The 55960-nt window shown below is 68.0% G+C and carries 57 protein-coding genes (2 of these 57 cut by a window edge); 29 read left to right on the plus strand and 28 right to left on the minus strand.

Going from position 1 to position 55960, the window contains the following annotated elements; translation table 11 throughout:
* Both secA and AB0M22_RS06540 read right to left on the minus strand, forming a co-directional pair.
* Window positions 1-1450, minus strand: partial view of a preprotein translocase subunit SecA gene (secA, locus tag AB0M22_RS06535; RefSeq protein WP_364721933.1) — the 5' portion only. It extends 1406 nt beyond the left edge of the window; only the first 1450 of its 2856 coding nucleotides appear in the window; it begins with the start codon at window positions 1448-1450; its stop codon lies beyond the left edge, outside the window.
* A gap of 159 nt (window positions 1451-1609) precedes the next feature.
* Complete coding sequence (locus AB0M22_RS06540) at window positions 1610-2020, minus strand: Rv3235 family protein (protein ID WP_364721935.1); 411 nt, start codon at window positions 2018-2020, stop codon at window positions 1610-1612.
* Between the two features lie 304 nt (window positions 2021-2324).
* Here AB0M22_RS06540 and AB0M22_RS06545 point away from each other — a divergent pair, with 304 nt between their 5' ends.
* From AB0M22_RS06545 to AB0M22_RS06560, 4 genes are all read left to right on the plus strand, one after another.
* Window positions 2325-3746 carry a wax ester/triacylglycerol synthase family O-acyltransferase gene (locus AB0M22_RS06545; RefSeq protein WP_364721937.1) on the plus strand — a complete coding sequence of 474 codons (1422 nt, stop codon included), beginning with the start codon at window positions 2325-2327 and terminating at the stop codon, window positions 3744-3746.
* Window positions 3747-3756: 10 nt separating this feature from the next.
* The gene (locus AB0M22_RS06550; RefSeq protein WP_364723968.1) at window positions 3757-4296 is read left to right on the plus strand and encodes a hypothetical protein; all 540 of its coding nucleotides are present in this window, start codon (window positions 3757-3759) and stop codon (window positions 4294-4296) included.
* A gap of 149 nt (window positions 4297-4445) precedes the next feature.
* Window positions 4446-5603, plus strand: coding sequence for a ferredoxin reductase (locus AB0M22_RS06555; RefSeq protein WP_364721939.1), 1158 nt, complete (start codon window positions 4446-4448; stop codon window positions 5601-5603).
* 82 nt (window positions 5604-5685) lie between these two features.
* Window positions 5686-7122: a fatty acid desaturase gene (locus tag AB0M22_RS06560; RefSeq protein ID WP_364721942.1), complete on the plus strand. Its 1437-nt coding sequence runs from the start codon at window positions 5686-5688 to the stop codon at window positions 7120-7122.
* Between the two features lie 47 nt (window positions 7123-7169).
* Here AB0M22_RS06560 and AB0M22_RS06565 read toward each other — a convergent pair whose 3' ends face one another.
* Complete coding sequence (locus AB0M22_RS06565; protein WP_364721944.1) at window positions 7170-8168, minus strand: endonuclease/exonuclease/phosphatase family protein; 999 nt, start codon at window positions 8166-8168, stop codon at window positions 7170-7172.
* Window positions 8169-8543: 375 nt separating this feature from the next.
* On the opposite strand from AB0M22_RS06565, the gene AB0M22_RS06570 reads away from it, so the two are divergent.
* The 5 genes from AB0M22_RS06570 (at window position 8544) to AB0M22_RS06590 (ending at window position 11639) form a co-directional block, all read left to right on the plus strand.
* Complete coding sequence (locus AB0M22_RS06570) at window positions 8544-9818, plus strand: fatty acid desaturase (protein WP_364721946.1); 1275 nt, start codon at window positions 8544-8546, stop codon at window positions 9816-9818.
* 215 nt (window positions 9819-10033) lie between these two features.
* On the plus strand, window positions 10034-10258 hold the full coding sequence (locus AB0M22_RS06575; protein ID WP_150402459.1) for a hypothetical protein: 225 nt from the start codon (window positions 10034-10036) through the stop codon (window positions 10256-10258).
* 52 nt (window positions 10259-10310) lie between these two features.
* On the plus strand, window positions 10311-10478 hold the full coding sequence (locus AB0M22_RS06580; RefSeq protein ID WP_364721949.1) for a hypothetical protein: 168 nt from the start codon (window positions 10311-10313) through the stop codon (window positions 10476-10478).
* Window positions 10479-10587: 109 nt separating this feature from the next.
* Entirely contained in the window at window positions 10588-11208 is a 621-nt protein-coding gene (gene bluB / locus AB0M22_RS06585; protein WP_364723970.1) for a 5,6-dimethylbenzimidazole synthase, read from the plus strand.
* Window positions 11209-11390: 182 nt separating this feature from the next.
* On the plus strand, window positions 11391-11639 hold the full coding sequence (locus AB0M22_RS06590; RefSeq protein ID WP_364721951.1) for a hypothetical protein: 249 nt from the start codon (window positions 11391-11393) through the stop codon (window positions 11637-11639).
* Between the two features lie 9 nt (window positions 11640-11648).
* On the opposite strand, the gene AB0M22_RS06595 is transcribed toward AB0M22_RS06590, so the two are convergent.
* Window positions 11649-12941, minus strand: coding sequence for an acetyl-CoA C-acyltransferase (locus AB0M22_RS06595; RefSeq protein ID WP_364721953.1), 1293 nt, complete (start codon window positions 12939-12941; stop codon window positions 11649-11651).
* Window positions 12942-13259: 318 nt separating this feature from the next.
* Between AB0M22_RS06595 and AB0M22_RS06600 the strand changes: the two genes are divergently transcribed.
* The 4 genes from AB0M22_RS06600 to AB0M22_RS06615 are packed head-to-tail and all read left to right on the plus strand — an operon-like array spanning window position 13260 to window position 16126.
* Window positions 13260-13970: a helix-turn-helix transcriptional regulator gene (locus tag AB0M22_RS06600; protein WP_364721955.1), complete on the plus strand. Its 711-nt coding sequence runs from the start codon at window positions 13260-13262 to the stop codon at window positions 13968-13970.
* A gap of 10 nt (window positions 13971-13980) precedes the next feature.
* Window positions 13981-14418, plus strand: a complete 438-nt coding sequence (locus AB0M22_RS06605) for a hypothetical protein (protein WP_364721957.1) — start codon at window positions 13981-13983, stop codon at window positions 14416-14418.
* A 50-nt stretch (window positions 14419-14468) separates the two neighbouring features.
* Window positions 14469-14993, plus strand: coding sequence for a hypothetical protein (locus AB0M22_RS06610; protein WP_364721959.1), 525 nt, complete (start codon window positions 14469-14471; stop codon window positions 14991-14993).
* A complete protein-coding gene (locus tag AB0M22_RS06615; RefSeq protein WP_364721961.1) occupies window positions 14990-16126 on the plus strand; it encodes an MAB_1171c family putative transporter in 1137 nt (378 codons plus the stop codon). The genes AB0M22_RS06610 and AB0M22_RS06615 overlap by 4 nt, the downstream gene beginning before the upstream one ends.
* Window positions 16127-16211: 85 nt before the next feature.
* Here AB0M22_RS06615 and raiA read toward each other — a convergent pair whose 3' ends face one another.
* From raiA to ahcY, 7 genes are all read right to left on the minus strand, one after another.
* Window positions 16212-16931: a ribosome-associated translation inhibitor RaiA gene (raiA, locus tag AB0M22_RS06620; protein ID WP_364721963.1), complete on the minus strand. Its 720-nt coding sequence runs from the start codon at window positions 16929-16931 to the stop codon at window positions 16212-16214.
* A 227-nt stretch (window positions 16932-17158) separates the two neighbouring features.
* Window positions 17159-17803 (minus strand): ComF family protein, encoded by a 645-nt coding sequence (locus tag AB0M22_RS06625; protein WP_364721966.1) that lies wholly within the window; start codon window positions 17801-17803, stop codon window positions 17159-17161.
* A gap of 124 nt (window positions 17804-17927) precedes the next feature.
* A complete protein-coding gene (lpqB, locus tag AB0M22_RS06630) occupies window positions 17928-19742 on the minus strand; it encodes an MtrAB system accessory lipoprotein LpqB (RefSeq protein ID WP_364721968.1) in 1815 nt (604 codons plus the stop codon).
* Window positions 19739-21487 carry an MtrAB system histidine kinase MtrB gene (gene mtrB, locus AB0M22_RS06635; protein WP_364723973.1) on the minus strand — a complete coding sequence of 583 codons (1749 nt, stop codon included), beginning with the start codon at window positions 21485-21487 and terminating at the stop codon, window positions 19739-19741. Before mtrB ends, lpqB begins: the two co-directional genes overlap by 4 nt.
* A gap of 106 nt (window positions 21488-21593) precedes the next feature.
* Window positions 21594-22280 (minus strand): MtrAB system response regulator MtrA, encoded by a 687-nt coding sequence (gene mtrA, locus AB0M22_RS06640; protein WP_174567705.1) that lies wholly within the window; start codon window positions 22278-22280, stop codon window positions 21594-21596.
* Window positions 22281-22349: 69 nt separating this feature from the next.
* On the minus strand, window positions 22350-22997 hold the full coding sequence (locus AB0M22_RS06645; protein WP_364721970.1) for a dTMP kinase: 648 nt from the start codon (window positions 22995-22997) through the stop codon (window positions 22350-22352).
* Between the two features lie 63 nt (window positions 22998-23060).
* Window positions 23061-24545 carry an adenosylhomocysteinase gene (gene ahcY, locus AB0M22_RS06650; RefSeq protein ID WP_150402446.1) on the minus strand — a complete coding sequence of 495 codons (1485 nt, stop codon included), beginning with the start codon at window positions 24543-24545 and terminating at the stop codon, window positions 23061-23063.
* A gap of 101 nt (window positions 24546-24646) precedes the next feature.
* Here ahcY and AB0M22_RS06655 point away from each other — a divergent pair, with 101 nt between their 5' ends.
* Complete coding sequence (locus AB0M22_RS06655) at window positions 24647-25693, plus strand: glycerophosphodiester phosphodiesterase (RefSeq protein ID WP_364721973.1); 1047 nt, start codon at window positions 24647-24649, stop codon at window positions 25691-25693.
* An 18-nt stretch (window positions 25694-25711) separates the two neighbouring features.
* Here the strand turns inward: AB0M22_RS06655 and AB0M22_RS06660 are convergent, their stop codons facing one another.
* The 8 genes from AB0M22_RS06660 to cofD form a co-directional block, all read right to left on the minus strand.
* Window positions 25712-26962 carry an alkane 1-monooxygenase gene (locus tag AB0M22_RS06660; protein ID WP_364721975.1) on the minus strand — a complete coding sequence of 417 codons (1251 nt, stop codon included), beginning with the start codon at window positions 26960-26962 and terminating at the stop codon, window positions 25712-25714.
* A gap of 193 nt (window positions 26963-27155) precedes the next feature.
* Window positions 27156-27776 carry a TetR family transcriptional regulator gene (locus AB0M22_RS06665; RefSeq protein WP_364721977.1) on the minus strand — a complete coding sequence of 207 codons (621 nt, stop codon included), beginning with the start codon at window positions 27774-27776 and terminating at the stop codon, window positions 27156-27158.
* Window positions 27777-27816: 40 nt separating this feature from the next.
* Window positions 27817-27999 (minus strand): rubredoxin, encoded by a 183-nt coding sequence (locus AB0M22_RS06670; RefSeq protein ID WP_357380821.1) that lies wholly within the window; start codon window positions 27997-27999, stop codon window positions 27817-27819.
* Complete coding sequence (locus AB0M22_RS06675) at window positions 27996-28169, minus strand: rubredoxin (RefSeq protein ID WP_150402441.1); 174 nt, start codon at window positions 28167-28169, stop codon at window positions 27996-27998. The genes AB0M22_RS06670 and AB0M22_RS06675 overlap by 4 nt, the downstream gene beginning before the upstream one ends.
* A complete protein-coding gene (locus tag AB0M22_RS06680; protein ID WP_364721980.1) occupies window positions 28166-29416 on the minus strand; it encodes an alkane 1-monooxygenase in 1251 nt (416 codons plus the stop codon). The genes AB0M22_RS06675 and AB0M22_RS06680 overlap by 4 nt, the downstream gene beginning before the upstream one ends.
* A gap of 183 nt (window positions 29417-29599) precedes the next feature.
* The gene (locus AB0M22_RS06685) at window positions 29600-30118 is read right to left on the minus strand and encodes an NUDIX domain-containing protein (RefSeq protein WP_364721982.1); all 519 of its coding nucleotides are present in this window, start codon (window positions 30116-30118) and stop codon (window positions 29600-29602) included.
* On the minus strand, window positions 30115-31455 hold the full coding sequence (locus AB0M22_RS06690) for a coenzyme F420-0:L-glutamate ligase (RefSeq protein ID WP_364721984.1): 1341 nt from the start codon (window positions 31453-31455) through the stop codon (window positions 30115-30117). The genes AB0M22_RS06685 and AB0M22_RS06690 overlap by 4 nt, the downstream gene beginning before the upstream one ends.
* Complete coding sequence (cofD, locus tag AB0M22_RS06695; RefSeq protein WP_364721987.1) at window positions 31455-32588, minus strand: 2-phospho-L-lactate transferase; 1134 nt, start codon at window positions 32586-32588, stop codon at window positions 31455-31457. Before cofD ends, AB0M22_RS06690 begins: the two co-directional genes overlap by 1 nt.
* A gap of 387 nt (window positions 32589-32975) precedes the next feature.
* Between cofD and AB0M22_RS06700 the strand changes: the two genes are divergently transcribed.
* The 7 genes from AB0M22_RS06700 (at window position 32976) to AB0M22_RS06730 (ending at window position 39492) form a co-directional block, all read left to right on the plus strand.
* Window positions 32976-33209, plus strand: a complete 234-nt coding sequence (locus tag AB0M22_RS06700; RefSeq protein ID WP_029901515.1) for a WhiB family transcriptional regulator — start codon at window positions 32976-32978, stop codon at window positions 33207-33209.
* A gap of 178 nt (window positions 33210-33387) precedes the next feature.
* Window positions 33388-33867 (plus strand): metallopeptidase family protein, encoded by a 480-nt coding sequence (locus AB0M22_RS06705; protein WP_167768837.1) that lies wholly within the window; start codon window positions 33388-33390, stop codon window positions 33865-33867.
* Between the two features lie 234 nt (window positions 33868-34101).
* Complete coding sequence (locus AB0M22_RS06710; RefSeq protein ID WP_191093956.1) at window positions 34102-34491, plus strand: DUF3499 domain-containing protein; 390 nt, start codon at window positions 34102-34104, stop codon at window positions 34489-34491.
* Window positions 34492-34544: 53 nt separating this feature from the next.
* On the plus strand, window positions 34545-35921 hold the full coding sequence (locus tag AB0M22_RS06715; RefSeq protein ID WP_364721990.1) for a phosphomannomutase/phosphoglucomutase: 1377 nt from the start codon (window positions 34545-34547) through the stop codon (window positions 35919-35921).
* A 118-nt stretch (window positions 35922-36039) separates the two neighbouring features.
* Complete coding sequence (locus AB0M22_RS06720) at window positions 36040-37242, plus strand: tobH protein (RefSeq protein ID WP_364721992.1); 1203 nt, start codon at window positions 36040-36042, stop codon at window positions 37240-37242.
* The gene (gene manA / locus AB0M22_RS06725) at window positions 37242-38459 is read left to right on the plus strand and encodes a mannose-6-phosphate isomerase, class I (protein ID WP_364721994.1); all 1218 of its coding nucleotides are present in this window, start codon (window positions 37242-37244) and stop codon (window positions 38457-38459) included. The genes AB0M22_RS06720 and manA overlap by 1 nt, the downstream gene beginning before the upstream one ends.
* A gap of 112 nt (window positions 38460-38571) precedes the next feature.
* On the plus strand, window positions 38572-39492 hold the full coding sequence (locus AB0M22_RS06730; RefSeq protein ID WP_364721996.1) for a cation diffusion facilitator family transporter: 921 nt from the start codon (window positions 38572-38574) through the stop codon (window positions 39490-39492).
* Here the strand turns inward: AB0M22_RS06730 and AB0M22_RS06735 are convergent.
* Window positions 39489-40943 (minus strand): NAD(P)/FAD-dependent oxidoreductase, encoded by a 1455-nt coding sequence (locus tag AB0M22_RS06735; protein ID WP_364721998.1) that lies wholly within the window; start codon window positions 40941-40943, stop codon window positions 39489-39491. The two genes, AB0M22_RS06730 and AB0M22_RS06735, sit on opposite strands and share 4 nt — an antisense overlap.
* Before the next feature lie 62 nt (window positions 40944-41005).
* Window positions 41006-41596: a TetR/AcrR family transcriptional regulator gene (locus AB0M22_RS06740; protein WP_364722000.1), complete on the minus strand. Its 591-nt coding sequence runs from the start codon at window positions 41594-41596 to the stop codon at window positions 41006-41008.
* Window positions 41597-41703: 107 nt separating this feature from the next.
* Here AB0M22_RS06740 and AB0M22_RS06745 point away from each other — a divergent pair, with 107 nt between their 5' ends.
* A complete protein-coding gene (locus AB0M22_RS06745; protein WP_364722002.1) occupies window positions 41704-42129 on the plus strand; it encodes a DUF4267 domain-containing protein in 426 nt (141 codons plus the stop codon).
* Between the two features lie 164 nt (window positions 42130-42293).
* On the plus strand, window positions 42294-42509 hold the full coding sequence (locus AB0M22_RS06750; RefSeq protein ID WP_364722004.1) for a DUF4287 domain-containing protein: 216 nt from the start codon (window positions 42294-42296) through the stop codon (window positions 42507-42509).
* Window positions 42510-42567: 58 nt separating this feature from the next.
* Here AB0M22_RS06750 and AB0M22_RS06755 read toward each other — a convergent pair whose 3' ends face one another.
* On the minus strand, window positions 42568-43935 hold the full coding sequence (locus AB0M22_RS06755; RefSeq protein ID WP_364722006.1) for a cation:dicarboxylase symporter family transporter: 1368 nt from the start codon (window positions 43933-43935) through the stop codon (window positions 42568-42570).
* Window positions 43936-44126: 191 nt separating this feature from the next.
* On the opposite strand from AB0M22_RS06755, the gene AB0M22_RS06760 reads away from it, so the two are divergent.
* On the plus strand, window positions 44127-45659 hold the full coding sequence (locus AB0M22_RS06760; protein ID WP_364723977.1) for a sensor histidine kinase: 1533 nt from the start codon (window positions 44127-44129) through the stop codon (window positions 45657-45659).
* Window positions 45656-46354, plus strand: coding sequence for a response regulator (locus AB0M22_RS06765; RefSeq protein ID WP_150402427.1), 699 nt, complete (start codon window positions 45656-45658; stop codon window positions 46352-46354). Before AB0M22_RS06760 ends, AB0M22_RS06765 begins: the two co-directional genes overlap by 4 nt.
* 66 nt (window positions 46355-46420) lie before the next feature.
* On the opposite strand, the gene AB0M22_RS06770 is transcribed toward AB0M22_RS06765, so the two are convergent.
* The 4 genes from AB0M22_RS06770 to rfbD form a co-directional block, all read right to left on the minus strand.
* Window positions 46421-46762 (minus strand): hypothetical protein, encoded by a 342-nt coding sequence (locus tag AB0M22_RS06770; RefSeq protein WP_364722009.1) that lies wholly within the window; start codon window positions 46760-46762, stop codon window positions 46421-46423.
* A 125-nt stretch (window positions 46763-46887) separates the two neighbouring features.
* On the minus strand, window positions 46888-47967 hold the full coding sequence (locus AB0M22_RS06775) for an NDP-sugar synthase (RefSeq protein WP_364722011.1): 1080 nt from the start codon (window positions 47965-47967) through the stop codon (window positions 46888-46890).
* Between the two features lie 109 nt (window positions 47968-48076).
* Complete coding sequence (locus AB0M22_RS06780; RefSeq protein WP_364722013.1) at window positions 48077-48985, minus strand: glycosyltransferase family 2 protein; 909 nt, start codon at window positions 48983-48985, stop codon at window positions 48077-48079.
* Window positions 48986-48996: 11 nt separating this feature from the next.
* Window positions 48997-49863, minus strand: a complete 867-nt coding sequence (gene rfbD / locus AB0M22_RS06785) for a dTDP-4-dehydrorhamnose reductase (protein WP_364722016.1) — start codon at window positions 49861-49863, stop codon at window positions 48997-48999.
* A gap of 271 nt (window positions 49864-50134) precedes the next feature.
* Between rfbD and AB0M22_RS06790 the strand changes: the two genes are divergently transcribed.
* From AB0M22_RS06790 to AB0M22_RS06800, 3 genes are all read left to right on the plus strand, one after another.
* Entirely contained in the window at window positions 50135-51580 is a 1446-nt protein-coding gene (locus tag AB0M22_RS06790) for an LCP family protein (RefSeq protein WP_364723980.1), read from the plus strand.
* 3 nt (window positions 51581-51583) lie between these two features.
* Window positions 51584-52306, plus strand: coding sequence for a TIGR03089 family protein (locus AB0M22_RS06795; RefSeq protein WP_364722018.1), 723 nt, complete (start codon window positions 51584-51586; stop codon window positions 52304-52306).
* A 252-nt stretch (window positions 52307-52558) separates the two neighbouring features.
* On the plus strand, window positions 52559-53869 hold the full coding sequence (locus AB0M22_RS06800; RefSeq protein ID WP_364723983.1) for a cytochrome P450: 1311 nt from the start codon (window positions 52559-52561) through the stop codon (window positions 53867-53869).
* Here AB0M22_RS06800 and AB0M22_RS06805 read toward each other — a convergent pair.
* Complete coding sequence (locus AB0M22_RS06805; protein ID WP_364722020.1) at window positions 53866-55464, minus strand: carboxylesterase/lipase family protein; 1599 nt, start codon at window positions 55462-55464, stop codon at window positions 53866-53868. The two genes, AB0M22_RS06800 and AB0M22_RS06805, sit on opposite strands and share 4 nt — an antisense overlap.
* Before the next feature lie 152 nt (window positions 55465-55616).
* Here AB0M22_RS06805 and AB0M22_RS06810 point away from each other — a divergent pair, with 152 nt between their 5' ends.
* Entirely contained in the window at window positions 55617-55841 is a 225-nt protein-coding gene (locus AB0M22_RS06810) for a zinc ribbon domain-containing protein (RefSeq protein ID WP_364722022.1), read from the plus strand.
* Window positions 55842-55880: 39 nt separating this feature from the next.
* Here the strand turns inward: AB0M22_RS06810 and AB0M22_RS06815 are convergent, their stop codons facing one another.
* On the minus strand, window positions 55881-55960 hold the 3' end of the coding sequence (locus AB0M22_RS06815; RefSeq protein ID WP_364722024.1) for a SelT/SelW/SelH family protein. It continues 196 nt past the right edge of the window; the window shows 80 of its 276 coding nt (coding positions 197-276); its start codon lies off the right edge, out of view — the gene reads right to left on this strand; its stop codon occupies window positions 55881-55883.

Consider the following 55960-nt stretch of genomic DNA (forward strand, 5'->3'; position numbering starts at 1 on the left):
GACCGGCCTCGGCGATGATCTCGGCTTCCTTCTCGTGGAACTTCGCGTTCAGCACGGTGTGCGCGATGCCGCGCTTGGTGAACTGCTTGGACAGGTACTCCGAGCGCTCGACGCTGGTGGTACCGATCAGCACCGGCTGGTCGCGCTGGTGCCGCTCGGTGACGTCGTCGACCACGGCCGCGAACTTGGCCTCTTCGGTCTTGTAGATCAGGTCGGACTGATCCGCGCGAACCATCGGCCGGTTCGTCGGGATCGGGACCACGCCGAGGCTGTAGATCTGGTGCAACTCGGCCGCCTCGGTCTCGGCGGTACCGGTCATGCCGGACAGCTTGTCGTAGAGGCGGAAGTAATTCTGCAGGGTGATCGTGGCCAGGGTCTGGTTCTCCGGCTGGATCTCCACCCCCTCTTTGGCCTCGATCGCCTGGTGCATGCCCTCGTTGTAGCGGCGACCGACCAGGATGCGGCCGGTGAACTCGTCGACGATGATCACCTCGCCGTCGCGGACGATGTAGTCCTTGTCGCGCGAGTACAGCTCCTTGGCCTTGATCGCGTTGTTCACGTAGCTGACCAGCGGCGAGTTGGCGGCCTCGTAGAGGTTGTCGATGCCGAGCTGGTCCTCGATGAACTCGACGCCTGCCTCGTGCACGCCGATGGTGCGCTTCTTGATGTCGACCTCGTAGTGCAGGTCCTTCTTCAACAGCGGGGCGATGCGGGCGAATTCGGCGTACCACTTGCTGGACGCGTCGGCCGGGCCGGAGATGATCAGCGGCGTACGCGCCTCGTCGATCAGGATCGAGTCGACCTCGTCGACCACGGCGAAGTTGTGCCCGCGCTGGACCAGATCGTCGAGCGAGTGGGTCATGTTGTCGCGCAGGTAGTCGAAGCCGAACTCGTTGTTCGTGCCGTAGGTGATGTCGGCGCCGTAGGCCACCCTGCGCTGCGCGGGCGTCATGCCGCCCAGAATCGCGCCGACCTCGAGCCCGAGGAAGCGGTGCACGCGGCCCATCCACTCGGAGTCGCGCTTGGCCAGGTAGTCGTTGGTGGTGACGATGTGCACGCCGTCGCCGCTGATCGCGTTGAGGAACGCGGGCAGCACCGAGGTGAGCGTCTTGCCCTCACCGGTCTTCATCTCGGCGATGTTGCCGGTGTGCAGCGCCGCGCCGCCCATGATCTGCACCTTGTAGTGCTTCTGGTTCAGCACTCGCCAGGACGCCTCGCGCGCGACCGCGAAGGCCTCGGCCATCAGCGCGCCGAGCGGGTCCGCGTGGCCGTCCTCGACCATGTCCGAGTAGCGCTCGCGGAACTCGTCGGTCTTGCCGCGCAGCTCGTCGTCGGTGAGTAGCTCGTACTCCGACTCGAGGTCGAGAACCTGATCGGCGAAGTTGGCGAGCCGCTTGACCATGCGACCCTCACCAATCCGTAGCAACCTCGTCAGTGTCAGCGCAGGCACGGGTCTCGTCAGTCCTCTGGTCGGTGTGTCATTTCGTGTCGTCGGCGCCGGGCCGAGGGGTGGACGCACGGCCGGCGTGCGGGGTTCGCGCTCCGAGTGCGGAATCCGCTGCACGCCCCATGGTAATGCGGTACCCCGCCGGGTCGTCCGCCCTGGTACTCACAGTACGCGGAACGCGCTCAGCTGCCAGCCTGTGCGGTGCAGCACCACGCACGCGGCGAGGGCGAACACCCGATTCCCGCGTTGATAACTGCCATAGACCTCGGCCGTGTTCGGCCCGGTCAGCTCGACCCCGAGCTTGGTCAGCAGGGCCGGGCCGAGGCCGTGGCCGGGCGGCGCGGACCGGGCGAGCGTTTCGATGGCGGCCAGCACCGAAGGGGCCACCAGCCGGCGCAGCTGGACCACCGGGCGCCGCCCGTCCAGCGCCTCCAAGACGAGGCGCAGCGAACTTTCGGCGAATCGACTTGCCGCGGAACCTGTTTCGCCATCGGTGCCGTACGATGTAAGGCGTCCGTCGTGCCGGGTGCGGCGCTGTGCCGCCCGATTGGTCGACCCGCTATGTGCCGGCATGCGACGGCAGGGCAGCGCGGCTCGTGGCGACAACGCCTCCGGCCGCGCGCGAACCGGCCGATCGCCGTCCAGCGGCGGCTCGCTGCGCGGAGCGGGCGAAAGCGATGGTCGTCGGCTGTGCATCCGGTGTCCCCCTGTGATCGAATCGAGTTCCCCGTGCTCGAGTCGAACAGCTTGCCACGACCGCCGGGACGGGTAAAGGGGAACGCCGATTTCACCGGATACGCCACAGCGGAGCAGCTGAATCCCTGTGGCGACAGCACAATAGGCGTGAGGCGGCATCGAAAAAGGAGCACCGGGCAGCGTGATCACGAGACTGACGCCGCAGGACGCGTCGTTCTATCGGCTCGAGTCGAGCAGCAATCCGATCCACATCGGCTCCCTCGCGATCCTCCGGAATACCGAGCCGGGCAGCGGCGCCGCCGACCCGGCCCTCGACTACGACCGGCTGGTCGACCTGGTCGACGCCCGGCTCTCGCTGGTCCCCCGCTATCGGCGCAAAGTGCGCGAGATCCCGTTCGCCCTCGGCCGGCCGGTGTGGGTGGAGGACAGCCAGTTCGACGTCACCTATCACATCCGCCGCTCCGCGCTGCCGACGCCGGGCACCGACGAGCAACTGCACGAACTGGTGGCCAGGCTGGCCTCCCGGCCGCTGGATCAGACCCGGCCGCTGTGGGAGATGTACCTGATCGAGGGTCTGTCCGACGGCCGCTGCGCGATCTTCACCAAGACCCATTCGGCGCTGGTCGACGGGGACACCGCGCTGGAGATCGGCCACGTGATCCTGGACAACGGCCCGGCGCCGCGCGAACTCGCCGACGACGCCTGGCTCGCGCCCCGCGAACCCAACGAGGCGGAACTGCTGATCGGCGCGCTGACCCACCTGGCCGCCCAGCCGCGCGAGGCCATCGAGGTGGCCCGGCGGGCCAGCGGGCACGCGTTCGCGGTGATCGGCGCCGCGGGCCGGGCGATGGACTCGGTGGTCTCCGCGGTGCGCGCCGCGACGACCGGCGCGCCGGACAGCCCCCTGAACGCGCGCACCTCGCGCAACCGCCGCTTCGACGTGGTGCGCACCGAACTCGAGGACTACCGCAAGATCCGCAAGCGCTTCGACTGCTCGATCAACGACGTCATCCTCGCGGTGGTCACCGGCGCGCTGCGCAACTGGCTGCTCTCCCGCGGCGAGGGCCTGACCGAATCGACCACGCTGCGCGCCGTGGTGCCGATGTCGGTGTATGTCGAAGGGGCGGACGGGGATCAGCTGAAACCGGCCAGCGAGGTGTCCTCGTTCCTGATCGATCTGCCGGTCGGCGAGCCCAATCCGGTGATGCGGCTGTCGCACATCGCGCACGCCACCGAGGCCAACGGCAGGCAGCATCGCGGGGTCCGCGCGCGCACGCTGGTACATCTGGCCGGGTTCGCTCCGGCGAGCCTGCATGCCATGAGCGTGCGTGCGGCGAGTACCTTCGCAGAACACACTTTCAATCTGGTGATCACCAACGCACCGGGTCCGCAGACCCCGATGTTCATCGGCGGCGCGCGGATGCTGGAGATGTATCCGGTGTCGCCGCTGCTGCGTAATCAGGCCTCGAGCATCGGGATCACGTCCTATGACGGACGCGTTTTCTACGGACTCAACGCCGACCGCGACGCGATGGCGGACATCGGCGTGCTGGCCGCGTCGGTGCGCGATTCCATGGAGGAGATGCTCGGTGCCTGCGTCTGATCAGGAGAAAATGCGGGTCTACATCCCCGCGACGGTGCCGATGCTGCGCGAGCTCGTCACCAACCGGGAGCTGGGCCCGATCGGCGGCACCGCGTTCGCGGTGACCCCGGCGCTGCGCGAGGCGTACGCCTCCGGCGACGACGAGGAGCTGGCCGAGGTGGCGATGGGCGAGGCCGCCCGCGCCTCGCTGCGCCTGCTCGCCGCCGAACGCGACGACGCCGACGACTCGGCCGAGGACGCCGAGCCGGCCGCGACCGGCCGGCCGGTCTACCGGCGCGCGGTGATCGCCGCGGACGTGACCGGCGCGAAGCTGCGCCCCGACCTCGACGACGCGGTGGTCAAGCTGGCCGGGCCGATCAGCTACGACCAGATCGGCTGCGTGCACGTCGACCTGGCCGAGGCCGAGCCCGAGGTGGCCAAGGCGGTCGACGTGGTGGACGCCGCCGACCTCGGCGACACCGACGCCGAGTTCGTGCTCGGCGACGCCGAGGACCACCAGCTGGCCTGGTACGCCGCGCAGGAACTGCCGTTCCTGCTCGAACTGCTCTGACGTTCCCTTATCGCCCGGACGTGGTGACGGACGGTCGTTCGCCCGGGATGATAAGGGTGACGGCCACGACACGTCAGCTAACCTACGATGCCGTAACCTGGCTGTTGCGTGGGCAGCGCATCCGACGAACAGGAAGACGAACGGCAGCGATGAGCTCGAAAAATGGGGGATTCTCCGTGCGGGGCGTGCGGGAGTGGCTGGAGGCTCCGGCCGCCGCGGTCGCCGAACGCGGCGGCAGGCTGAACGTGCTGCGCGGGGCCGTGGCCCGGGTCACCACCCCGCTGCTGCCCGACGATTATCTACACCTGGCCAACCCCCTGTGGTCGGCCCGCGAGCTGCGCGGTCGCATCGTCGACGTGCGCAAGGAGACCGCGGATTCGGCCACCCTGGTGATCAAGCCGGGCTGGGGCTTCGACTTCAAATACGAGCCGGGCCAGTACATCGGCATCGGCGTGCTGATCGACGGCCGCTGGCACTGGCGGTCCTATTCGCTGACCTGCCCGCCGAACTGGTCGGATCCGGAGGCCGGCGGCAAGCGGGTCATCTCGATCGCGGTGAAGGCGATGCCGGAGGGCTTCCTGTCCAGTCACCTGGTCAGCGGCGTCCCGGTCGGCACGGTGGTGCGGCTGGCCGCGCCGCAGGGTGGTTTCGTGCTGCCCTACCCGCCGCCGGAGAAGGTGCTGTTCCTCACCGCGGGCAGCGGCATCACCCCGGTGCTGGCGATGCTGCGCTCGATGGACCGGCGCGACCTGGTCACCGATGTGCAGCACCTGCATTCCGCGCGCACCGCCGAGGACGTGATGTTCGGCGCCGAGCTGCGCGACCTGCACGACCGGCATCCGAGTTTCACCTCGCACCTGAACCTGACCGGCGAGCACGGCAAGTTCGCGCTGGCCGGCCTGGATGAGAAGTTCCCGGACTGGCGCGAGCGGCAGACCTGGGCCTGCGGCCCGGCCGCGATGCTGGACGAGATCGAGCATCACTGGCGGGACGCGGGCATCGCGGACCGGCTGCACATCGAGCGGTTCGAGATCGAGCGCGGCGCGGTCGGCGAGGGCGGCACGGTCACCTTCGGCAAGACCGGGCGCACCGCCGAGATCGACGGCGCGACCAGCCTGCTGGAGGCGGGCGAGGCCGCGGGCGTGCAGATGCCGTTCGGCTGCCGCATGGGCATCTGCCAGACCTGCGTCGTGACCCTGAGTTCCGGGCATGTGCGCGATCTGCGCAACGGTGACGAGCATCGCGAAGGCGACAAGGTGCAGACCTGCATCTCCGCCGCGGCGGGCGACTGCACCCTGGACGTCTGAGCGCGCGCCGGGCCTCGGCCCCGGACGCCGCCGACTTTCTTTGGGTACCCTCAAATCAAATTGAGCAGCGAAAGGACTCCCGGTGGCAATCACCGATATTCAGGCGTTCGCCCACCTGACTGCGGCAGACATCGAAACCCTGGGGCAGGAGCTCGATTCGATCCGGCGCTCGGTGGAGCAGTCGCGCGGCGAGCGTGACGCGAAATACATCCGCCGCACCATCGCCGCGCAGCGCGCGCTCGAGGTGGCCGGTCGCGCGGTGCTGTTCGGCAGCCGCAACCGGTGGGCCTGGCTCACCGGCACCGCGTTGCTCTCGGTCGCCAAGATCGTGGAGAACATGGAGCTCGGGCACAACATCAGCCACGGGCAGTGGGACTGGATGAACGACCCGGAGATCCACTCCAGCAGCTGGGAGTGGGATCAGACCGGGCCCTCGTCGCAGTGGCGGCGCGCGCACAACTACTCCCACCACACCTATACCAACGTGCTCGGCAAGGACGAGGACCTCGGCTTCGGCATCCTGCGGATGACCCGTGACGAGACCTGGCGCCCGATCCACCTGGTGCAGCCGTTCGCGAACCTGCTGCTCGCCGCCACCTTCGAGTGGGGCATCGCGATTCACGACTGGAGCATCGAGAAGGAACTGTCCGACACCCCGAAGGGGCTGATGACCGAGCCGAACCGCGAGTTCGGCCGCAAGATCGCCCGTCAGGTGGCCAAGGACTTCCTGTTCTACCCGGCGCTCACCGGCCCGGCGTTCATGTCCACGCTGAAGGCGAACGCCACCGCCAACCTGGTGCGCAACCTGTGGGCCTACGCGGTGATCTTCTGCGGCCACTTTCCGGACGGCGCCGAGAAATTCACCATCGAACAGCTCGAGGGCGAGACCAGCGGCGAGTGGTACCTGCGGCAGATGCTCGGCAGTGCCAACTTCAAGGCCGGGCCCGCGATGGCGTTCATGAGCGGCAACCTCTGCTACCAGATCGAGCACCACCTGTTCCCCGACCTGCCGAGCAACCGGTACTCGGAGGTCGCGGTGCGGGTGCGCGAACTGTGCGACAAGTACGACCTGCCCTACACCACCGGCTCGCTCGGCAAGCAGTACCTGCTCGCCTTCCGCACCATCCACAAGCTCGCGCTGCCGGACCGTTTCCTGAAGGCCACCGCGGACAACGCGCCGGAGACCTCCTCGGAACGCAAGTTCGCCGGCATCACCCTGCCGTCGCTGCCGAGTTCGGACACCGCGAGCTGGCTCGGCGTCGACCCGGAGACCGGGCAGCGGCGCGGGCTGCGCTCGGCGATGCGCGAGGCCAAGGTGGTGCTCAAGGAGAAGGCGCGGCAGGAAAAGGAAATGCTGCGCGAGGCCAAGCGCGCGCTGCGCGAGAAGGCCGAGCACGAGAAGGAAGCGCTGCGCGAGGCGACGGTGGCGTTGCAGGAGCGGGCGCGCACCGAGCAGGCGTCGTTGCGCCGCAAGGCCGTTCGGCAGCGGGCGTCGTTGCGCACCCGCCGGCGGCGTTGAGCCGGAGGCCGGTACTCGGCTGAGTACCGGCCCGGACGGTCAACCGATCACCAGCGCACCTTCAGGTCGCTGACCACCGCAGCATGGTCGGAGTAGAACACTCCCGGCCCGTGGCGGCGCAGGCGCTGATCGACGATGCGTGCCTCCCGCGTCTCGACCTTGCCCTTGGCGAAGAGGAAGTCGATCCGCTGATCGGTGAGCAGCTTCTCCGTCGGCAGCGGACTCCAGGTCCGGCCGGGGACCGCGCAGACATCCGGGTTGGCGGCGCGGAAGGTGTCCACGAAACCCGCGTCGGTGACGGCCTTGGTGGCGGTCAGCGGGTAGCTCAGCCCGAAGTGGTTCGGGCAGTTCGCCTGGGCCGGCGTCCAGTCCGCGCCGGGCAGCGTGTTGAAGTCCCCGCCGAGCAGCGCCGGCGCGCTGTTGCCGTCGAGCATCCGCGGAATCTGGTTGTTCACTATGTCGGTGATGTACTGCGTCTGCGCCCGCTCGGCCTGCACCACGGCGGCCACCGAGTTGCGCGGTTCGCGGCCGTCGCGGCGATCGATCGCGTTCTCGTCGATCAGGTAGCCGTCCCATGGATCGGTGTAGGTCAGCCAGGTGGCGAACAGATTCAGTTCACCGTCGTGCGGCACCCGCACCCGGACGCCGCCGAGGTTGAAGTCGCTCACCGGGCCGCCCTGCGGCTTCGGGTAGGTCGCGACGACGTCGTACTTGGTGAAGATCCACAGGTTGTCCTGTCCGGCCGGGCGATCGGTGATCTTGACGCCGGTGTAGCGGCCGTTGCGCGCGCGGCGGGTCAGCGCGTCGGTGATGGTCTCGCCGGAACCATAGGTCTCCACGGCGAAGAACACGTCCGGCTTGATCTCGATCACCTGGTCGATCAGGTCGTTCAGATTGTCCGGCGTGGGCTCACGGCCACCGTGCAGGATGTTCCAGGTCAGCACGCGCACGCGTGCATGGTCGTCGGCCTGCGCCAGCGGCGCGGCCCCCACCAGCGCGGTGCTCGCGAGCAGAACAGCCGTGAGCAACGCCTTGGATAATCGCATGGTCGAACTCCATTCGTCAGGGACGCTGGAAGTTAGGTGAATCTTCGGAACGGCACGTGTCGATCTGGCAAAAGTTCGACAAAGTGGCTGTTTGACCGGATATCCCCAGTGCGAATGGGGAGCCGATCCGGGCTCGCGTGCGGTCCGGACGAATCCGTCGCTACGAGTTGCGCGCGACCGCCGGGCAGAGCAAGATGAGCGCGGGCACGGACAGGGTTCGGCACGCCGGAATTCCGTGCGGGAGAAGGCTTTACGCCGTAACGTCGATGCGAACGGCCTAGCATCGAATGATCGTGAACGCAATGGGAGATTTGCCATATCCGCGTTCAGGTCCGCGTAACCTACGGTCTCGTAACTTACGGTACTGTAACCGCCATGGCGATCTCGGATGTCAAGGAATACGCACATCTCACCGAGGCCGACGTGGAAGCACTCGGCGCGGAATTCGACGCGATCCGGCGGGATATCGAAGCCTCGCGCGGTGCGCGCGACGCGCGGTACATCCGCAACGTGATCCGTCTGCAACGCGCACTCGAGATCAGCGGCCGCGGCGTGCTGTTCGCCAGCTTCTTACCGCCGGCCTGGCTGGCCGGCGTCGCCCTGCTCGGCACCGCCAAGATCATCGAGAACATGGAGATCGGGCACAACGCCATGCACGGACAGTGGGACTGGATGAACGATCCGGAAATCCACTCCAGCACCTGGGAATGGGATAACGCGGGCGCGGCCAAGCACTGGAAGCACACGCACAACTACCTGCACCACAAGTACACCAACGTGCTCGGCATGGACGACGACATCGGCTACGGCCTGCTGCGCGTCACCCGGGACCAGCGGTGGAAGCCGTTCAACCTGGGCAACCCGGTCTACAACCTGGTGCTGCAGCTGCTGTTCGAATACGGCGTCGCGATCCAGCACATGGAGCTGGGCAAGCTGGCCGCGGGCCGGTTCAAGCCGGGCACCCCGGAGCGGGCCGACTTCGAGCGCAAGCGCACCGAGGCGCTCACCAAGATGGGCAAGCAGGTGGTCAAGGACTACGTGATCTTCCCGGCGCTCACCGGCCCCGCCTTCTTCTCCACGCTGACCGCCAACCTCGCCGCGAACGCGATCCGCAACGTGTGGTCCAACGCGGTGATCTTCTGCGGTCACTTCCCCGACGGCGCGGAGAAGTTCACCAAGGCCGACATCGACGGCGAGACCAAGGGCCAGTGGTACCTGCGCCAGATGCTCGGCAGTGCCAACATCTCCGGCGGCCCGATCACCCACTTCATGACCGGCAACCTGAGCCACCAGATCGAGCACCACCTGTTCCCCGACCTGCCGAGCAACCGGTACGCCGAGATCGCGGTGAAGGTCAGGGAACTCGCCGAGAAGTACGACCTGCCCTACACCACCGGCTCGCTGCCGGTGCAGTACTTCAAGGCCTGGCGCACCATCCTCAAGCTGTCGCTGCCGAACAAGTACCTGCGCGACACCGCCGACGACGCCCCCGAGACCGCCTCGGAGCGCAAGTTCGCCGGCGCCACCACCCCGGTCATCGACCCGGAGACCGGCAAGCGCCGCGGCCTGCGCACCGCACTCGCCGAGGGCCGCAAGCGCCTCACCCGCCGCCCCGCCCCCGTCGCACGCGCATTGCAACTCACGAAATAAGGCAGTCGGCCCGGATTCGCCGATCCGGGCCGCTCAGGAATGTGCGCCCTATTCGATGGATTCGAATCGACGTCCCGCACATTTCGCTGAAACATGGCACTGCCCAACAAATCTCGTGAATTCCACCCTGGCCGACGGCACCGCGTCCTGATAAATTGGGAAGCGGTTCCGGCGTCATGGGAGGACCCGGACCATTCGTAATGGGAGGGATTCACATGTTTCGTACGGTTTTCTGTGCCTGCGCCGCGGTCGCCATCGGGCTGGGCGCCGCCGGCGTCGCGTCCGCCTTCAACGGGCAATACTTCAACGGTCCCAACGCCTACTGGGATTGCAGCAGGCAGATGGATCAGGACCTGACGGACAACCCGGGTCTGCAAAGCGTCAGCTGCAAGTCCGATGGCAACGGCGGCTACACCGTGACGTTCGAGCAATGGAAGTAACGTCTTCTCTGCCTGTGCCGCCGCAGCGACCATCGGCCTCGGGGCGACCGGAGTGGCGTCGGCCTACGACGGACAGGTCTACTCCGGCCCGGATGCCGAGTGGGACTGCGCCCGGCAGCTGGAAAAGGATCTGGTCAGCACCCACGACCTGATGAGCGGTACCTGCGATCGCGACAGCAACGGCAACGTCGTCGAGCATTACCGGCAGTGGCGGCGCTGACATCCTGACCAGTGCGGGCGGCAGAATCTGTCGTCCGCACTGTCGTGTCCGGGCCGCGGGTCGCCGCCGGTGCGCGACTTGGTTGACTGACCGCATGTGTGCTGCTGAGCTGAGCGTTTACGAGGCAATCCGGACCCGGCGGGATGTGCGGGCCGAGTTCACCGGGGAGCCGGTGGACGACGCGACGCTGTGGCGGATGCTGGAGGCGGCGCATCGGGCGCCGAGCGTCGGGAATTCGCAGCCGTGGGATTTCGTGGTGGTGCGCGACCCGAGCACGCTGCGCAAGTTCGCCGATCATGTGGCGGACAAGCGGGTCGAGTTCCGGGCGGGACTGCCGCCGGAGCGCGCGGCCACCTTCGAGCCGATCAAGATCGAGGGCATCCTGGAGAGCGGCACCGGCATCGTGGTCAGCTACGACCACGGCCGCGGCGGCCCGCAGGTGCTCGGCCGCGCCACCGTTCCCGAAACCGGCGTCTACTCCGCCGTTCTCGCGATCCAGAACCTCTGGCTGGCCGCCACCGCGGAGGGCATCGGCGTCGGCTGGGTGTCGTTCTACGACCCCGAATTCCTCACCGACCTGGTCGGCCTACCCGAGGGCATCCGTCCGATCGCCTGGCTGTGCGTCGGCCCGGTGCACGAATTCCAGCAGACCCCCGACCTGGAACGCTTCGGCTGGCGCACCCGCCGCCCGCTGCACGACGCCGTCCACCACGAGACCTACCGTGTCTGACGCACACTTCCTGATCTCCCGCAGACGTTTTCGCATGCGATTCGCTGTGCGGGAGATCACCAGGTGTGCGGCTGTTGCGTGAGGATTCACAGACCCGGCGATTGGGTACGCCACTGACGGATCCATCTCGGACAATGGATTCTTCTCGCGCGCTCGGTTTTTCAGCTTCAGGAGGTTTTGCCATGGCCAACGTCGATGCCGTCCGGTTGTCGAATGAGCTCGGCATCGACCTCGCGTCCGCCATGCTGCGCCTGCGCCGCGAGGGACGGCCCGGCGAGACCAACCACGACACCTGCCTGCGCATCATCGCCGACGAGGGCGGCCGCAAACCGCAGAGCGCCCGCCGCACCTTCACCGGCTACGGCATCCGCCCGACCGCGGACGGCACGATCCCGGTGATTCCCCCGGAACGACCGCGCCGCGATCGGTAGCGCGAACCGTCAGACGCGTTCCAGGACCGCGGAGGCGCCGATGCCGCCGGCCGCGCAGATGCCGAGCAGCGCGGCGTTTTTCCCGGTCCGGGCGAGCTCGTTCGCCATCGTGGTGACCATCCGCGCGCCGGTGGCGCCGAACGGGTGACCGAGCGAGACCGAGCCGCCGTGCACATTGAGCGTGTCGAGGTCGACCTCGCCGACCGCGGTGTCCCGATCGAGGCGGGTCTTGGCCCACTCGGTGCTGCCGAGCGCGGCCAGCACGGACAGCGTCTGCGCCGCGAACGCCTCGTGGATATCGACGAAATCGATGTCGCTCAACGACATTCCGGCCTTGTCCAGCGCCCGCGGCATGGAAATCGCCGGGCCGATCAGCACCTGATCGGTCGGATCGACGCTGACGTAGCTCCACGACCGGAACGCAGCCAGCGGCCGATACCCCAGCTCGAGCGCCTTCTCCTCGCTCATCAACAGCACAGCCGAAGCACCATCGGTGAGCGGGCTGGCATTGCCGGCCGTCACGGTGCCGTTTTCGGCGAACACCGGCTTGAGTTTCGACAGTTTTTCGATGCTGGTATCCCCGCGGACCAATCCGTCGCGCGCGATCTCGGTGCCCTCGGGCGTGCGCACCCGCAGCACCTCGTCGTCGAACCGACCCGAATCGATGGCCGCGGCGGCGCGGTGGTGTGAGCGCGCGGCGAACTCGTCCTGATCGGCCCGGCTGACGCCGTGGATGCGCGCCATCTTCTCCGCCGACTCCCCCATCACCTCGCCGGTGGTCCGCTCGGCGATCTTCGGCCGGCTCGGCAGCAGATCGGTGAACGGCGCGAGCTGGGTGAGCGCGGACAGATAGTCCTTCGGCTTCGGCTTGCCCAGGGCCAGCGGCGCGGCCGCGTGCACCACCTTCTGCGGCAGCTTGACCTCGGCGTTGGAGGTCGAATCGCTGCCGCCGGCAATCATGATGTCGTATTCGCCGCGCTCGATCGCGGCCGCGGCGGAGGTCACCGCCTGCAAGCCGGACGCGCAGGCGCGGGTCACCGTGTAACCCTCGCAACCTGGATCCAACCGCAGGTCGAGGGCGATCTCCCGGGCGATGTTCGGCGCCGCGCTGGGCAGGATGACCCCGCCCCAGACGATCGCCTGCACCTGTGCGCCGGGCAGCCCGGTGCGCTCGAGCAACCCCCGGACGGCGGCATCGGCGAGCGCGATGGAGTCCATCCGCGTGTATCCGGTGAACGCACGCACGAACGGCGTGCGCGCACCGGACACGATCACGGCACGGCGAGCAGCCTTGGTGGCCATGCGATTTCCTTTCGAGAGATCTATGACCACCAAACTTACTCCATAGTAAGTTCACCGTCGACCCCCTTCGCCGACGGTGATCCCGTGCGCAGCGGCGATCCCCTCCACCGTCGCTGGTTCCGGCCTGCCGCGCGCCGTTGCGCAACAGACCGGAGGCGCCCGTCCCGACGAACGCCCCTGCTCGTCTCGGAACGCTCCGCAAGGCCGAAGTCGGAAGCGACTCGGCGCATCAGAACAGTAGCAATATTGCCACTGATTTTTCAAACACTTTCTATCGATTTGCCTTTGCCCCTGGTCGCGCCTACCCTTGAGTGCACTATGCATAGCCCTTCGGAGCTGTCGCGGCGCCAGAAGAGATTCGGCCGAATCATCAAGGAACGCCGGGACGAGCTCGGACTCACGCAGTTACAGATCGGCGACCTCGGGGGTCCTTCGGCACCGACGATTCGCAAGATCGAGGACGGCGACGCGGCGATCAGCACCACCACGCTGAACAAACTCGACGCGCCGCTGCGCTGGCTGCCGGGCAGTGCCGCGCGGACCTACGCGGGCGGCACGCCCGCCGTCGCCGACGAGCTCGGGCCGGCCGCCCGCCACCCCGGCGAGTCCGTCGTGGCCGGACCCGACTCGATCCGCTTCGAGATCGCCGACCTCACCGGCCTGCTCGCCACCGCGGGCCGGCTCAACGACGCGGTCGAGCAGGGCCGGGCAACCGACCCCCAATTGACCTCCGCGATCGACGAACTCAACCGGGTCGTCTCCAAACTCTCCGCCCGCTACGCGACCGCGATGCTCGAACGCAACGGCGGACCCGGCCGGGTGCTACATCCCCTCGTCGAAATGGCCTTCGCGCACCTGCTCGAGGTGCCTGCCGAGGCCAGCGAGGGCACCGAACTGCAGGAACGGCGATACCGGCGCTGGCTCGCCGGACGATCGGAGGACGTGGATGCTGCGACAGAAGGTCAGTTCCGGGCACGGTGGCTGGCTGCCAACCTGGCCACGACCGCGAGTCGAAACGGTGGGCACTGAGGTGACGGAGATGACGAACGGCGCGCCGGCCAACGAGGCGCTCACGCTGAGCCACAAGATCAATCGGCTGTTCGCGGTCGTGCACCCGCGCTCGGCGCCGGAGCGCAGCAATGCGACGGTGGCCGCGCAGGCCGGCGACTACCTGCGCCGCAGCGTCCCCGCGAGTCAGCTGGAACGACTACGCCGGGGCGAATTCGACGGCGAAAACGCTTCCGCCGCAGTCGAACCGGATCTGCTGGCGGCGATCGCCCAGAGTTTCGGCGTGGCCGCGGACTACCTCACCACCACCGGCCCGGCGGCCGCGGCCATCGACCGGGAACTCGAACTCCTCGCGACCATGCGCGATGCCAACGTTTCCAGCATCGCGTTGCGCGGCTCCAACGTCGACCAGTCGATTCTCGCGCGAATCATCGAGAGCACGGATGGTCCCGTACCGCCGAGTCGGTAATATCCCTACCTACATGGGGGCACCGAGCTTGCTGTAGGAGATTCGATCGCATGGCCATGCAGGCCCAGTTCCGGAACCTGACTCGGGACGTACCGATACCGCACCCGTGGGACCTGTCGAGCTACCTCGACGATGTCGCGCGATTCCGCGGCCGGGACATCAGCCTGCTGCCGATCGATACCGCGCTGCTCGCGGGCACCGGCTGCGGCACCGGCAGCGGACTGTGGATCGCCAAGCAGGACAGCGACGTCATCGTCTACGGCGCGGACACCACCGAGTGGCACGCCGAGCACATCATCGTGCACGAACTCGGCCACATGCTGCTCGGCCACGGCCCGGAGCAGCCGACCGACGGCGAGCCCGGCCGGACCACTCCGACGGTGGCCGCGGTCGCCGAACTGCTGCCGTCGATCTCCCCCGAATCCATCGCGCACGTGCTCGGCCGCACCGACTACGGCACCACCCGCGAACGCGATGCCGAGACCTTCGCCGACATGGTCATGCTGCACGCCATGCGGCCACCGCGCCGAGACTCGTTGCTGCACCGGACGTTCTTCCGCGACCGCCGTCGGTGAGCTCACCCGTTCCCGCGATCTTCGCGGTGCCGGTGATCGTTTTCGTCGTGCTGGTCGCGGCCGGACGCCGGATGTTGTTGCACCACACGATGATCGATCGACTGCTCAACCGCGCACTGGCCTGGGCCGCCGTCGGACTCGTGCTGTGGGAACGCGGAATCGCACCGCAGATCGGCAGTCTCACCCATCAACTCGCCATGGGCGCGCTCATGCTGGAGACCGCCAGCCTGTACGGCACGGCCAGGCTGTGGGCCGGGGCCGACCCGGCGACCGCTCGCGCACGGCAACGGATCTACGACCTGGCCGGCGCGGTCACGCTGTGCGTCATCCTGATCGTCGGGACATCGGCCCGCGCGCAGGGTCGGCTGCTCGGTCAGTCGCCGAGCTGGGAGGCCATCCTGGTCTGGGCGATCATGTGGTTCCCGTTGCTCGCCTGTGGCCGCCTGGTCTGGCGCTCGGCGATGCGCGAACTGCGCTGCGGCGAGGTGACCACGGCCGAGCGGCTGCTCTATGTCACGCTGCTGGCCACGATGGTGGTCGGCTGCGGCGGGCTCGCGCTCACCGCGGTGCAGCTGACCGATCGCTGGCCGATCGATGACCCCCAGCTGATCCGCTGGGCCGGACCAGCCTTCGGCGCCACCTTCCTCGGTTGCTCGATCCTGGCCGTCCCGCTGATCGCCCAGATATCGACCGTGGCGGGGTGGGATCGAACCGGACGACACTGCCGCACGCTGAGTCCACTGTGGCTCGACCTCACCACCGCGGTGCCGGAAATCGTTCTGCCACCGGACAAACCGATTCGAGCCGATGCGCGCCTGCTGCGCATGACGGTGGAAATCCGCGACGCCTTGATGCAGTTGCACCGATACCTGCCCGCCGACCCGGCGACGCTCGGCCCGCCGACCAACGAGCGCTACGCCTGGCAGCTGAAGCAGGCCATCGCGGCCAAGCGCGGCGGAACTGCACCGGCCACAGTGGCACGGGAGGCCGATCGGTTCGGCGCGCCGTCGAACGATATCGACGCCGACATCCGCCGCCTGCTCGACCTCGCACGGGCCTGGAGCAACAAGGAATCTCGCACAGCCACAACGCTTCTGACGAAGTTCGCGGCGAAGCCGAGCATGGACGGATGATGGCCTTCAACGACCGAGGCGGGTCTCCGGGCACCCAACTCGAGCGTTGACTGCCCGGAGAGGTGGATAGGGTGCGGACCCTGGACTATGCGAGCCGGATGAGGCCGTAGTCGAAGGCGTGCCGGCGATAGACAACCGACGGTCGGTCGGTCTCTCGGTCTTGGAAGAGGAAGAAGTCATGGCCGACGAGTTCCATCTGGTAGAGGGCGTCGTCGACGGACATCGGGGTCGCGGTGTGCACCTTGGTGCGAACGATATGGCCGGGTCCGGCCGCGTATTCCGAGTTTTCCGGCAGGTCGTCGGTGCGACGGCGGGATTCGCCGTCGGGGTGGTCGTGCGCGACAGAGGCGCCGTTTCCGTTCGGCTGGGTGAACAGCGAGTCGTCCACCAGATCGGCGGTCGCCTGGGCGACGGAGACGGGGGTCTTGTCCCCGTAGTGCACCTTGCGGCGATCCTTGGTGCGGCGCAGGCGGCTTTCCAGCTTCGCCGTCACCGACTCCAGCGCGGCATAGAAGCTGTCGGCGCAGGCCTCGGCCCGCACGATCGGGCCCTTGCCGCGCGCGGTGATCTCCACCCGCTGACAACTCTTGCGCTGCCGACGATTTCGTTCGTGGAACAGCTCGACGTCGAAAATGAAAATGGACGGATCGAAACGTTCGAGCCGGGAGAGTTTCTCCGCGACATAGATTCGAAAGTGATCCGGAACTTCGACATTGCGACCCTTGACCACGACGTCCGCGCGGGGCGTCTTGGTTCGGTCCGCAACGGATTGTTCGGTCACGTCCAAGGTGCTGTCATCCAACACCGAAGGATCGGCGTCTTGCACTGAAGGTCGTGAAGAAGTCGTCACGCGTACCTCCCGAATATGGCCGCACAGACAACGTGCGTGCGGCGGGAATGAGCCGTGCCGATCGACGATCTCTCGGCACATGATGTCCGAGGCGCCACCTCCAAACTCCCGGTTCGGGTGTGTGTTCGCGACGCTAGTACGACATCGGGGAGTGCGCCAGTGTTCACGCAAATTTCCCGGAGTCAAGCAGCACAGGTAACCAGTACCGCGCGTGTCGGCAGGCCGATCCGAGCCAGCGCGCGCACCGACTCGCGCGCGGTGGCCCCGGTGGTCAGCACATCGTCGACCAGCACTACCTCGGCGTTTGCCGGAATCCGCGGTGTGGCCGCGCGACCGGGTAGTGTGGTGACCCGGCCGTGCAGATTGTGAGCCCGCTCACCGGGTGTCAAGCCCACCGAATCCCGCACAGCCCACCACACTCGGAGCACGGATACCATCTGGCTATCGGGCAGCCAACTCGCGGCTACCCGCGCCGCGCGTAACACCGGATCGCCGCCCCGCCGGCGCGCGGCGATCGTGCGGCTCGGTGCGGGGACGAGCACCAGCGGCCGATCCCCCGCCCGCAACCGCGTGAGCGCACGGGCCAGCGCGAGCCCGAGCGGCTCGGCCAGATCCCGTCGGCCGCGCTCCTTGGCCGCCAGCACCGCCCGCCGCCCCGGCCCCGCGTACGGCCCGAGCGCCCAGCACGGCACCCCCGGATCGGTCCGCGGCCACACCCGGATCGGCGGGCCCGCGAGCGCCGCCGCACAGTCGGCACACCAGCCGACACCGGCGACCCGGCAACCCGCGCAGGCAGCGGGCAGAATCAGATCCAGCAAGGTCCGCATCGCCCGAGTGTCCCCGCACCCACCGACAAACCGTCCCGATCCACCACAGCCGCACGGCTTTTGACAAACGCACGCGTGTCAGGACGGCGAGTCGGGGTGCGGGAAATCAGGACTGGTGCGGCTGTTACCCGGGCAGCACCGGGACGGCGTTCGCGCCGAGACCGGGCACCTCGCGCCAGTACGGCTCGCCACCGTCCGGGTTGCTGGTCAGCTCCAGCACCGCGCGCGAATCGGCGGCGTACTGATGTTCCGGGTTGGCGCTGACCTGCCGCACCGGCGCGGTCAGGTTCCGGCTGGTCTGCGGGGTCGGCTGCGACCCGTCGATGGACACGGTGCCGACCGGGTCGACATTGCCCTCCCTGGAGATGATCAACCGGTCGCTGCCGAACCAGGACAGCGACACCGCGGCCGCGCTCGAGTTGACCCCGACGGGCAGCGGCGAAGCCAGCGCAAATCCGCCACCGGGCTTCGGAATGACCACCGCGACATAGACTTTCCCGTCGGCGATCAGGGCCGCTCGTACCCCGCTGCGGGCGATCCGCAGCTCGGTGATCGGCGCATGGAAGGCCGACCCGGAGGTGAGCGCCGAGGTGTCGACGTCCTGCACCGAGACGGTGTTGGTGGACCGGTCGTGGACCGCGCGGATCACCCGCTCGCCATCGATCACAGCCCACGCGGCGGTGCCGTCGATATTCCAGGACGGCCGGGTGATGGTGTTGCCCGCGGCGACCGGAATCGCGTTGCCACCGTAGGTGCCGATCATCAAGGTGCGCGCCGGGTCCGGCGGGGGCCGTCCGGCGTCCGCGACACCGGCGACCAGCTGACTGTCCGGCGACAGCGCCGCGGACAGCAGGTTGTTCACCGTGCCGAAGTAACCGGGCGCCGGGGTGATCGGCGCGTTGTTCTCCGGCACCTGCACCAGCACGCCGCCGCGCAGCGCGTGCAGCCCGACCTGACTGTTCCCCTGCGTCGGCTGGCTGTACTGCTGCACATCGGCGACCGCCCAGCCGCTGCCGGTGAACCGGTCGTCGAACGGCTTCCCGTCGGCCAGCAGCACATACGGCCCGAGGATGTCCGCGCCGGCCAGGGTGAGCACCACCTGCGCGGCGAGCAACTCCCGATCGTGCGGATTGAGCGCCGAGGCGCCGGCGAAGTCGATCTTCACCCCGCCGAGCCCGACGCCGACGTCGTCCGGATCGCCGTTGGCCTTGGTGATGGGACCGCGCAGGGTGATCGGCGCGGCCAGCTCGTTGCGCAGCACCGGGGCCAGCGCGGGCTGGGTGCCCTCGCCGAGCATGGCCAGCAGCCGCTGGGTCAGCTGCGCCTTGGGCACGGCGGCCCAGCGCAGGTCGGGCACCACCACGCTGCTGGTCGGGTCGACGAAGTAGAGCACATAGCGCCGGTACATCTTGCCGAACGCGATGGCGTCCATCACGACGCCGTCGGGCAGCTCGTCGATGCGCCACTCGTCGTTGACCTTGGTCATCTCGATCTTGTTTTCCAGCGGCGGGTCCGCCGAGGCCCGGTACGCGCCGTTGCTGTCCAGGTCGGCGATCTTGCGCGCCCGGATCCGATAGGTGGCCTTGTCGCCGGTGCGCGACTCGCGCAAGGTATCCGGCTTCTCCACGATCGTGGTGCCCGCGGAGTCGTCCCACTGCGCCGCGGCCGACGGGGTCATGTACTGCCGGGCCGCCAGGTGCCGGTTCGCCGGGTCGGCGGTGGCCAGCAGGAAGTCGCGCAACAGCAGATCGGGATCGCGCCCCTGGGTGGGCGGCGGCGGGCCCTCGGAGGTGGGCTCACGGTTGATCGTGCCCAGCGCCTGCGGCGCCGAGGATTCCGGCAGGCTCGCACACCCGGACAGCACGACCAATGCCGCGAGGGCCGCCGCGCCGAACGCGAACAGCCGCTGCGTCTTCGCCGAACCGACACGCATGCTCATGACGGTACGTCCCCTGATTCGTTCACCGCGTCGGCCCCCGCCGACGTCTGCGCCGCGCCCGGCGCCGGATGCGCGACGGCCGACGAGCCGTTCCCCGTCGACGGCGTCGCGAGGCCGTCGACCGAGGTCGGGCTCGGTTCCGGCGCAACCGAATTCGGCACGATCTCCAGTTCCGCCTGCCGCACCACGACCTGCTTGCGCACGGGTTCCAGGGACAGCGGGCTCGCGCCGAGCTTCTTGCCGCGCACCAGCGGCAGGGTCAGCCGGAAGCTCGCGCCGATCCCGACCTCGCCCCATGCCTCCAGCCTGCCTTCGTGCAGATTCGCGTCCTCGACGCTGATCGACAGCCCGAGCCCGGTGCCGCCGGAGCGGCGCATCCGGGACGGATCCGAGCGCCAGAACCGGTTGAAGACCAGCTTCTCCTCGCCCGGCCGCAGGCCGACGCCCTGGTCGCGCACCACCACCGAGACCGCGTTCGCGTCCACGTCGCCGCGCATCCGGATCAGCACCGGCTTGCCCTCGCTGTGGTCGATGGCGTTGGCCAGCAGATTGCGCAGCACCCGCTCGACCCGCCGCGGATCCACCTCGGCGACCAGCGGTTCCTCCGGCATGTCGATGACCACCTCGACCCCGGCGTCCTTGGCCAGATGCCGCACCGTGGAGATCGCCGCCCGCGCGCACATCCGCACGTCCAGCGATTCGACCTGCAATTCGGCCACACCCGCGTCGTGGCGGCTGATCTCGAGCAGATCGTTGAGCAGGCCCTCGAACCGGTCCAGCTCGTTGACCAGCAGCTCGGCGCTGCGGGCCAGCGCGGGATCCAGGTCGTCGCTGCTGCCGTGGATCAGATCCGCCGCCATCCGCACCGTGGTCAACGGCGTGCGCAGCTCGTGGCTGACGTCAGAGGTGAACCGGCGCTGCAGGTTTCCGAATTCCTCCAGCTGGGTGATCTGATTGGACAGGCTCTCGGCCATCTCGTTGAACGCCTGCGCCAGCCGCGCCATGTCGTCCTCGCCGCGCACCAGCATGCGTTCTTTCAGCCTGCCGTCGGCGAAGCGACCGGCGATCCGCGCCGCCGACCGGATCGGCAGCACCACCTGTCTGGTCACCAGCGCGGTGATCGCGGCGAGCAGGACCAGCAGCACGATGCCGCCGATCAGCATGGTGCCGCGGATCAGCGACAGGCTGCGGGCCTCGGTGGCCAGCGGGAAGATGAGATAGATCTCCAGCGTGGGGATTTCGGTGCTCGGGCTGCCGATGATCAACGCCGGACCGCGATAGCCGCTGGAGTCGGAGACCGTGGTGAACTGGCGGCTGACCTGTCCGCGCCGGACGAAGTTGCGCAGCTCGTTGGGCACGTCCTGAATCGGCCCCGCCGCGACTTCCTGCTGGCTCGGGCCGACCATCGCGAGCACCACGTCGTAGCTGCCCGCCACGCCGGTCTGCGGGCCGCCGTCGCTGGACAGCGCGTTGCGCGCCGGCGTCAGCTGGTTACCCGTGTCGTGCGTGCCGACCAACTGGCTGTGCACCGCGTTGCGGGCGCGGCCCATCTCCTCGACCGCTGCGTTGATCTTGGTGTCCAACATCCGGTTGGTGATCTGATCGGTCAGCACCACACCGAGAATCGTGATCACGATCAACGACAGGGTGATCGTCGAGACGGCCACCCGCAGTTGCAGCGAGCGCTGCCAGAGATGACCCAGGAGCGTGCCCAGTTCGGTGAACCGGGCACCTATCGCCGCCAGCCGCCGCTCCAGTTGGTTTCTGGAGCGATCGGTCACGACCGAGCCTCGTCGGCGCTCGATGCCTCCGTCCACCCGAGCGCTGCCGAGCCTGCCGCACCGCGACGGATCACGGCGGTCCGGCCTTGTAGCCGACGCCACGGACGGTCAGCACGATCTCCGGATTCTCGGGATCCTTCTCGACCTTGGCGCGCAGCCGCTGCACATGCACGTTCACCAGCCGGGTGTCGGCGGCATGCCGGTAACCCCAGACCTGTTCGAGCAGCACCTCGCGGGTGAACACCTGACGCGGCTTACGCGCAAGGGCGACAAGCAGATCGAACTCCAGCGGCGTCAGCGAGATCTGCGCGCCACCGCGAGTCACCTTGTGCGCGGGCACATCGATCACGATGTCGGCGATGGACAACAGCTCGGCCGGCTCGTCCTCGGTGCGGCGCAACCGAGCGCGCACCCTGGCCACGAGTTCCTTCGGCTTGAACGGCTTGACGATGTAATCGTCGGCACCGGACTCGAGTCCGAGCACCACGTCGACCGTGTCGGTCTTCGCGGTGAGCATCACGATCGGTACCCCGGAATCGGCCCGCAGCACGCGGCATACGTCGATGCCGTTCATGCCGGGCAGCATCAGGTCCAGCAACACCAGATCGGGGCGGATCTCGCGAACCGCCGCCAGGGCCTGTGTGCCGTCGCCGACCACATGCGGGTCGAACCCTTCCCCGCGCAAGACGATCGTGAGCATCTCCGCGAGTGCCATATCGTCGTCGACGACCAGAATCTTCGGCTTCATAATTACTATGTTGTCATCTCCCAGGCCAGGATCGGGCTGCCACGCCAACACTGGTGTGAACCCGCCGCACATCTAACCCTAGCGGGTAATCAAATCGGCCAATCGCGCAGCCAGCGTGGCTGGATCGTCACCTGATCGGAATATCCACCACGGCCCATACCAGTTCTGTTGAGCGAGCTCACGGTACACCGCGAGGGTGCGTTGCTGGAGCGCCGCGTCACGTTCGTAGGCGTCGAGCGCCCGAGTGTGGTCCAGCTCACCGCGCCGGCGGGCCCGCTCGGCCGCGAGTTCCGGTGAGACGTCGAGCAATACCTGCAAGGCGGGAGTGGGCAGGTCGAACCTGCCGTACTCCAATTCGCCTATCCAGCTGACGATTTTGCCGTCCACGGGCTGTTCCAGCCGGGCCGCGTTGTAGGCCGCGTTGGAGGCGACGTAGCGGTCGAGCAGCACGATGTCGTTGTCCGCCAACGACTTCGTCAGTTCGTCCCTGGCCTCGGCCCGGTCCAGCGCGAACAGCAGGGCCATCGCGTTGACCGAGGCCGCGAGATCACCGTGCGCGCCGTGCAGCGCCTCGGCGGCCAGATCGGCGTGCACCGAGCGGCCGTAGCGCGGAAACGCCAGCGCGTCGATCCGCACTCCGGCAGCACGCAATTGGGCGGTGACGGCCTCGGTCAGCGTCCGCTTGCCCGCACCGTCGAGCCCCTCGATGACTACCAGCGCTCCCATGGCACGCAGAGTACAAGGGCCGCCGGATCGCGATGATCCGGCGGCCCTCGTCAACGGGTGAACTCAGTAGCGGTAGTGCTCCGGCTTGTACGGGCCGTCGACATCCACGCCGATGTACTCGGCCTGATCCTTGGTGAGCTTGGTCAGCTCGCCGCCGAGGGCCTCGACGTGGATCTTGGCGACCTTCTCATCGAGGTGCTTGGGCAGGCGGTAGACCTCGTTGTCGTATTCGTCCGGCTTGGTCCACAGTTCGATCTGCGCGATCACCTGGTTGGAGAAGCTGTTGGACATGACGAACGACGGGTGCCCGGTGGCGTTGCCCAGGTTCAGCAGACGACCCTCGGACAGCACGATGATCGCCTTGCCGGACTCCTTGAACGTCCACTCGTCGACCTGCGGCTTGATGTTGATCCGGGTCGCGCCGGAGCGCTCCAGGCCGGCCATGTCGATCTCGTTGTCGAAGTGACCGATGTTGCCGAGGATCGCGTGATCCTTCATCGCCTTCATGTGGTCGAGGGTGATGATGTCCTTGTTGCCGGTGGAGGTGATGACGATGTCGGCGTCGCCGATCGCGCTCTCCACGGTGACCACGTCGTAGCCGTCCATCAGCGCCTGCAGCGCGTTGATCGGATCGATCTCGGTGACCTGCACCCGGGCGCCCTGTCCGCCAAGGGATTCCGCGCAACCCTTGCCGACGTCGCCGTAGCCACAGATCAGCACCTTCTTGCCGCCGATGAGCACATCGGTGCCGCGGTTGATGCCGTCGATCAGCGAGTGGCGGGTGCCGTACTTGTTGTCGAACTTCGACTTGGTGACCGAGTCGTTGACGTTGATCGCCGGGAACACCAGCTCGCCGGCGGCCGCGAACTGGTAGAGCCGCAGCACGCCGGTGGTGGTCTCCTCGGTGACGCCCTGCACCGAATCGGCGATGGCGCTCCACTTGCCCTTGTCCGACTCGAAGCGCTCGCGCAGCAGGTTCAGGAACACCTTGTACTCGGCCGAGTGGCTCTCGTCCTCCGGCGGAACCACGCCCGCCTTCTCGAACTGCGCGCCGCGCAGCACCAGCATGGTGGCGTCACCGCCGTCGTCGAGGATCATGTTGGCCGGCTCGTCCGGCCAGGTGAGCATCTGCTCGGCGGCCCACCAGTACTCCTCCAGGCTCTCGCCCTTCCAGGCGAAGACCGGGGTGCCCTTGGGCTCGTCGACGGTGCCGTGCGGCCCGACCACGATGGCGGCCGCGGCGTGGTCCTGGGTGGAGAAGATGTTGCAGGAGGCCCAGCGGACCTGCGCGCCGAGCGCGACCAGGGTCTCGATCAGCACGGCGGTCTGCACGGTCATGTGCAGCGAGCCGGAGATCCGCGCGCCCTGTAGCGGCAGCACCTCGGCGTATTCGCGGCGCAGCGCCATCAAGCCGGGCATCTCGTGCTCGGCGAGCCGGATCTCCTTGCGGCCGAATTCGGCCAGCGCCAGATCTGCCACCTTGAAGTCGATGCCATTGCGGACATCGGCGGTGAGTTCAGTTCGGGCGGGAAGTTCTGAGGTCGTCATAGCCTCTATCTGCCTCTCCTGGAAAGTCGGTACCAACACGCAAGGCTAATCGCTGGCGCGGCGGATGGGTACACCGTACTCACCCTTGCTAGCTTGGGGCGATGCCGAACCTTCGCGCCATCGTCACGACCGCTGTCGCCGGCTCGCTCGCGCTCGGCCTCAGCGCCGCCTGCGACAGCGGATCGGACTCGTCACCGGCTACTGCGCCGCGAACGGTGGAGCTGCAAGCCCACCGCGGCGGCCGCGGTCTCACCGCCGAGGAGTCCCTGGCCGGCTTCGGTAAAGCGATCGAACTCGGCGTCAGCACGCTCGAATTGGACATCGTGCTTACCAGGGACAAGATGCCGATGATCTGGCACGACCCGACCGTGCTGGCGACCAAATGCGCGGACACCGCGCCGGTCACGCCGGACGATCCGCAGTTCCCCTACGTGGGCAAGCTGATCCACGACCTGACCTACGCGCAGACCCAAACCTTGGACTGCGGCAAGCCGCTCGCCGACTTCCCGGGCCAGCAGGCGGTGCCCGGCAACCGGATAGCCACGCTGCCCGCGCTGTTCGATCTGGTGAAGACCTACCGCGGCGCGCACCTGCGCTACAACATCGAAACAAAAGTGGAAGCCGAACATCCCGAGCAGTCCGCCACGCCACAGGAGTTCGTCGACGTCATCCTGAGCACGGTCGCCGCGGCGGGCGAGACCGGCAATGTCGACATCCAGAGCTTCGACTGGCGTTCACTTCCGCTGGTGCGCAAGGCGAGTCCGACGATCCCGCTGGTCGCGCTGTATGACGACACGACCTTCGTCGCGGGCTCGAAGTGGCTCGGCCCGATCCGCTACGAGGACTTCGCCAACGATCCGCTCGGCGCGGTGAAGGCGCTCGGCGCGAACGCCGCCTCGCCCGGCTACTCGGTTCCCTACGGCCGCAAGGCAGGTGAATCCGGTTTCGCGCTGGTGGCGGACAAGGCCTATGTCGAGCGCGCGCACGAACTCGACCTGAAGGTGATCCCGTGGACGGTGAACGACAAGGCCACCATCGCCGCGCAGATCGACACCGGGGTGGACGGCGTGATCACCGACTACCCCGACCGCATGCGAGAGGTCTTGCAGGAGCAGGGATTACCCCTGCCGCCTGCCTACCGCCGCTGAGCCGGGGCAGCCGGTCGACTACGCGGCGCCGGACTCCGGCACGTCGGACTCCGCCGCGTTCGGCTGCGCCGGACCGCCCTTGGCCGAATTCGCCTGGGCCGCAGCGTTGATCGTGGCGACGGTGCCGTACTGCTCCAGCAGGCGGCGCCGCTTGCGCGGATGGATGTTCGCCTTGGTGACGTCGCCCTCGTAATGCTCGAGCACCCGGTGATCCATGATCGCCCGCCACAGCGGCGGCACGGCCGCGAACAGAATCATCGTCGCGTACCCGGCAGGCAGCTGCGGCGCCTGCATCGAGCTGCGCAGCGTCTGATACCTGCGTCCGGGATTCGCGTGATGGTCGCTGTGCCGCTGCAGATGGAACAGGAAGATGTTGGTCACCAATCGATCACTGTTCCAGCTGTCGCGCGGCGAGCAGCGCGCGTAATTCCCGTTCGGGCGCTTGGCCCGCAGCAAGCCGTAGTGCTCGATGAAGTTCACCGTCTCCAGCAGCGACGCGCCGATCACCGCCTGCAGGATCAACCACGGCAGGATGCCGACGCCGAAGATCGCCATCATGGTGCCGAACAGCACCACGCTCATCGACCACGCCTGCAGGATGTGGTTGTGCACGCTGAACCAGCGCAGGCCCTTGCGTTCCAGCCGCACCTTCTCCAGCTGGATCGCCGAGCGGAAGCTGCCGAACACGCTGCGCGGCAGGAACTCCCACAGCGTCTCGCCGAGTCGGCCGCTGGCCGGGTCCGCCGGAGTCGCCACCCGGACGTGGTGTCCGCGGTTGTGCTCTACGAAGAAATGTCCATAGAACGACTGCGCCAGCGCGACCTTGGCCAGCCAGCGCTCCGCGTGCTCGACCCGATGTCCCAGCTCGTGCGCCGCGTTGATGCCGATGCCGCTGACGAAGCCGAGAGTGGCTGCCAGGCCGAGCTTGTCGACGATGCTCAGCTCGTGACCCGCCCACATGGCGCAGGCGATCAACAGGCCGATCAGTTGAACAGGAAGGAAAAGATAAGTGCACCACCGGTAGTACCGGTCGTTGCTCAGCAACTCGTAATCCTCATCGCGCGGGTTGGTGCCGTCCTCGCCGACAACCCAGTCCAGGACCGGGATGACGATCAACACGATGATTGGACCGATCCACCAGAACACCTTTGCGCCCGTTTGCAACACAAGTTGCGAGGGCAAGAGTGCGCTCAGTGGAGCGATCAAGCCGAAAACCCATAAGTGTCGTTTGGGATCAGAAGATACCGCCGGTTTGCCAACCGTTTGCACGTTTGCCCCGCTAAATAGGAACCCTAACTCCGATGTACGAGAATAGTTCCAGACTGTACGGCCGTTTCGCAGATCTTGGAGGCCGAAACGTGATGAGGGTTACATCCATGGCAGTTGGTTTTTAAGCGGGCTCACAGGCGCTTGAAGTCCTGGCTTACTTGGTGCAAACAGACTGGGGTTCTTCAGGGTTCGATCAGTGATCGATCCGGGCCGCCAGAATCGCTTCCACGTACGGACTCAGCAACGCACTCAACTCACCCGGTGCATCGCGCGCCGGATCCGGCGGCGTCGGGATGTAGCTCATCGCGATGCGGACGAGCGCGTGCGCGATGACATCGGATTCGGCCGCGCTCGCCGCGACCCAGCTGTGCTGGAAGGCCAGCGACAGCCGGCGGGTCGCTTGGTCGAGCAACGGTCCAGCATCAAGGGTGATGAGCCGCAACAGATCCAATTTCACCTCACCGGCGAGCAGTGATTGCACCAGCGGGTCGGCGGCGGCGTCGACGAAGAAATTGGTCATTCCCTCGCGGAAGGCCGCGCGGACATCGCCGACATTGCCGGTGATGGCCGCGTCCACGTGGTCGACCAGATCGTCGGCCAGGCGCAGCGAATACGCCTGCGCCAGGCCACTGCGGGAACCGAACTCGTTGTAGAGGGTCTGCCTGCTCACCCCGGCCTTGGCCGCCACATCACCGAGGGTGATCTTGGACCAGTCCCGTTCGGTGAGCAGTTCGCGCATCGCCCCGAGGACGGAGGCGCGCAAGAGTTCACGCGCCGCCTCCTGATAGGGGATGCGGGTTCCGGAGCGCGGCATACCGGCGACCCTGTCACGGGCGGTTCCCGCAGTCAAAACCTCACGACCGTTCGATTTCGACCATGTAGAAGTCGGCCTTCGCCGCGCCGCAGTCTGGACAGGTCCAGTCGTCGGGGATGTCGTCCCAGCGGGTGCCGGCCACGATCCCGTCCTCCGGCCAGCCCTTGGCCTCGTCGTATTCGAAGCCGCACTGAATGCACTGAAAAAGTTTGTAATCGGTCATTTGACGGCTCCCATCGGTTCGAAATCGATCTTTTCCCGCACCCCGCAGTCCGGACAGCACCAGTCGTCCGGAATATTCGCCCACGGCGTTCCCGGGCGAAATCCTTCGTGCGGCGCACCTTTCGCCTCGTCGTAAACGTAATCGCAGACGGGGCAGCGAAAGCGATTCATGCCTGCCCCGCGCCGGTCGCGGCACCGCCCCGGTAGCGGGCAATCACCTTGTCCCGCTTGGCCGGGTGGATGTTCGCCAGCGTGATGTCCCCGTGATAGTGGGCGAGCACCCGCTTGTCCATCACCCGGCGCCACAGCGGCGGGAAGTAGGCGAGCAGGATCATGCTGGCGTAACCGCTGGGCAGGTTCGGCGCGCCGTCCCAGCTGCGCAGCGTCTGGTAGCGCCGGGTCGGGTAGGCGTGGTGATCGCTGTGCCGCTGCAGGTGGTACAGGAAGATGTTGGTCACGATGTGGTCGCTGTTCCAGCTGTGCACCGGGGCAGGCCGCTCGTAGCGCCCCGACGACGTGCGCTGCCGGACCAGGCCGTAGTGCTCCAGGTAGTTGACCGCCTCGAGCAGGCTGAAGCCGATCACCGCTTGCAGCACCAGGTACGGCAGCAGGGCGATCCCGAAGATCGCGACCAGCACCGCGTACAGCGCCGCCGACATGAGCCACGCGCTCAGCACCTCGTTCTTCGGGCTCCACCATTTCTTGTCCAGCCGCGCCAGGCGGGTCTTCTCCAAGCGCAGCGACGAGGTCAGACTCCCCCACACCGTGCGCGGCCAGAAGGCCCAGAAGCTTTCGCCGACACGGGAACTCGCCGGATCCTCGGGCGTCGCGACGCGCACGTGATGGCCGCGATTGTGCTCGATATAGAAATGTCCGTAGAACGACTGCGCCAGCGCGATCCGCGACAGCCAGCGCTCCAGCTGAACCTTCTTGTGCCCCAATTCGTGTGCGGTGTTGATGCCGATGCCGCCGAGCATGCCGACGGTGATCGCCAGGCCGATCTTGTCCACCAGGTGCAGGCCGTTGTCGAAACCGAGCCAGCTCACCTGATCCGCGGTGATCAAATAGCAGGCCATGACCAGCGAGGCGTATTGGAACGGCAGATACAGGTAGGTGAGGTAACGGTAGTACTTGTCCTGCTCCAGATACTCCATCACCTCGTCCGGCGGATTGTCGCCGTCCGGCCCGAAGAATATGTCCGCCAACGGAATCAGCAGATACACCAGGATCGGTCCGAGCCAGAACGGCACCTGCGCCAGTCGATGCCAGCCAATGGCGTTGAGCGCCAGGATCAGTGGGATACCGATGGTGAAAAGGCCGGTGGGAGCGAACAACCCCCAGAGCCACATGTAGCGCTTGCGATCGCGCCAGTCCGGGGTGGTCACCGGTTTCGCGGACGTGTCGGCTTCGGTCGACATCGTTGTCTCCAATCCAAAAACGGCACGTCACGTGTGACGTGCGTTACCTCTGAAATGGACGATAGAGATCGATTTGTCGTTTGTCTAGACAAATCAGCCGATTTGTAAAGCAATGTGTCCGGCGCAGACGAAAACACCCCGGTCAGCGCGGTGGCCGACCGGGGTGTGGGATGTTCAGGGGTGTTAGCGCAGCAGCACGTCGGCGTTCGCCGGCAACGCGTCGACCGGCCACCAGCGCAGATCGGTGGACTCCGCGCTGCGCACCGGGACCGCGTTCGCGGGCGCGGTGATCCGGAACAGCAGATCGAGGTGCCGAGTCGGCAACCCGAGCGAGCAGGTGATCGGATGCGCCTGCGCCCCATACAGTTCCGGCTCCAGCCGCAGCCCGGCGATGCCCGACTCCTCGGTCGCCTCGCGCAGCGCGGCGCCGGCCACCGTGTCGTCGCCCTCCTCACAGTGCCCGCCGAGCTGGATCCAGCTACCCACCCGCGGATGCAGGGTCAGCAGGACCTCGCGTTCGTCGTGCGAGAAGACCACCGCCGAGGCGGTGATGTGCCCGGGCACGTGCTCGCGCAGGCACCCGCGCGGCGCCGACCCGAGGAACGCGAGCATCGCCTGCCGCAGCGATTGATCCGAACCCGCTGTCGGAGACCAGGATTCGAGCAACGCCGTCGCCGACGCGTGCAGCGAATCAGCCGTCACAGTTCGACCAGTCCGAAGCTGGAGCCCGGCGCCGCACGCGGCGTGAGCTGCTCGAGCGGATGTCCGATGGCGATGGCGCCCAACGGATTCCAGTCGTCGTCGAGGCCGAGCACGGCGCGGGTGACGTCCGGGGCGAAGATGGTGGAGCCGATCCAGCAACTGCCGAGCCCCTCGGTCGCCAGCGCGACGAGCAGGCCCTGCACCGCCGCGCCGACCGCGACGGTGAACATGGTGCGCTCGTTGGCCCGCCGCCGCTCGTCCGGATAGTCGTGCGCGCCGTCCGGCACGCAGAACGGGATGATCACCTCGGGCGCGTCGAAAAGGATTCGGCCACGGGCGATCCGGCGTTCCACCCGATCGGCGGGCAAGCCGTCCGCGGTGAGATCGGCGCGCCACTTCTCGGTCATCGCCGCCAGCAACTGCGCCCGCAGCGCCGGTGTGCGCAACCACACGAACCGCACCGGACGGGTGTGATGCGGCGCCGGCGCGGTCAGCGCCACGGCGACCGCGGCCCGGACCCGTTCGGCATCGACCGGCTCGTCCGCGAACTGGCGGATCGAGCGGCGCAACAGCACCGCCTCGCGCCGCCCCTGCTCGATCGCCTCGGCGGTGCCGAGCCAGAACAGGTCGTCGGTGCCGCCGCGCAGCAGATCGACGGCGCTCGATCCGTCGTCGGTGATCGGCAGCCCGCGCACCACCGCGACCGGCACGCCGCCGAGCTTGCCCTTCACCAGGTCCGCCGCGGCGGCCAGCTCGTCCGCGATCGCCACCTGAGTGACGTGCAGTTCGTTGCCCTGGCCGTCGATCGCGCCCGCGTAGTCGTGCAGCACGCGCAGGCCCGAGGCCCCGATCGCGGTGTCGGTCTGGCCATTTCGCCAGGCCCGGCCCATGGTGTCGGTGATGACCACGGCGACCCGCACGCCGAGCCGCTCGGCCAGCGCCGAGCGCAAGGCCTTCGCGCTGGCGTCCGGATCGGCCGGCAGCAACACCAATTCGCCCTGCTCGACGTTGGACCCGTCGATGCCGGACGCGGCCTGCACGATGCCCAGCTTGTTCTCGGTGATCAGGGTGCGGCCCTTGCGCGCGAGCACCCGCACCGCCTCCTGCTCGACCAGGGCGCGGCGCATCGTGTCGCGCTCCTCCGGGTCCAGCGGCGCCTCGACGATGCGGCCCTCGACCTTGGCCACGATCTTGCTCGTCACCACCAGCACGTCACCGTCGGCCAGCCAGGGCGCCTGGGCGGCGATGTGCTGGGCGAGATCGTCGCCGGGCCGGAACTCCGGCAGGCCGGTGATCGGCAGGATGCGCAGCTCACCCGCCGCGTGATCGATCGTCATCAGGGCTTCACTCCCGCGAGGTCCAGGGCCTCCCGCACCATCTCGGCGGTGGTCGGCGGATCGGTCATGAGCAGCGGCACGCTGCGTACTTCGACACCGGGCACGTCGGCGGTGTCGGTGGTGTGGATCAGCCAGCCGTCCAGGATTCCGGTGGCCGAGCGCGCGCCGTAGTAACGGCCGATCGCCTCGGCGGTCGTCTCGACGCCGATCACCGACAGGCATTCATCGGCCATGCCGCGCAGCGGTTTACCGTCGATCACACCGGATATACCGATCACTTTGGCGTCGGTCGTGCGTAACGCGCCGCGGATTCCAGGCACCGCCAGGATGGCGCCGATGCTCACCACGGGGTTCGAGGGAGCGAGCAAGACCACATCCGCCGACTCTATGATCTCGGTCACATTCGGGGCCGGTTTGGCGTCCTCTGCCCCAATTGTGGCGAATCCATGGGTCTCGATGTTCGCGCGATAGCGAACCCACCACTCCTGAAAATGGATCGCGCGACGTTCGCCAGGGTTGTCCGGGTCGCTCACAACCACATGCGTTTCACACCGATCGTCGGTTGCCGGGATCAGTTTCACGCCGGGCTGCCACCTGTTGCAGAGCGCCTCGGTCACCGCGGACAGCGGGTACCCGGCACGCAACATTTCGCTCCGGACCAAATGCGTGGCGAGGTCGCGATCGCCGAGCCCGAACCAGTCCGGCTGCGCGCCGTACTTCGCCAGCTCTTCCTTGGCGTGCCAGGTCTCGTCCGGCCTGCCCCAGCCGCGCTCGGTATCGATGCCGCCACCAAGGGTGTACATGCAGGTATCAAGGTCAGGACAGATCCGGAGGCCATGCATCCAGACGTCGTCGCCGACGTTCACGATCGCGGAGACATCGGCATCGGGCAGTAGTTCCCGGACGCCCTGGAGGAAGCGAGCGCCGCCGACACCCCCGACCAGGACGGCAATCCGTGGCCCGCCGACGGGTTCGGTGTCCGCTTGAAGGGAAGTCACATCCGCACAGCCTATGCGCTGCCGGACCGGGCGATGTTCGGGCCATAGTTGCTGGTCATTTGCCCTACTCCGACTCAAGATCATCTTCGAAAGCGTTCGCGGATAGTAACGGAATAGCGACGGCCGCTTGACCATCGACACGTCCGGCGTGTCTAATCACAGTCATGTCATTTCGGGTTCGCGCGAGAGTGCAAGGCGCGAACGGCTTTTCGAACAGATGTTCGCATCGAGATGACGAGCTCGGGGACGTCCGCGGGACAACGTCGCGGGGTATGGCCGTCGGTAAGCGTGTTGGTCCGACGGATCGAATCATTCTGCGCTAACACACAGTGAGGAGGCGGAGCGATGGCCAACGAGATGGTCTCGCCGACCGATTCCACAGCAGGCGCAGCACGTGGCGTCTGCGCAGAAAACGGCTGGATAGAACGCGAGGGGGGTGACGAAGTCTTGACGCCTGGGCACAGCACGGGTGACGAGAACTCGACGCCCCGGCTCAGCCTGGTCGTCACGGGCTTCGACGAGATGTTCGAATCCATCGAAGAGCAGTGGCAAGAGCGTGCCCTGTGCGCGCAGACCGATCCGGAGGCGTTCTTCCCAGAGAAGGGCGGCTCGACTCGCGAGGCGAAACGGATCTGCATGGGCTGCGAGGTGCGCGACGAGTGCCTGGAATACGCACTCGCCCACGATGAGCGCTTCGGCATCTGGGGTGGCCTCTCCGAACGAGAGCGCCGCCGCCTGAAGCGCGGCATCGGCTAGAAGACTTGGGTTGGCCCCCGAGTTATCCGCAAGCACGAGAAGTCGCCACGGCGACAACGATTCTCGCGATCACACGGGTAGCTCCGGGGGTACGCCCGAGCCCCTGCCCGCGGTCCGTCGGCCGACTGGGGCAGCACTGGGTGCAACCGCACCGGACAGGCTGACTAGGTTTTAACCCATGGCACGTTCCCGTAATCGTCGTCCGCCGACCGCCCGGTCGGTGATCCGCCGTGGTCGCGGGGTGCGTGGGCCGATGTTGCCGCCCACGGTGCCCGCCTGGCGCACCAGGGGGCAGAAGTTCGACCGGCTGGTGCTGGAAGCGTTCGCACCGCTGGACACTCGCTGGCACGACCGCCTCACCAAGCTCGACATCGCGGTCGACGATGTGCCGAAAATCCGTCCGCTGCATCCCGATTCGGTCACCTGGCCGGACGAGGTGGTGGCCGACGGCCCGGTGCCGCTGTCCCGGCTGATCCCGGCCGGCGTGGACCGGCACGGCACCGCCACCCGCGCCCGGGTGGTGCTGTTCCGCAAGCCGCTGGAGCTGCGCGCCAGCGATCCCGACGACTTGGTCGACCTGCTGCGCGAGGTGCTGGTCCAGCAGATCGCCACCTATCTCGGCGTCGATCCGGACATCATCGACCCGGAACCGGAATAGAAATCGCACCAAGCCGCGCGCCCTTCGGTAACGAATGTTGTTGCGAGCAGCGATAACTGATTACCGACACCGAGTGCGCGGCCCGCAGACCGCACACTCACCCGACCTTCGGCCGACCGCAGGGCCGCAAGGCTCCTTCGCTCGCCTGCGGCGCCGCCGCGTGGCGGGAGTTTTTGCCCGAATCCTGAGCGTGTCTATCCACATCGGCACGCCCGGAGGGTTACTCTCATCGGCGTGATCCCCATGCGTCGTTGTTGCCGACCAGGTTGCAAGAATCCGGCCGTCGCGACGCTCACCTATGTGTACTCGGACTCGACCGCCGTGGTCGGACCACTCGCGACCGTCGCCGAACCGCACTCCTGGGATCTCTGTGAAACGCACGGCTCGCGCATCACCGCCCCGAAGGGCTGGGAGATGGTTCGCCACGAGGGCGGATTCTCCTCCAGCACACCGGATGACGACGATCTGACCGCGCTCGCCGAGGCGGTCCGCGAGGCCGGACTGCGCCGCCGCCCGCCGGAACAAGATCAGCGCGGCTATCGCGACTACGCGCCGCCGCCGCAGCGCACCACCCGCACCGGGCGCCGGGGACATCTGCGCGTACTCCCCGACCCGCCTTCCTGAACAAACCCAGGACCGGGTCAAACCGTTGCCGCGCAACCATTAGGGTGGTGGGCATGACAGTCGCCCGCTCTGCCGAATTCGTAAACGCGGTGATCAAGGCTTACGACGTTCGCGGTGTGGTCGGTGAACAGCTCGACGCCGAATTCGTCAGGGACATCGGCGCATCGTTCGCCCGGCTGATGCGCGCCGAGGGCGCGACGCGGGCCGTCATCGGACACGACATGCGCGAGTCCTCCCCCGAGCTGTCCAACGCGTTCGCCGACGGCGTGCTGGCCCAGGGCCTGGACGTGGTGCACATCGGGCTCGCGTCCACCGATCAGCTGTACTTCGCCTCCGGCAGCCTGAACTGCCCGGGCGCCATGTTCACCGCGAGCCACAACCCGGCCCGCTACAACGGCATCAAGATGTGCCGCGCCAAAGCCATTCCGGTAGGCCAGGACACGGGCCTGGCGACGATCAAGAGCGAGGTCGCCGAGGGCGTCCCCGGCTTCGACGGACCACACGGCACCGCGTCCAGCGTCGACCTGCTCGCCGACTACGCGGCGTTCCTGCGCAACCTGGTCGACATCGCCGGGGTCCGCCCGCTGACCATCGCGGTGGACGCGGGCAACGGCATGGGCGGGCACACCGTGCCCGCCGTGTTCGACGCGCTGCCGCAGGTGACCATCGTGCCGCTGTACTTCGAGCTGGACGGCTCGTTCCCGAACCACGAGGCGAACCCGCTCGACCCGAAGAACCTGGTCGATCTGCAGGACCTGGTGGTCAAGTCCGGCGCCGACATCGGGCTCGCGTTCGACGGCGACGCCGACCGCTGCTTCGTGGTGGACGAGAAGGGCGACCCGGTGTCCCCGTCCACCATCACCGCGCTGGTCGCCGAGCGCGAACTGGTCAAGGAGCCGGGCGCGGTCATCATCCACAACCTGATCACCTCGCACGCGGTGCCCGAGCTGGTCACCGCGCTCGGCGGCACCCCGGTGCGCACCCGGGTCGGCCACTCGTTCATCAAGCAGCAGATGGCCTCGACCGGCGCGGTGTTCGGCGGCGAGCACTCCGCGCACTACTACTTCCGCGACTTCTGGGGCGCCGACTCCGGCATGCTCGCGGCGCTGCACGTGCTGGCCGCGCTGGGCGAGCAGGACCGGCCGGTGTCGGAGCTGATGGCGGCTTACGAAACATATGCGGCCTCCGGAGAGATCAATTCCACAGTGCCGGACGCAAAGGAGCGGACGATGGCTGTGGTGGAGGCATTCGGGGATCGGACGATCTCGGTGGATAGGCTGGACGGCGTGACCGTCCAGTTGGCCGACGACGCCTGGTTCAATCTGCGCGCGTCGAATACCGAACCGCTGCTCAGGCTGAACGTCGAAGCCAGATCGCCGGAAGAAGTAGACGCACTCGTAACAGAGATTCTGAGCATCGTCCGCTCCTGACTGGAATAGTGGAATCACAGGCCTTGGATTCGCCCGACTCGGGCCCGGCGTGGCAGCTGACCCGGGAGCGAGCGAGGGCGGAAACGACTCAGCGCGATGAGGGGAGGTGGGACGCCCGATGATCGCTGGAACACCGGTTCTCGACCTCGATGATGCCGCTTCGCTGGAGGCGGCCGATACCGGCGGCGCCCTGCGCTCGGCCGCCTCCGGCGGCGCTCAGGTCCGTGCCACCGCGGCAGCCGTCGGTGAGGACGCGCTCGCGCGCCTGCACGGACTGCGACCTCGCAGTCTGGTACTCGTCTCCGGCTCCGGCCGCGCCGCGCGCGCTGCGAGCCTGCTGGTCGCCGCGCTCGGCGATCGCGCGGGCCTGCCGGTCGTGCCGGTCACCGCGTTGCCGCCCTGGGTAGGGCCGCTCGACGTCGTCCTGGTCGCCGGTGACGACGCCGGCGATCCGCGCTTGACCGATGCGGTGGACCGGGCGCTGCGCCGCGGCGCCGAGGTCGTCGTCGCCACCCCCATCGAGGGACCGATGCGCGCCGTCGCAGCGGGCCGCGCCGCCGTGCTGGCCCCGCGGGTCCAGGTGCTCGACCACAATCGGCTGCTGCGCTTCCTGGCCGCCGGCATCGCCGTCCTGCGCGCGATCGACCCGTCCCGCAGCGGCGCCTTCGTGCCCGACCTCACCGACCTCGCCGATGTGCTCGACGCCGAGGCGTTGCGCGCCGGTCCGACCAACGAGGTCTTCCGCAATCCGGCCAAGACCCTCGCCTCGCGCATGCATCAGCGCGGGGTCGTGCTGGCCGGCGACTCCCCCGCCGCGGCCGAGCTGGCCGAGCACGGCGCCGAGGTGCTGTTGCAGTCGGCAGGCCGGGTCGCCACCGCGGTGGATCTCGCCGAGGCGGTCGCCGCCAGGGCTCGAATGGTCGAGGCCGCAGGCGAATCCGCGCCCGGCTTCGATCCGCTGTTCCACGACGAAGAGCTGGACGGGCCGGTGCAGGTGGAACGCATCCGAGTGTTCGTGCTCAGCGCCGACGCCGACCAGTCGGCCGCGCGCCGGCGGATCGCCGTGTTCGGCGGCGGCGGGTCCAGCCTGGTCGACGCCGACTTGGTGAACGCCGAACTCGACCTGCTGCACACCGGTCTCATCGATCCGTCCGTGCCCGCCCCGGCGCGACCCGAGGAACCGGTTCCCGGTTCCGGCGGTGAATTGGAACAGCTCGCCGTGCTCGCGGTGCGGCTGGAAATGGCCGCCGCCTACCTACGGCTGATCGGAACCCGCGGCACCGCGACCGACAGCCAAGGGCAGTTCGGGGGAAGCTACTAGTGCACGAACTCGTTGGTGCGCTGCGCTCGTATGCCTGGGGCTCGCGCACCGCGCTCGCTCAGCTGTGCGGCAGGCCCGTCCCGTCCGCCCATCCGGAGGCCGAACTGTGGTTCGGCGCGCATCCCGCCGATCCCGCGCACGTCCTGATCGACGGCGACTCCCGCTCGCTGCTCGATTTCGTCGCCGAGGATCCGCAGCGCGAATTGGGCCCGGCCGCCGGGGAATTCGGCGGCAAGCTGCCATTCCTGCTGAAGATCCTGGCCGCCGAGGAGCCGCTGTCCCTACAGGCGCATCCGAGCACCGCGCAGGCGCGGGCCGGCTTCGAGTGGGAGAACCGCACCAAGGTCCCGCTGGACTCGCCGATGCGCAACTACCGCGACGACAACCACAAGCCGGAGCTGGTGGTGGCGCTGGATCGGTTCGAGGCGCTGGCCGGCTTCCGCGACCCGCACCGCACCGTCGAACTGCTGCGCGCGTTGCAGGTGGACGGCCTCGGATCGTTCGCCGATCTGCTTGCCGCGCAACCGGATTCCGACGGCCTGCGCACCCTGTTCACCACCTGGATCACGCTGCCCCAGCACGTGCTCGCCACGCTGCTGCCCGAGGTGCTGGACGGCTGCGTGCGGTACCTGTCCGGAAAGGGCAAGCGCGAGTTCACCCCGGAGGCGCGCACCACGCTCGAACTCGCTGAGGCCTACCCCGGCGACGCCGGCGTGCTCGCCGCGCTGCTGCTGAACCGGCTGACCCTGGAACCCGGCCAGGGCCTGTTCCTCGCGGCCGGCAACCTGCACGCCTACCTGCGCGGTCTCGGCGTGGAGATCATGGCCAACTCGGACAACGTGCTGCGCGGCGGCCTCACGCCCAAGCACGTCGACGTGCCGGAGTTGTTGCGGGTGCTCGACTTCGAGCCGATCAACCTGCCGGTCGTGCTGCCCGAACCGGCCGGCGACGGCTCGGTCCGCTACCGCACCCCCGCACCGGAATTCGAGCTGCGCCGCTTCGACCTGACCGAGGGCTCGGCCCAGGTCCCGCTCACCGCGGCAGGCCCGGGCATCGTGCTGTGCACGTCCGGATCGGTGCGGCTGCTGCACGGCGGGTCCGAACTGACCTTGCCACGCGGCGCCGCGGCGTGGATCTCGGCCGCCGACAGCGATATTCGCGCCCGCGCGCTGGACGGTCCGGCCCAGCTGTTCTGCGCCTGCGTCGGAAAGGTCTGATTTCAGCGCCTAGTCGCGTAACGCGATGATCGGCCGGGCATCGGACACTCCGGGCACCGGCACACGCTAAGTTAGCCAGGATCGGGCAATTCGGAGAGAGGACGTCCAGGGCATGTCGGCTGGTGGTGGCAAGAAGGCGATTCTCGCCGCGTTGTCGGCGAACGCGGGGATCGCCGTGGCGAAATTCGTCGGTGCGATGATCACCGGTTCCGGGTCGATGCTCGCCGAGGCGGTGCACTCGGTCGCCGACACCGGCAACCAGGCGCTGCTGCTGCTCGGTCAGCGCCGGGCCGCGCAGGAGGCCGACGCGCTGCACCCGTTCGGGTACGCGCGCAATCGCTACTTCTACTCGTTCATCGTCGCGCTGGTGCTGTTCACCCTCGGCTCCGGATACGCGCTCTACGAGGGCGTGCACAAGATCCAGCATCCCGAGGAGCTGAGCTCACCGATCGTGGCGATCGTCATCCTGCTCATCGCGATCGGGCTGGAGTCCTACAGCTTCATGACCGCCATGCGCGAATCCGCCCCGCTCAAGGGCGACGCGAGCTGGTGGCGGTTCATCCGCAACTCGCGCAGCCCAGAACTGCCGGTGGTGCTGCTGGAAGACACCGGCGCGCTGATCGGCCTGGTGTTCGCGTTCGCGGGCGTCGGGCTGACCATGCTCACCGGCGACGCGGTGTGGGACGGCATCGGCACCATGGCCATCGGCATCCTGCTCGGCATCATCGCCATCGTGTTGATCATCGAGATGCAGAGCCTGCTCATCGGCGAGGGCGCGACGCCCGCCGAGGATCGGCTGATCCGGGAGAACCTGGTCGACGGCGATCGGATCGACCGGGTGATCCACCTGAAGACCCAATACCTCGGTCCCGAAGAGCTTTTGGTGGCCGCCAAGATCGGCGCGGTGCCCGGCCTCGACGTCGCTCAGCTCGCCACGGCCATCGATGACGCGGAGGCGCGCGTGCGGGCCGCGGTGCCCGCGGCCCGGGTCATGTACCTCGAACCGGATCTCTACCGCACCGAAACCGTCTAGCCCTTACGCAGCAGGTCCAGCGGGTCGGTGCCGATGCCGAAGCGCTGGCGCAGCACGTGCCGGGCGGCGTGCAGGCCGGACATGCCGTGCACGCCGGGGCCGGGCGGGGTGGACGAGGAGCACAGGTACACGCCGGGAAGCGGTGTGGCGTAAGGGTTCCAGCGTGCGGTCGGGCGGAACGCGAACTGGCGCAGGGTCATCGCGCCCGCCGAGATGTCGCCGCCGATGTAATTGGCATTGTGCGAGGGCATTTCGGCCGCGGTGTAGACGTGCTTGGCCAGGATCAGGTCGCGGAAGCCCGGGGCGAACCGCTCGACCTGGGTGATGACCGCCTCGCTGACGTCGCGGGTGGAGCCGTTCGGCACGTGCGCGTATGTGTAGAACGTGTGCTTGCCCTCCGGCGCCCTGGTCGAATCGACGACGCCGGGCTGGATGGACAGCACATAGGGCCGCTCCGCGTGCTGACCCGCGGCGACCGCGTGTTCGGCGGCCATCGCCTCGGCGCGGGTACCGATCAGGTGCAGGCTGCCGGCCCGGTCCAGGCCCTCGGCCTGCCATGGCACCGGTCCGTCCAGCGCGAAGTCGACCTTGCACGCCGCGCCGCCGTAACGGAAACCCCGGAGCCGCTTGGCGTATGGGTCCGGGAGGCGGTGGCCCGCGATGCGCAGCAGTTCCGCGGGCGCGAGATCGAGCACGACCGCGCGGGCGTCGTCGAACTGCCCGAGCGAGTCGATGCGGTGACCGGTGTGCACCCGGCCGCCGAGGCGTTCGAGTTCGGCGATGAGCGCGTTCGGGATCGCCTGACTGCCGCCCTTCGGGATCACCCAGCCGCCGGCATGCGCCAACGTGGCGAGGAGCATCCCGGCGCCCGCGGCCGGGATGCGCCGCGGCGGGGTGATCGCGTGCGTGGCCACACCGGTCAGCAACGCGGGCGCGGCATCGTCCTGAAACCTGGTGTTCCACAACGGCGATCCCTGCTCCAGGGTCCGCAGCCCGAACCGCACCGCGGTCAGCAGGTCCTTGGGCGGGCGGCGCAGGTCCGACATCGCGAGGTCGACGACCGCCTCCCAGTGCGGCACCAGCGGTCCGAACAGCGCGCGCCACGCGGCGCCGTCGCGACCGAGTCCCGCGACCGTCCGGTCCAGATCGCGCCAGGCCACGCCGGCCGTGCCGCCGTCCATCGGGTGCGCGTAGGACGCCTCCGGCGTGAGCAGCTCGACGCCGTGCGCCGCGAGATCGAACGCGCGAAAGAAGGGGGACGCCAACGCCATCGGATGCGCGCCGGCACACACGTCGTGCTGGAATCCGGGCAGCGTCAGTTCCGCCGTGCGCGACCCGCCACCCGCACTGAACTCGGCCTCGTACACCTCCACCGAGAGTCCGGCCTTGGCCAGAATCACCGCGGCGGCGAGACCATTCGGCCCGGAACCGACGACCACAACATCAGGCATATCCCCCACGCTACCGATCCGGCCTCGGCCGCCGCCGAAATGCGCGTCCGATCACATCGGCCCTACGCGGAATCCGCGCCGACCGCGGCCAGCCATTCGGTGACCAGGATTTCCAGGCGCTGCTCGCGCAGGTCCGGCCGGAGCCGGCCGCCGCGATCGAGGGTCGCGAGGCCGTGCATCGCGCTCCAGGCCACCTCGGTCCGGGCCCCGAGGTCCGCCTCGTCGACGAACGGCCGGAACAGCGCCTCCAGTTCGGCGAAGGCGTCGATCAGCAGCTGCGGCGCGTCCAGGCCGAAGACCAGGTCGACGTTCATCATGAACATCGCCTCGTAGCGCGCCGGGTTGGCGGCGGCGAAATCCAGGTAGGCCCGGGTGACGCGGTACAGGGCGTCGGCCGGGCCGCTCGCCTCGGTGTGGGCTCGGCGCATCTCGGTGGTCAGGTCGGCGATGCCCTGCAAGGCCACCGCCGTCACGATGGCCGACTTGCCCTCGAAATGGCTGTACAGCACCGGCTGGCTGTATTCGATGCGCTCGGCCAGCTTGCGCACGGTGACCGCCTCCCAGCCCTGTGCCTCCGCCAGCTCCCGCGCGGTATCGATGATCTGCTGATGGCGTTCGGCGCGTTCGCGTTCCTTGCGGGTCTGGGGGCTCATGACCAAAATACTAGCAGTGCTAGACAAGCTATCGAAGCTCAGTTATGGTTGCTCTCGAACCTAGCAACGCTAGAAAATGAAGCACACCGCACCAAGGAGCAGCACCCATGACCACCTCGCGCATCGCCACCGCCCTCTCCCTCGCCGGCGCGGCCTTCATCCTCTACATCGGCCTCAGCTACCTGCTCACCCCCGACACCATCGCGCCGGGCTTCGGCCTGCCGGCCTGGCCGGACGGCGACGCCGCCGCGTTCATGAACCTGAAGGGCGTGCGCGACACCGTCTTCGGCGTGCTGATCCTGGTCCTGCTCGCCGCCAAGCAGCGGTATGCCCTCGGCATCGCCACCCTGGTCATCGCCCTGGTCCCGGTCGGCGACATGCTCACCGTGCTCAGCTGGAGCGGTTCCTCCGCCGCCGCCTTCGGCATCCACGGCCTCACCGCCGCCGTCGTCTTCCTCACCGGCGGCATGCTCCTGCGTGAACACCAGCTCGCGACCAAGGCCACCCCGCAGCCCATCGCCGTCCCCGCCTGATCCCCCGAACCCCCTGTCCGGTACCGGCATTGCGCCGGTGCCGGACATTTCCCTTTCCGGACCCGTTCGCGCGGAAGGCATTCCGTGATCCGGCCCACACCGCGATGAATTTCCCGACCCACGCCCGTCGACATCACTGAACGCACGACAAACAGGAGACCACCATGCCGACCAAGCCCCACGGCCCCGCGTCCTACTTCCCCGCCATCGAGGCCAAATACGGCCGCACCATCGACGCCTGGAAAGCCGCGATGCGCGAATCCGGCCTGACCTCCCACAAGGCCCTGGTCGAATGGCTCAAAACCGAACACGACCTCGGCCACGGCCACGCCACCGCCCTCACCCAGCACCACCTCAACCCGGAAAAATGGGCATCCTGACCCCGGGCATGGCGAAGGGCCCGCAGATCCTGCGGGCCCTTCGTGTTGCACCGAGCAGTTAGGCCGGAACCAGGTCCTTGGTGTCGGGGTCCTGCTGCGGGGGCGCGCCGTGGTCGTTATCGACCATGGTTTGTTCGTCGAAGGGCAATTTGCGGTCGAGCACCTCGCGGGTGCGGTCCGCGTCGATGGTCTTGGTCCAGGTGCCGATGAGCACGGTGGCGACGGCATTGCCGGAGAAATTGGTGAGCGCGCGGGCCTCGGACATGAAGCGGTCGATGCCGACGATCAAGCCGACACCGTCGAGCAATTCGGGGCGATGACTCTCCAGGCCGCCGGCCAAGGTGGCCAGGCCGGCGCCGGTGACCCCGGCCGCGCCCTTGGACGCCACGATCATGAACAGCAGCAGGCCGATCTGCTCGCCGATGTTGAGCGGTTTGCCCATCGCGTCCGCAATGAACAAAGACGCCATTGTCAGGTAAATTGCAGTGCCGTCCAGATTGAACGAATAACCGGTCGGCACAACCACACCCACGGTCGTCCGCTCGACGCCCATGTGCTCCATCTTCGCGATCAACCGAGGCAACGCCGACTCGGACGACGAGGTCGCGAGGATCAGCAGATATTCGCGGGCCAGGTAGCGGACCAGCTTCAGCACCGACACCCGAGCAACGAGCCACATCATCACCCCGAGCACGCCGAACACGAAGATCAAGCAAGTCAGGTAGAACGCGATCATCAACGTTGCCAATTTCAGCACGGCGTCCAGACCACTCTTACCGACCAGATTCGCGATCGCGCCGAACGCACCGATCGGCGCCAGCCACAGAATCATCACCAGCACGCGGAACACGAGCTTTTGCAGCAACGCGACGCCACGCACGATCGGCTCGCCGGACTTGCCCATGGCCTGCACCGCGAACCCGACCAGCAGCGCGACGAACAGCGCCTGCAACGTGCTGCCCGAAGTCAGCGAGGACAGCATGGTCGTCGGGACGATGCTGGTCAGGAAGTCCCAGGTGCCACCGGCGCTGTGCGCGGTCTTGGCCAGATCCTTGCCCGCGTTGACGGTCTTGCCGAGGTTCAACCCGGTGCCGGGCGAGATCACGTTGCCGACCACGAGCCCGATCACGAGCGCGACCGTCGACATCACCATGAAGTACGCGATGGTCAACCCGCCGACCTTGCCGACGGTGGCCGCCGACCGGATCGAACCGATGCCGAGCACGATCGTGCAGAAGATGACCGGCGCGATCATCATCTTGATCAGGTTGACGAAGATGGTCCCGAGCGGAGCAACCGACACCCCGAACCCCGGCGCGAGCCAACCGACGAGAATGCCCGCGATGACCGCGACAATGACGGCCAGATACAGCCAATGGGTGCGGTCACGCTTGCGCGGTGGTGCTGCCGGTGTTGCTTCGCTCATACGAGTTGATGTCCTCCGAGGTGGTGCCGACGTGAGGTGCCTCACGCCCTCCAGGCAGAATGATGGCGGTCCGGGTGACGCCGGTCACGGTTTGGTGCATTACGTTCAGCGGAGGAAAGCAGCTAGTGAGACGCGGTCGGCTATCCCTGGCCGGTCAGGCCTTCGCGCTACAGCTGATCGTGTTGACCCTGATGGTCGCTGTCGGCGCGGTCCTCGCGGTGCTCGACGCACGCCATCACAGCGACGTGACGACCACCCGAGAAGTGCGAGATGTCGCGGTGAGCGTCGCTGAGGCGCGCTCCACGCTGAGCGCCGTCTACACCACCGATCCCACGGCCCTGCTGCAACCGGTGACCGAGCGCATCCGCGAGGCGACCGGCATGGACTTCATCGTCGTCATGGCGCCGGACCGCACCCGCTACACGCACACCAACCCGGACATGATCGGCAAGCCGTTCAGCGGCAACATCGACCGCGCGCTGGCCGGGGAGACGTTCACCGAGACCTTCACCGGCACCCTCGGCCCGTCCATCCGCGCGGTGACGCCGGTCTACGACGGCGGTCGGGTGGTCGCGCTGGTCTCCGCCGGGGTGACCCGCGCGAAGATCGGCGACCAGGTCGCGACCCAGCTCCCGCTGATCCTCGGCGTCGCCGCGGCGGGCCTGGTGGTCTCGGGCAGCGGATCGTTCCTGCTGAGCCGCCGGCTGCGCAGGCAGACGCACGGGCTCGCGCCGGACGAGTTGCGCGCCATGTACGAACAGCACGACGCGGTACTGCACTCGATCCACGAGGGTCTCGTGGTGTTCAACATGGCCGGCGAGCGCGCCGAGGTGGTCAACGACGAGGCGCGCAGGCTGCTCGAACTGCCCGACGGCGAGGTGCGCCGCGGCGACCTGCCGACCTCCATGCAGCAGATGAGCTGGGGCGTGGTCCGCGACGAGATGCACGTGACCGGCGACCGGATCCTGCTGATCAATCAGGACATCGTCACCTGGGAAGGACGGCCGATCGGCACCGTCATGACCATCCGCGACCACACCGAATTGCGCGCGGTGATGGGCGAACTCGACTCGGTGCGCAGTTTCGCCGAGTCGCTGCACGCGCAGGCGCACGAATCGGCCAACCGGCTGCACACCGTGGTCACCATGGTCGAATTGGGCCGCTACCAGGAGGCGGTAGACTTCGCCACCTCCGAACTCCAACTCTCCCAAGCACTCATCGATCGGCTGCTGGACGCGGTCGGCTCGCCCGCGCTGGCCGCACTGCTGCTCGGCAAGGTGAACCAGGCGGCCGAACGCAGCATCGAGTTGACCATCACCGAGGAGACCGCGCTCGACTCCATCGAGCCGCTCTCCCCGCAGGAGACGGTCACGCTGGTCGGCAACCTCATCGACAATGCCATCGACGCGGCCGCCGAGAGCCCGTCGGGCTGGGTGGAGGTCACCGTGCGGCACGAGGATCCGATGGGCGGGGAAGACGCCGAAGTTGTTTCGCCGGAACAGCATTCGGCGCTGTATGTGCGCGTCGCGGACAGCGGCCCGGGAATGTCGGAGGAGACATTCGCCCGGGCGTCGCAGCGCGGTTATTCGACCAAGGCCGACCATCACGGGCTCGGCTTAGCCCTGGTCCACCGCCTGGTGGCCCGGCACGGGGGGACCATTCGTACCGAACTAGATCCGGAAAGCGCGGTAACCGTGACGATTCCGCGAAAGGACGCACAGTGATCCGAGTGCTGATCGTCGAGGACGAGCCGCTCATCGCCGAGGCACACCGCGCCTATGTGGACCGCATCGAGGGCTTCACGCCCGTCGGGGTGGCGCACACCGGTCGCGAGGCGATGCGCGCGGCCGCCGATGCCGCGGCCGAGAATACGCCGATCGACCTGGTGCTCATGGATATCGGGTTGCCCGATGCCAGCGGCCTCGACGTCGCCGCGGCCCTGACCGGCCTCGCTCCCCGACCCGATGTCATCGCCATCACCTCGGCCCGCGACCTCGCCATGGTGCGCACCGCCGTCTCGCACGGCGTTGTCCTCTATCTGTTGAAGCCGTTCACCTTCGCCGCGTTCCGGGACAAGCTCGACCGCTATCGCGAGTTCCGCACCGCCCTCCCGGCGGGCGAAACGGCGGTCTCCCAGCACGACATCGATCGCGCGCTCAGCGCGCTACGCACCCCCGACCAGCGCGCCACCACCCCCAAAGGCGTTGCGCCACAGACCCTCGACGAGATCTCCCGCACCGTCCGCGCCGCCCCCGAGGGCATCACCGCCGCGGACACCGCGACCACCATCGGCGTTTCCCGGATCACCGCCTGGCGCTACCTGGAGAAGCTCGCCGACGACGGATTGGTCACCCGCCGTTCGGATTACGGCCGCGCGGGCCGGCCCAAGACCCGCTACGTCTGGAAAACCAAAGCGTGACCGAAGTCTTCGCGCAGGCCATTCGAAAGAGGGTCTGCGCGAAGAGTTTCGATCACGCTCGTCGAGCTAGGCGGGCAAGTGGCCGTAGCCGAAGATGTTGATGAAGTAGTTGCCGGGAATCAATTGATTCATGGCATGCCACTGCCCCGACGGATCCCGCTGGTAGTAGCTGACCCCGAAACCCGCGTCGTAGCAAACGATGTCACCGGTCCCGAACGGGCTCCAGTAGGCGCTCGCGTCCGGGCGATTGAATTCGAACGGCGCTTTGAACAAGTGACTACACGGGGTGATGCTCGGCTCGTAGATCGACGGCGCGGCCGCGGCGCTCGGCGCGAAACCGATCGCGCCGAGGCCGACCGCTCCGGCGAATACCGCCGCGACCAGCGCACGCGGGAAAGACTTCCGCATAAAGGTTCTCCTCAACCATTCCAGTTGGCAACAGTGAGCACACGTAGCGATCCCGCGACAGAGCCCCGGAACCCTGCGCAGCACCCTGCCAGAAGGACCGCTACGCCGACACTGTTTTCCGACCGTCAGACGTCGGTGGAGAACCTGATTCCGCCGTCCGGGATCTCCACCCCGGGCCAGACGCGCGCGCCGCGTAGTAGTTCGCAGCGGGCACCGACCTGCGCACCGTCGCCGATGACGCCGTCGCGCACCAAGGCCCGCGGCCCGATCCGCGCGCCGAAACCGATGATCGAACGTTCGACCGTGGCGCCGGCCTCGATGATCGCGCCGTCGAAGATCACCGCGCCGTCCAGCCGGGCGCCCGCGCCGACCTCGGCACCGCGACCGACCACCGTGCCGCCGATGAGCAGCGCGCCCGGCGCGACACCCGCACCGGGATGCACGAGCGATTCGCCGCGCTGTCCGGGCAGCGCCGGCGAGGGCGCGATGCCGCGAACCAGGTCGGCCGACCCGCGGACGAAGTCCTCAGGCGTGCCCATGTCCCGCCAGTACGACGAGTCGACGTGCCCCTGCACCCGGGCGCCCTCGGCGAGCAGCGTCGGGAACACCTCGCGTTCCACCGAGACCGGTCGCCCGGACGGGATCTTCTCGATGTACTCGCGCCGGAAGACGTAGCAACCGGCGTTGATCTGATCGGTCGGCGGATCCTGCGTCTTCTCCAGGAACGCGGTGACCCGGCCGTTCTCGTCGGTCGGCACGCAGCCGAAGGCGCGCGGATCGCTGACCCGGACCAGGTGCAACGTCACGTCGGCGTTGGTCGACTCGTGCGTATCGAGGATCGCGCCGAGGTCGGTGCCGCCGAGCACGTCGCCGTTGAACACCATCACGGTGTCGGCGCGCAGCTTGGGCAGCACGTTGCGGATGCCGCCGCCGGTGCCGAGCGGCTCGGTCTCGGTCACGTACTCCAGTTCCAGGCCGAGCTCGGAACCGTCACCGAAGTGCTCCTCGAACACCTCCGCCTTGAACGAGGTGCCCAGCACGACGTGCGAGATCCCGGCGTCGGCGATGCGGGCCAGCAGGTGCGTGAGGAACGGCAACCCGGCCGTCGGCAGCATCGGCTTGGGTGCCGAAAGGGTCAGCGGACGCAGTCGTGTGCCCTGCCCACCCACCAGGATCACGGCGTCGGTGCCTGCATTTCCTGCCATTCAAGGTCCCCTGTTCACAGTGGATCGAATTGTCGCTCGCGCGCCGAATGGCCCGCGGCCTGCGCCGGTACACGCCGGGCCCGGAGGCGGGCCCGTCGCCCATTGTCGCTCAGCCGCGCGCCTGATGACCCGCTTCTTGCGCCTGTTGGCGCAGCGCAGATCGAACCGCAATCCGGGAGCGCACCGCAAGTCCGGCCCGCAGCGCGAGCCGCAACGGCAGCTGCCACCAGTGCGGATGCCGGTCGGCCTGGAATCGGTAGGCGCTCGCGTGGTGCGCGGGCAGCATCACCTCGGGGTGCCTGCCCGCGGCATGCCCCTTGGCGTGGGTTACCTCCGAGGACGGCACGAACACGTTGTGCCAGCCCGCCTTGCCCATCCGGTCGCCGAAGTCGACGTCCTCCATGTACATGAAGTAGCGCGAATCGAAGCCGTCGATCGAGTCGAACGCCGCGCGCCGCACCAGCAGGCAGGAGCCGGACAGCCAGCCGACCACGCGCTCGGAGATCTGCTCGTTCTCCTGGCGGTAGCGCCGGGTCCACGGGTTCGTCTTCCACACCGTGCCGAGGATCGCGTGACCCGCGCCGTCGAGCAGGCCGGGGACCTGACGCGCGGAGGGGTAGACGCTGCCGTCCGGTTCCAGCACCAGCGGGCCGAGCGCCCCCGCCCGTGGCCAGCGCTTCGCCGCCGCGAGCAGCTGGTCGATGGAATCGGTGCCCCAGCGGATGTCCGGGTTGGCGATCACCACGAACTCGATGTCCGGGTCGATCTCGGCGACGGCCCGGTTGATCGCGCCGCCGTAGCCGATATTGCCGCCGGTGCGCAGCAGCCGCACATGCGAATTGGCCTCGGCGATCAGCTCCGGCACCCCGTCGGTCGACCCGTTGTCCGCGAGAATCACCTGTGGTTTCTCGGTGGTGGCGTCAGCCAGCGTGGTGATGAAGTGCTCGAGGTGCTCGCCCGGTGAATAAGTCACCGTGACGACGGCCAGTCCTTTATGGACGGAATCGGAAGCGCTCACGGCCGCACAGCCTAGTCGGACAACCTCGCGAGCGCGTCCCCCAGTGCCACCTGCCATTGACGCAGCGGAGTCAACCCCGCCTCATCCCAGGCACGGTGCGACAACACCGAATATGCCGGTCGCCGTGCGGGTCTCGGAAATGCGGACGAGTCACACGGCTGGACCCGCTCCGGATCGGCGCCGACCCCTTCGAATACCGCGCGCGCGAGTTCGAACCAGGTGGCCTGTCCGGCATTGGTGGCGTGCAGCAGGCGCGGAGCGTCCGGCCGACCCGCGAGTTCGAGCAGGGCCGCCGCCAGATCCGCCGCATAGGTGGGGGCCCCGAGCTGGTCGTCGACCACGTTCACGGTGTCGCGTTCGCGCTCCAGCCGCAGCATGGTGGCGACGAAATCGCTTCCGCGCCCGGCATATACCCACGCGGTGCGCACCACGTGCGATTGCGGCGCGAGCTTCAGCACGGCCTGCTCGCCGGCCAGTTTGGACTGCCCGTAGACGCTGACCGGCCCGGTCGGATCGCTGGTCTCGTACGGACGGTCGTGCACGCCCGCGAACACATAGTCGGTGGACAGATGAATAAGCCTGGCCCCCACCCGCGCACACGCCGCGGCCAGCACGGCGGGCCCGGTCTCGTTGCCCGCGAACGCCCCCGCCACCTCGGTCTCGGCCAGGTCGACCGCGGTGAAGGCGGCGCAGTTGAGCACCACGGAACCGGGTTCGATCGCCGCGGCCACCGCGTCCGCGTCGGTGATATCGAGGTCGCGGCGGCCGAAGCCACGCGCGTGCGGTGCCAGGCGAATCAATTCCTGCCCGAGCTGTCCGCCCGCGCCGGTCACGAGGAGGCGGGCGGGCTGGGCGGCCGACGTTGTCGAAGCTGTCACAGCGTCGAGTCTGGCACGCCGCCACACCTGCGATTTGCGGGTGGCCGGGCCGCTATTCGTTAGCCTTCAGTCAGTGGCTCTCGCCCGGCGCCCGCCGCTGCGCGGGGTTTGCCGGATCGGTGCGGGGATATGAGAAAGGTGGGGTGGTCACTCAGACCGTGCTGTCGAAAGAGGCCCCGAGCTTGTCGAAAGGATGTCGAGTTGTCGAGAGGACACAAAGTAGCTGCGGCGCAGGAGGTTCCGGGTGACCCGGCCGCGCACCGCTGAATCGCTGTTACCCGCAGGGGGTCCGATCCGCGGATTCGCCGCGCTGCTGGCCGTTGTGGTGCTCGTCATCACCGGCTTCGCCTGGCACAGCGTCGACAGCCTGATCTCCAATATCGAACGCATCGGCGGCCTCGGTCTCGGCGGCGGGCGCGACGGCGCGGTGGACATCCTGCTGGTCGGCGTCGACAGCCGCACCGACGCGCACGGCAACCCGCTCTCCGACCGGGAACGGGCGCTGCTGCACGCGGGCGATGAGGTCGGCACCAACACCGACACCATCGTGCTGATCCGGGTGCCGAACGACGGCCGGTCCGCGACCGCCATCTCCATCCCCCGCGACTCCTACGTCGACATTCCCGACCTGGGCAAGGGCAAGATCAACTCGGCGTACGGCGCGACCAAGGAGACCCAGCGGCTGAAGCTGATGAACCAGGGCGTGCCGGAGGCCGACGCGGACAAGCAGTCCACCCAGGCCGGCCGCCAGGCGCTGATCAAATCGGTCGCCAACCTCACCGGCATCAGCGTCGACCATTACGCCGAGGTGAGCCTGCTCGGCTTCGTGCTGCTCACCGACGCCGTCGGCGGGGTCGAGGTGTGCCTGAACAACGCGGTGGACGAATGGATGTCCGGCGCCGACTTCCCGGCCGGTCGCCAGCGCCTCGACGGCCCGTCCGCCTTGAGCTTCGTGCGCCAGCGGCACAATCTGCCGCGCGGTGATCTCGATCGCATCGTGCGCCAGCAGGTGTTCATGGCCCAGCTGGTCGGGCAGGTGCTCAACGCGAAGACGCTCGGCAATCCGGGACGGATGAAGCAGCTCAGCGATGCTGTCGGGCGCACGGTGGTGCTCGACGACGACTGGGACGTGCTCGCCTTCCTGCAACAGCTGCAAGACCTTTCGGGCGGCCAGGTGAAGTTCGAGACCATCCCGGTCACCGATCTGAACTACATGACCAACAACGGCGAATCCGTGGTGCGGGTCGATCCCAAGGCGGTGAAGGACTACGTCGGCTCGCTGGTCGACGGGAAGTCCGCCGAAGCGGACGAACCGGCGCTGGATCCGGCCACGGTGACCGTCAGCGTGTACAACGCCAGCGGGGTCGGCGGGCTGGCCGGTCAGGTCGCACAGGCCTTGAGCGGTAAGGGTTTCCGCGAGGGCGTGGTCGGCAACTACACCGGGGGCAGCGTCACCGGCAGCCGGGTGCTCGCCGCGAACACCTCCGACGCCAAGGCCAAGGCGGTGGCCAAGGCGCTCGGCGGGCTGCCGGTGCTCGCGGATACGACGCTGTCGCCGGATTCGGTGAGCGTCGTGCTGGCGAGCGACTATTCTGGTCCGGGCTCGTCGGCCGGGGGGATGTTCGACTTCTCCGGAACGTCGAGCGCGACCGCGACACCAGTCCCGCCCGCCCCACCGATCGACGCAGGCCAGAACGGACCGAAATGCGTGAACTAGACCATGCGTGAATTCGACCAGGCGCTCACCCTCACCGAGAAGGTGCTGGATCCGATTCTCGCGCGCGAGCCGGCGAATCCACGCGTCACCTATTACGACGACGCCACCGGCGCCCGGATCGAGCTGTCCGGGCTGACCATGGCCAACTGGGCGGCCAAGACCGCCAACCTGATCCGCGACGAGTTCGGCCTCAGCCCCGGCGCCCGGATCGCGGTGCTGCTGCCCGCGCACTGGCAGACCGCAGCCGTGCTGCTCGGCTGCTGGTGGGCGGGCACCGAGGTGGTGCTGCGCCCCGACCAGGACGCCGAACTGGCCCTGGTGACCCCCGACCGGATCGACGACGCCGACGGCATCGCCGAGGTCGCGGCCCTGTCCCTGGACGCCATGGGCGCACCCGTGCGCGACCTGCCGATCGGCGTGACCGACTTCGCCACCTCCGTGCGCGTGCACGGCGATCAGTTCCTGCCCGGCGGCGCGGGCGCGGCGCTGGACGGCATGCCGGTCGCGGAGGTGTTCGCCGAGGCGAAGAAATCCGCCATGCGGCAAGGGTTTTCCGAGGGCGACCGGGTGCTGTCCAGCACCCCGTGGGACACCCCCGCCGAACTGATCGACGGCTTCGTCGCGGTCCTCGCCGCCGGCGCCTCCCTGGTCCAGGTGGTCAACCCCGACCCCGCCCTGCGCGAACGCCGCATCGAAACCGAACGCGTCACCGCCCAGCGCGCCTGACGCACACCCGCTGATTTCCCGCAGACCGGTTCGCCTGCGATTCGGTCTGCGGGTAATCGAGGCGTGTGCGGCAATCTCGTCCGCCGTCCGGCCCGCACGCAGTAACTTTGACCGGGTAGGGCCGAGTTGTTCGCAGATTTCGGTGGGTCTTCTCCTACCACGGTATTAGCGGAAGTCCGACTAGAGGACGTTCCACATTCTGGCCGGATTCCGTACGGTTGCCATATCGCACAACGACGGAGTTGGTGAATGATGATGCCGCAGTATTGGTTCCGCTGGTTGTCCGTTCAAGGCGTGCCCCGGCTCGTGCTGCGCCTGCAAGCGCGGCGCGGCGAACCGTTCGCCGAACTGATGGGCGGGCCCACCGGACTCGCCGATCCCTATCCGCTCATCGAGCGGCTACGCGGCGAGGGCAGGCTGATCCGCACCTCCATCGCCTGGGCCACCTTCGACCACGAATTGTGCCGATCCATCCTGCGCGACAACCGATTCGGCGTGCACAGCACCGACGGCTTCGCAGTGCCCGAGGCGGTCCGCCAGCTCACCAAGAAGTACTTCCCGCTGCCGCCGAACCCGGTGGAACCACCGTCCATGCTGGTGATCGACCCGCCGGAACACACGAGGATGCGCAAGCCGGTCGCCGCCGCGTTCACCCCGCGCGCCATCGGCAGGCTGCGCGACCGCGTCGAAACGGTCACCGCCGAACTGCTGGACGCGCTGCCCTCGGGCGGCTCGGCCGATCTGATCAACGCCTTCGCCGCACAGGTCCCGATCGCGATCATCTCCGAAATGCTCGGCTTCCCGGACGAGGAGAAGGAACGGTTCCTGAACTGGGGCGACCAGGTGACTCCGCTGCTCGACGTCGGCATCTCCTGGCGTGCCCACCGCCGCGCGCTGCTGGCCATGGAGGTGATGAACCACTACTTCGACGAGCACATCGCACGCCTGCGCCGCACCCCCGGCGACGACATCTTCAGCGCCCTGGTCACCGCGGGCGAGCTGAACATGTTCGAGCTGAAGGCCTCCGCGAGCCTGCTGATGGGCGCGGGCTTCGAAACCACGGTCAATCTGATCGGCAACGGGGTGGTGCAACTGATCAACCACCCCGAACAGCTCGCCCGGCTGCGCGCCGAACCCGAGCTGTGGCCCAACGCGATCGAGGAGATCCTGCGGTTCGACTCACCCGTGCAGACGACCGCGCGAAGCGTGCTGTGCGACATGGAGATCGACGGCGTCGAGCTGCACGCGGGCGACACCGTGGTGCTGTCGCTGGCCGGCGCCAATCGCGATCCCGGGGTGTTCGCCGAACCGGACCGTTTCGACGTCGGGCGCGCGAATGCCAAGGAGCACTTGTCCTTCAGCAACGGCATCCACGTCTGTCTCGGCGCCAGCCTGGCCAGGATGGAGGGCGTCTACGCGTTGCAGTCGCTGTTCGACCGCTTCCCCGACCTGCAACTCGACGGAACGCCCGAACGCCGGAAGTTGTTCACGCTGCACGGATATGAGCGACTGCCGGTCCAGCTCGGCCACCGCGCGCTCGCGCCCGAACCGACGACCGTTTAGCTGAAGCCGACGGCCTGCTCACCCCAGGCGGTGTGCAGGTCGGCGTCGGGGTCGTCGACGACCCGGTCGACGGTGTCGATCAGCAGGGTCGTACGGGTCGTCGGGCGGTACGGCGGCCAGTGTTTCGAGCCGTCGAGCGCGGCAGGCACGCCGTGTGTGGCAAAAGCCAACCAGCGCCGCATCATTCGGCCCGACACCTCCATGGCCACCTTGCGCCCGCCCAACCAGAACGTCGGATCATGGTTGAACGAGCCGAAATTGCCGAACACATAAGGCAATTCGGTGGCATGCCCGGCCCCGACCCGGGCCGCCCGCAACATCGGCGTGGCATGGTCGAAGCGGTACATCCAGGTCGGTGAGTGCTGTGCGTGCGCGTCGGCCACCCAGTGTGCGGGCATCCGGAACGCCGCATCGCCGGACATGGCCAGCGCGCCGCGGGTCTTGTCCAGATCCGGGTAGGCGGAGGTGATCTCGGCGATCCGCTCGTGCGACAGCTCCGGGTGATTGGCCGCCACGTCGTTGAGCATCGCGTTCACCGCGTCCGGCGTCACCGGCATGATCGGCGAGCGGAACACCCGGAACAGCGACGCCTCGTCCTTGTTCGCGCCGATCATCAACGGCACCCGATGCGAGCGCCCGTGCTGGAACCGGTCGATCGGATAGGTCGGCAGCAGATCGCCGTCCACCACCGGGGCCGCCGCCAGCCGGCCCGGCTCCTTCAACGGGACCTCGTCCAGCAGGATGCCCGCGACCTCGACGATCTTCTCGATCGGCCAGTCCAGCAGCTCGATGGCCCGGTCCGGCGTCAGTTCCAGCAGCTCGAGGAAGCGCCGCGCGACCGCGGCGGCCCGCTCCTGACCGAACACCGTGGTCGCCGGCGGGCTCTCCGCGATGGCCTTGTGGAACAGCCCGGCCGCGCGCGGCGAGGTCATCAGCGCGGTGACGCAACCGGCGCCCGAAGATTCGCCGAACAGGGTGACATTGCCCGGGTCGCCGCCGAACGCGGCGATATTGTCGCGCACCCATTCCAGCGCGGCGATCTGGTCGTGCAGCCCGAGATTCGGGGTGAACGGGCCGGGCAGCGAGGACAGATCGAGGAAACCGAACACACCGAGGCGGTAGTTCACCGTGACGACCACGACGTCACCGGTCTCGGCCAGCTTGCGTCCGTCGTAGATTCCCTGCGCCGCGGTGCCGAGGCAGTACGCGCCGCCGTGCAGCCAGACCAGCACCGGACGCGGTTCACCGGTCTCGAAGGTGTGCACCACATCGCCGAGGTCGCGCCGGGGCGCCCAGACATTCAGCCAGAGGCAGTCTTCGCCCATCCGCAGATCGGAGTCGACGGGAACCATGTTGCCCATCGTCTGCGGCGCGATATCGCCGAAGACGGCGCAATCCCGGGTCCCGGTCCATTCGGGCGCGGGCAAGGGCGGCAGGAATCGATTTCCCCCGCTCGGTGCAGCCGCGTAAGGAATGCTGCGCCACACTGCGACCGGACCATCCCAGCGCCCGCGCACATCGCCCGAGGTAGTCGTGGCTATCGGCTCGGCGCCGCCCACATCCCAACCCTGTTCGGTCTCGAACTGAGTGCTCATGGCTCCGCACCTCCTGCCAGGGACCCATCGGTGTGCTGCCGGTTTGCTCCAGCGGGCCCCGCACCTCGTGATCTCTTCTTCGAGAGTACGTCCATGGTGACGACCTGGGAACGCGACGCACCATTATGAGACCGTGGCGGTACGCTTGACCGATGCCGAGTTACAGCTATCGGTGCCGCAGTTGCGGGGACACTTTCGAGATGAACCGCCCGATGGCGGAGTCGTCGGATCCGGCGTCCTGCCCGAGCGGCCATGCCGACACAGTCAAGCTGCTGACCACGTTTGCCACGGTCAGCCGGGGTAGCGCGGCACCGGCACCGAGTCCGGCGGCCCGTCCCGCCGGCGGCGGCTGCTGTGGCGGAGGCTGTTGCAGCTAAGCCAGGCCATGCGTCGATAGCCGGTGGTGGCGAGCGGGTTCAGTCGCGCCGGTCGGCGTGGCCGAGATCACGGTCCGGGGCGACCCGATCGCGCACCCGTTGTTTCAGCACCGCGATAT

Origin of the sequence: Nocardia sp. NPDC051756, from assembly GCF_040681495.1 — a bacterium.
Classification (GTDB): domain Bacteria; phylum Actinomycetota; class Actinomycetes; order Mycobacteriales; family Mycobacteriaceae; genus Nocardia.

Excerpts from the sequence above, each read along its gene's own strand:
- AB0M22_RS06700 (WP_029901515.1), top strand. The coding sequence starts at position 32,976 with ATGTTCGAATCCATCGAAGAGCAGTGGCAAGAGCGTGCCCTGTGCGCG.
- AB0M22_RS06605 (WP_364721957.1), top strand. The coding sequence starts at position 13,981 with ATGACGAACGGCGCGCCGGCCAACGAGGCGCTCACGCTGAGCCACAAG.
- AB0M22_RS06595 (WP_364721953.1), bottom strand. The coding sequence starts at position 12,941 with ATGGCCACCAAGGCTGCTCGCCGTGCCGTGATCGTGTCCGGTGCGCGC.
- AB0M22_RS06775 (WP_364722011.1), bottom strand. The coding sequence starts at position 47,967 with ATGGCAGGAAATGCAGGCACCGACGCCGTGATCCTGGTGGGTGGGCAG.
- AB0M22_RS06810 (WP_364722022.1), top strand. The coding sequence starts at position 55,617 with ATGCCGAGTTACAGCTATCGGTGCCGCAGTTGCGGGGACACTTTCGAG.
- AB0M22_RS06590 (WP_364721951.1), top strand. The coding sequence starts at position 11,391 with ATGGCCAACGTCGATGCCGTCCGGTTGTCGAATGAGCTCGGCATCGAC.
- AB0M22_RS06550 (WP_364723968.1), top strand. The coding sequence starts at position 3,757 with ATGCGGGTCTACATCCCCGCGACGGTGCCGATGCTGCGCGAGCTCGTC.
- AB0M22_RS06670 (WP_357380821.1), bottom strand. The coding sequence starts at position 27,999 with ATGACCGATTACAAACTTTTTCAGTGCATTCAGTGCGGCTTCGAATAC.
- AB0M22_RS06680 (WP_364721980.1), bottom strand. The coding sequence starts at position 29,416 with ATGTCGACCGAAGCCGACACGTCCGCGAAACCGGTGACCACCCCGGAC.
- AB0M22_RS06625 (WP_364721966.1), bottom strand. The coding sequence starts at position 17,803 with ATGCGGACCTTGCTGGATCTGATTCTGCCCGCTGCCTGCGCGGGTTGC.
- AB0M22_RS06720 (WP_364721992.1), top strand. The coding sequence starts at position 36,040 with ATGATCGCTGGAACACCGGTTCTCGACCTCGATGATGCCGCTTCGCTG.
- cofD (WP_364721987.1), bottom strand. The coding sequence starts at position 32,588 with ATGGTCAAGCGGCCGTCGCTATTCCGTTACTATCCGCGAACGCTTTCG.
- AB0M22_RS06795 (WP_364722018.1), top strand. The coding sequence starts at position 51,584 with ATGCGTGAATTCGACCAGGCGCTCACCCTCACCGAGAAGGTGCTGGAT.
- AB0M22_RS06645 (WP_364721970.1), bottom strand. The coding sequence starts at position 22,997 with ATGGGAGCGCTGGTAGTCATCGAGGGGCTCGACGGTGCGGGCAAGCGG.
- AB0M22_RS06755 (WP_364722006.1), bottom strand. The coding sequence starts at position 43,935 with ATGAGCGAAGCAACACCGGCAGCACCACCGCGCAAGCGTGACCGCACC.
- AB0M22_RS06715 (WP_364721990.1), top strand. The coding sequence starts at position 34,545 with ATGACAGTCGCCCGCTCTGCCGAATTCGTAAACGCGGTGATCAAGGCT.
- AB0M22_RS06760 (WP_364723977.1), top strand. The coding sequence starts at position 44,127 with ATGGTCGCTGTCGGCGCGGTCCTCGCGGTGCTCGACGCACGCCATCAC.
- AB0M22_RS06805 (WP_364722020.1), bottom strand. The coding sequence starts at position 55,464 with ATGAGCACTCAGTTCGAGACCGAACAGGGTTGGGATGTGGGCGGCGCC.
- ahcY (WP_150402446.1), bottom strand. The coding sequence starts at position 24,545 with ATGACGACCTCAGAACTTCCCGCCCGAACTGAACTCACCGCCGATGTC.
- AB0M22_RS06730 (WP_364721996.1), top strand. The coding sequence starts at position 38,572 with ATGTCGGCTGGTGGTGGCAAGAAGGCGATTCTCGCCGCGTTGTCGGCG.
- AB0M22_RS06555 (WP_364721939.1), top strand. The coding sequence starts at position 4,446 with ATGAGCTCGAAAAATGGGGGATTCTCCGTGCGGGGCGTGCGGGAGTGG.
- AB0M22_RS06675 (WP_150402441.1), bottom strand. The coding sequence starts at position 28,169 with ATGAATCGCTTTCGCTGCCCCGTCTGCGATTACGTTTACGACGAGGCG.
- AB0M22_RS06655 (WP_364721973.1), top strand. The coding sequence starts at position 24,647 with ATGCCGAACCTTCGCGCCATCGTCACGACCGCTGTCGCCGGCTCGCTC.
- AB0M22_RS06705 (WP_167768837.1), top strand. The coding sequence starts at position 33,388 with ATGGCACGTTCCCGTAATCGTCGTCCGCCGACCGCCCGGTCGGTGATC.
- AB0M22_RS06745 (WP_364722002.1), top strand. The coding sequence starts at position 41,704 with ATGACCACCTCGCGCATCGCCACCGCCCTCTCCCTCGCCGGCGCGGCC.
- lpqB (WP_364721968.1), bottom strand. The coding sequence starts at position 19,742 with ATGAGCATGCGTGTCGGTTCGGCGAAGACGCAGCGGCTGTTCGCGTTC.
- AB0M22_RS06665 (WP_364721977.1), bottom strand. The coding sequence starts at position 27,776 with ATGCCGCGCTCCGGAACCCGCATCCCCTATCAGGAGGCGGCGCGTGAA.
- AB0M22_RS06740 (WP_364722000.1), bottom strand. The coding sequence starts at position 41,596 with ATGAGCCCCCAGACCCGCAAGGAACGCGAACGCGCCGAACGCCATCAG.
- AB0M22_RS06565 (WP_364721944.1), bottom strand. The coding sequence starts at position 8,168 with ATGCGATTATCCAAGGCGTTGCTCACGGCTGTTCTGCTCGCGAGCACC.
- AB0M22_RS06735 (WP_364721998.1), bottom strand. The coding sequence starts at position 40,943 with ATGCCTGATGTTGTGGTCGTCGGTTCCGGGCCGAATGGTCTCGCCGCC.
- AB0M22_RS06610 (WP_364721959.1), top strand. The coding sequence starts at position 14,469 with ATGGCCATGCAGGCCCAGTTCCGGAACCTGACTCGGGACGTACCGATA.
- AB0M22_RS06600 (WP_364721955.1), top strand. The coding sequence starts at position 13,260 with ATGCATAGCCCTTCGGAGCTGTCGCGGCGCCAGAAGAGATTCGGCCGA.
- AB0M22_RS06800 (WP_364723983.1), top strand. The coding sequence starts at position 52,559 with ATGATGCCGCAGTATTGGTTCCGCTGGTTGTCCGTTCAAGGCGTGCCC.
- AB0M22_RS06690 (WP_364721984.1), bottom strand. The coding sequence starts at position 31,455 with ATGACGATCGATCACGCGGCGGGTGAGCTGCGCATCCTGCCGATCACC.
- AB0M22_RS06570 (WP_364721946.1), top strand. The coding sequence starts at position 8,544 with ATGGCGATCTCGGATGTCAAGGAATACGCACATCTCACCGAGGCCGAC.
- AB0M22_RS06540 (WP_364721935.1), bottom strand. The coding sequence starts at position 2,020 with ATGCCGGCACATAGCGGGTCGACCAATCGGGCGGCACAGCGCCGCACC.
- AB0M22_RS06770 (WP_364722009.1), bottom strand. The coding sequence starts at position 46,762 with ATGCGGAAGTCTTTCCCGCGTGCGCTGGTCGCGGCGGTATTCGCCGGA.
- AB0M22_RS06575 (WP_150402459.1), top strand. The coding sequence starts at position 10,034 with ATGTTTCGTACGGTTTTCTGTGCCTGCGCCGCGGTCGCCATCGGGCTG.
- AB0M22_RS06750 (WP_364722004.1), top strand. The coding sequence starts at position 42,294 with ATGCCGACCAAGCCCCACGGCCCCGCGTCCTACTTCCCCGCCATCGAG.